The following is a 57,671-nucleotide window of genomic DNA, read 5'->3' as shown; positions in this document are numbered from 1 at the left end:
ACCAGTTTTGGGACCAGATATCCTGGTAATTGTGCCAATAATGACCAATAAAGGCGAATTGATGCCTGTAAGTCATGGTCAAAATGTGCCGCGCCAGCCACCTTATCCAGTACATGTAGATAGTAAGGCAACACACCACTAGCAAACAAACGCTCGCTCAATTGTACTTGGGTCTCGACATCATCATTGATGCCTTTTAAGAGTACTGCTTGGTTTAGCAGTGTGACCCCTGCTGCTCGAGCACGTTGCAGATACTCAGAGGTGGTAGCATCAATCTCATTGGCATGGTTACAGTGAATCACCATGACGATATGGCAGCGGCTCTGAGACAGCCTCTCTAGTAGATCAGTATCCAAACGCGCCGGCATCACCACCGGTAGACGAGTATGCAGACGTATGGTGGTCAATTGCGGGATAGATTCGAGCGTGTCCAACCAAGCAAACAGACGTCTATTAGTGACATTCAGTGGATCACCCCCGCTCAAAATCACCTCATTAATCTCAGGGTGCTCACTGATATAATGGATGATATTATCTTTTGCATCTGCCGTAGGCATGTTAGCACTATAATCAAAATGCTGGCGAAAGCAGTAACGGCAATGAATGGCACAGGCGCCCGTAATCGTTAATAACACTCTTGATTGGTACTTATGGAGCAAACCCTTGATTGGGTTTTGGGTGTTTTCGCTCAAAGGGTCGGTCACGTAACCTGTGACACTGACTTGTTCCTGCTGGTCTGGTAATACTTGTCTTAATAAAGGGTCATTGCTGTCACCAATGGTCATCTTTGCCACAAAATCACGCGGCACACGTAGCTCAAAATGCTCAGGGATATAGACAGTTGCACGTAATGATTCAAGCTTTAGGATGCTGAGTAACTCATCAACCGAGGTAATGGCCTCCGATAATTGCGTTTGCCAGTTTTTTTGTGTGATTAAATGGTTTATCATGACAACCTATTACCTGTGCTCAAAATCCGATATTATACGCCCTTAGCGTCTACCCTATCAAAGTATATCCGTTAATCCGTACATATGTCTATGCAGCGTAACGTTGGCGCGAGGCATCTGAGTGCCGATATCATCCTTGTACAACATACAAAGGATAAATCACGATGTACAGAGCGCGTGGGTAATGCCGTAATAACTTACCAATGCTTTGACTATACTTGGCATAACAGCAAATTTTGGTACAGTCAGCCCTATATCTCACTATGTATTATCATATTTATAACTTTTAGGAGTTTCTTGTGGCAAATTTTTCTACTAATGAATTTAAAGCTGGTTTAAAAGTCATGCTCGATGGCAACCCTTGTGCCATCCTAGAAAACGAGTTTGTGAAGCCAGGCAAAGGCCAAGCTTTTAACCGCGTCAAACTACGCAATCTTCGTAGTGGCAAAGTATTGGAGCAAACCTTTAAATCAGGCGATAGCTTAGAAGCAGCTGACGTAATGGATACAGAAATGAACTATCTCTATAACGATGGTGAGTTTTGGCACTTTATGCATCCAGAGAGTTTTGAGCAGATCCAAGCAGACAAAAACGCAATGGGTGACTCAATCAAGTGGTTAAAAGAAAACAGCAATGCACTATGTACTATTACCTTATTTAACGGTGCTCCTCTGTCAGTCACGCCGCCTAACTTCGTTGAGTTAGAAATCGTAGAAACAGATCCTGGTGTACGCGGTGATACTTCAGGCGGTGGTGGCAAACCTGCAAAACTAGAGACTGGTGCTGTCGTACGTGTACCCCTGTTTGTACAACAAAACGAAATCGTTCGTGTTGACACGCGCACAGGTGACTATCAAACCCGCGTTAGCGCATAGTAATGTTGATGCATAATAGTGTTGACTGATAGGCATGTTCACCAATCAGCACTATTAACCGATAATAGTGCTGATGGCTGATTACTGTCTTGGCAATATCAAACCTTGCCCATATCAGATCTTGCTAGTATCAAAGAAAAAGCTTAACCATTATTTCAATGGTTAAGCTTTTTTTGTGTCTACAACGCTATTGATATGTACAGTAACATGACATGTCTAGTGGCCACATTACGTCATCTCTTCATCTACTCTTCTTCTGGCGATTGCTTTTGTATCAGCCAATATTGTACCAACGCATTGAGCTGCTCTTGCTTAAAAGGCTTGGTACAATAGTCTTGCATACCCACTTTTAAATACTTTTCGCGTTCTCCGTCCATGGCATTGGCCGTTAGCGCAATGATAGGAGGCAGCCTTTGAGGCTCATAGAGTTCATGCAGCTTGATGGTCGCCTGTACACCGTCCAAAATCGGCATATGATGATCCATTAAAATAACATCATAGCGTTCAGGAGATAACGCAAAAACCTCGATTGCTTGCTGTCCATCAGAGACATGCGTGACCATATGGCCACTTTTGGTCAGTGCTTTTTTGGCGATAATCGCATTGACGGTATCATCTTCGACCAACAATATATGCCCAACCAGCTCATGACTAGGCTCAATCATAGATATATCATTAGATTGTTGCCAGGCCTCATACTGTTCTTCTTCGATAGTGGCGAGCGGTAATAAAACGCTAAACGTTGTACCAACACCCACTTCACTACTCACATGGATATGACCACCCATCAAACTCACCAAAGACTTGCACACAGAAAGCCCCAACCCTGTACCACCATACAGACGGTGCGTGAATTTGTTGGCCTGATCATAGGCGTCAAATATCGCCTCTAATGACTCTGCTCTGATACCGACACCAGTATCTCTCACCTCTATACACAACGTCATGTTTTGTTCAGAGTCACGAACTGCATGATGGCTTTGGTCAGTTTTTTGAGCGATTTCATGTTTACTACTATCAAAGCTATCAGGACAATAGCAGTTATTCATGTGCTTCACATCGATCATAACGCGGCCACCTTCTCTGGTGAACTTGATCGCATTATTGACAAGGTTGGCGATGATTTGCTTTAAGCGTACCGGATCGCCTTTCACATAAGGCGATAACGCTTCGGTGTAATGATAATCTAACGCCAATCCACGTTGACGGGCTTTGATAGCAAAAAGACTGACCACCTCATTACATAAGGTAGATAGATTCAATGGAATAGAGTCGATGGTCATTTTTCCAGACTCAACCTTTGACAAGTCCAAAATACCATTGATGATGACCATCAAATGCTCATTAGAGATTTTGATATTCTCCACATACTCTTTTTGCTCGTGACTGAGATCCGTGTCACCTAGCATCTCGACCATCCCAATGATGCCATTCATCGGTGTACGAATCTCATGACTCATATTGGCCAAAAAGCTCGATTTCATCTCGTTGGCATATTTTGCATCACGCTGCTTATCTTGTAGCTGTAAAGCATCTGCCGCCATCATCGCAAACTGAGCCAATACTTCTGCCTGTTGCTCATCAAAACCATAGTTAGGCTTGATATCCATCAAACATAATGAACCCAATCGATAGCTTTTATTGTCTTCATACAAAATAATGGGCGCGCCTGCATAAAACCGTATATAAGGAGGCTCTATGACAAGTGGGTTTTGACTAAAGCGGCTGTCTTCTGATGCATTTGGTACGACGAAGACATCATTTGTCAGTACCGTATAATTACAAAAGGCAATATGACGTGGCGTCTGACAAGTATCACCAAATACGCTATCGGGTTCACGGCCTGATTTTAGATACTGTGTCTCCTCATCCATAAAGCTGATTGTGACGACTGGCACATCAAAAAACAGCTTGGCAAGATCAATGAGGCGCTCAAATGCAGGCTCTTCATTATTGTTGAGCACATCATATTTTCTCAGTTTATGGACACGTTCTGGTTCATCTGCCGTTACTGGATAGCTGTGCTTGGGTGCATTAGATATAGACAAAGTAGACTCCATTAAATAATATCAGGCGATTGGTTTACGCATCGCCTGCTTTATCAATAATTGTAACGCTTCACTCACCATCACCATCGCGACGACCGATGTGACAACAACTGCTGAACCATAACCACCGCACTGTAATCCGCCTACTTGGCAGCTTTTGTCTACCTTGGGTGGCTCTGTAGAGTAGACACATTTGATACCGAACTTGTCTTTGAGGGCACTATTAATCCCTTTTTCGTGACGCAGCTTGTTACGTAGTTTAGCAAGCAATGGATCTTGATAGCTGTCGCGTAAGTCACTGACTCTGATTTGACTGGGGTCTGTTTTGCCACCTGCCCCGCCTGCACAGATTAGCTTTAATTTATTAAATCGGCAATGCAAGGCAATTGCTAATTTGGCATTCATATCATCGACACAATCCAAGATAACAATTGGTCTGCCCTGATCAGCAGCAGCTTTAGCCTCATCGCGACTGGGTAGTAGCGTTGCCACGTTATCTACGGTCAAAAAGTCATCAATTAGGTTTAAGGTGAGGTTGGGATTAATCTCAGCCATACGATCCGCCATCGCCTCGATTTTGCTTTGACCAAAAGTCCTGTCCAATGCAGGCAGTTGCCGATTGACATTGGAAGCGACCAATACATCCAAGTCAACCAAGGTGATGGTCCCTACTGCAGTACGAGCCAATGCCTCAGCTGCCCAAGAACCAACACCGCCCACTCCGATAATATAGACATGAGCAGCAGCAAAAACATCTACAGACTCTGACCCATAGAGCGTTCGGGTTCCTTGAAAACGGCGATCGAATTGCTCACTGTCTTGATTTAACTCATCTTTTACCGTATCAGTGTCGTCAATCACTAACGACTCAAATTGTGTGGTTTCATTCATAATGCATCAAGTGCTCTTTTCAGATTTTAAATAGGCTCGTGGCGACTGGTGTTGCTGTATATCTAGCTAGCTAGGTCTAATATATTGAGACAGTCGAATATCTAGGCAATCAACTGCTTAGACCATGGTTTTAGAGAGTCATTATAGAGAAATAAAAGATAACAATTGCTCTGGACTGTCATTTTAAACACTTACTCTGGGCTATTAATTGGATAGCTCCATTCGACCTTTAGAGCATCACAGCTGTTTTGCCATAATTGTCTGACAAGTCTAGCATGGGATATACCTAATAGCTCACTTAAGCTGGACAATACCCAGGGTAAATTGGCTGGTACATTCCGATCATGTATCGCACCGTTATCGGATTTGGCACCTGAGCTTCGTTCCGATAGGTCATGAGCGTGGTCTATGGTTTGACACATAATCGGCGTCATATCTGGACAGTCAGTCTCTATTACTAAGCACTCAATACCATAACTATCAACCGCTGCTACAATAGCACGACGTAACTTTTTGGCATTAGGATTAGTGATTTGACCCGTCACACCAAGCTTAAAACCTAGCTTCACAAAAGCCTTGGCTTCTTGTATACCACCACTAAAACTGTGCGCGATACCGCCCAACTTATGGGCATCATAGACATTTGCTTTCAATATAGCCAACGCTTCAGCATGCGCCTTACGGATATGTAGCATTACGGGTAGCTGATGGCGCACTGCTAGATCTAGCTGCGCCTCAAAAAATCGCTTTTGCTTAGCAAATATGTCAGGCGATTTCATCTCATGATTAAAAGTATCCAGTCCAATCTCACCAATGGCCAATGGTCGACGCTCAACAATCAGCTGTTCTAACTGGGTTAGATGCTCCTCTGTATGCTGGTCAATATAAAGAGGATGTAGACCTAATGCAATATGGGTGTGAAGATGAGCATTGTCATTGTCTTGCCCACCAAACTCAGTACTAAAAAGCTGACTGATTGCTTGTTTGGTGTCATACATCCGCTCAAAATATTGATATAGATAACCGACCAGCACTAGATGACGCACACCTTTCTTGTATGCCTGCTGCACTTGCTGTGCTCGGTCAATATCAAATACAGGTGCGTCAAAGTGGGTATGGGTATCGATAAAAGCATGACTATTGATCTGTTCTTTTTCGGCCTTTACGAGTTGCTTGATCTCAAGGGACGAATTAATATCAGCCATAAATCTACTCCAAAATCGGTGCTTACAACAATTTCTCGTTCATACGTTTGTTGCTCTTATGCTACTCAGCAATCTATAAATTAACCCTATAACGGTTAAAAAAGTAGGTATCTAAAAAACTTGTGATGTATCAAAAACCTCGGTTGCTGTCTTCAATCAATAATAGCTCTGTTTTCACTAGGTTTGCTGTGATCACTCATATCACTACTCTCAACCGAACCATCCGTATCGACATCGTCTATTTTTATGCCCTGTTTATCGGGTATATGATTATTAGATATCTGATTATTGGGCATAGAGGTACCAGATTTTCGGCTACTGCGTCTCGGTATGATTAATAAAGCGGTGGCAACTGCACTCAAAACAAGCCATTTACGCGAATACTTACGAGTTATCATTTGATTTGTCATTTTTTGACTCGGCTTAACGTATGTTAGGCATTACTACCCTATTATAGGTCAGTAATGCCCAATATACGTCAATATAACTGTCACTGTGTTTATCTGTGTTATGAATACGCAAGCTAATGTACGAAGTAATTTTCATTACCTCGTACATTAGCTTGCTTAGAATATGAACTATTAATGAACTAGACCATCAAACCATTGAGGTTTTAACGACTGAGAGGATAGGTGGTGATACTACTATCTGGACTCTGTACTTTCGTAAAACCCTGAGTAGCAGGTTTTGGGACTTGGTTACGTTTAGGCACCAGCGGGTTTAGCGGCATCAATTCATAATCTGCGCTGACATCACCGTTCCAACCTTCTGTACCACTCAGTGGCAATTGTTTGATTGTGCCGTTTTTATCAATAACCAATTGCAATACTCGCATTTGATTGAATTTACGTTCAGTGATACTTGCGACCGCGCCGCCATCACGCAAAATAGTCGGCTGCAAAAATATGATCAAGTTGCTCTTTTGGGTGCTGTCATTATCAGAGCGAAACAACCTACCGATCAAAGGAACATTGCCCAGCCCTGGGACTTTTTGTTGGATTGTCGTGCTGTTATCGCGCATCAATCCGCCCAACGCAATGGTCTGCTGATCATCAGCCAAGATAGTGGTGTTAATCAGGCTCTTATTGGTAATCAAACCACTTGCATTGCCAGTACTGCCCGGTACCACTGACGATACCTCTTGGGATACCTCTAGACGTACGGTGCCATTGTCACCAATATGGGGGATAACGTTTAGATTGATACCAATATCTTGGCGATCAATCGTCTGAAATGGATTGCTAGAATCATTGCCGCTGGTCGTAAATGAGCCTGTAACGAAAGGCACGTTTTGACCAACCAAAATGCTTGCTTTTTCGTTATCCAAGGTCAAAATAGACGGCATAGACAGCAGGTTAGCACTGGTAGACGAATCAAGCGCCTGTAAGATAGCCCCATAAAACGCAGTGTTGCCCTGACTGTCTTTTCGGCTGTCACCGATGCCAATCAACGCACCAGCAATCGAGCTTGCAGCAGCGCTAATCCCTGTACTACTACCAGCTAAGGCAGCAGCGGCAATCGTTGTCGCACTTGCACCCACATTATTAAAGTTCACCACGCCATACCCACTGTTGGCATTACCAAGTGCCCACTGCACACCAAGCTGCGTGGCATCATCACCTGAGACTTCGACGATAGCGGCTTGAATCAATACTTGAGCACGGCGATTGTCCAACTGATTGACCGCATCTTCAATCTCAAACATCAATTCAGGCGCAGCATTGACGATGACTGAGTTTTGCGTTTCATCCGCGATGATGCTAAACGGGCGTCCGCCAATACCTGTGCTTGAACCACTAGTACTACTGGCTGGTACTGTTGCCGTGCTGGTACTGCCGACACTGCTACTCGCCGTATTACTGATCGGAGCGGCTGTACTACTGGCATTATTTAACGAAGCAGTTTCTAACGTTGACGTTGCGCCCGCACTATTAATAGATTGATTGGCCAATAATCCTCGTAGCATATCGGCAATATGACTGGCGCTCGCATATTTCAATCGAAATACTCTCAAACCACTCAGTCGTCTCGTCGGCGTCGTGTCTAGCTGGTTAACCATCTCCTGAACTTTAGCAATCATCTCAGGACTGCCTTTGACCAACAGCCTATCGCTCGATGTATCAGCGATGACTTTGAGTTGATTATTGCCACCTTGTGCTTGCCCGCTACCAGCACTTGCAACCAATGCGCTGATCAACTCCATCATACGTTCAGCATCGACGTGACGTAGTGGGATCACTTGCAAGCTGTCATTGACATTGCTATCCAAATCACGGATGAGGGCAGTCAATTGATTGAGGCTATCAGCGCGATCAGACAATACCAGCGCGTTGACCCCAGGCACTGCAGCCGCATGAGCAGACTGCGGCATCAATGGTCTGATGACACCTAATACTTCTGCCGCTTGAGTGTTGGTCAGATAGATAACTCGAGTTGCTAAGGCCTCACCGACACTATCACCGCGCAAATCGACTGCCACACCAGACTGCTTGGCCACATTGTCTGGCACCAGTTTAGTCGTCGTCCCCGACTCAATCGCAGCGATACCATTGACCTGCATCACACTCAAAAACAGCTGATAAATCTCATCACGAGATAAAGCTTTGTTAGAGATGACCGTTACATTGCCGTTGATACGTGGATCAAGGACAAAGTTTTGGTCAGTGATGGTGGCCACTTCATTGATGAAGGCTTTAATATCAGCATCTTGTAAGTTGACCTTCCAGCTCTCAGCACTCGCAAGGCCTGTATTGGCCGCCCACAAGGGTATCGCTAGGCAAAGAGGACGGCACAAGCGCATGAGGCGCTGCATGACACGGTGTAGAGGTGTGGCTGAAAACTTATGAACACTTACCATATTGATGATTACCTACAGTGATATTGCTTAGTATGTGCTGAGTCTGATGTGTAAGAAGCTTAGTATTTACGGAGCTTGGTATATACGAAACTTCATATGTAATGAGCTTAGTATGAGCTGAATGATTGACGAGCACACGTTGCTAAAAATCCATTTTTTAAAACTGCTGGCGAATCGTAATGACCTGATCACCACGCTGAACCTCTATTTGTGCCTCGCCCGCTTGTTGCACTTGCTGTAAGACACCTGCATCTTGAGCAGGGTTATTACCCACGCTTTGCCCGTTAACGGTCAGCACTTTGTCACCTGGCTCAAGCCCTAGACGGTTACGTAGCTTTGAGGGCATTGCCGCCGTGACTTGATAGCTCTCACCGGATGCCATCACCCCCATTCTACTTAGATAGCTGGCAGGGTTTTCTTGCAACGCGGTGACCGCTTCTTCGATAGCAGACTGCGGGCTTGGCTCACCAGTCGGCTCTGTTGCTTCAGGCGGTGTATCCTGTACTGGCTGAGGCGCTGCGGGTAGCATGCTATTGTTGCTGTTCGGCAAACGCTGATTGCTAATAGCCCCCATCATCATATCGCTTTGGTCTAGTACCATAGCATCTGGCATTTTTATGACCATTTCTTTGTCATTGGCATCAGCGATAATAACTGAATTCCAATCGACCGCGACCAATATATAGCCTGTGTCTTTGAGACCGTCACCAATTCGATAGTTTTTTACCTCACCATTGATATCCAATAAGGCTGACGACATACTCTCAGGCATTGCTAGTAGCACACCTTTGAGCTCCACATTGGGCGGAGGCTGTACTGCCGCTGCAATCGGGTCAGGGTCGGCAAATATTGCAAACAAGCCGCTAGAATCGTTGGCTGATTTTGCATTGCTTTGCAAAGGTGCTAACGGCAGTGTCGGTGCCAGTGGCGCGGCTAGCAACAGCCACAGCAAACGCGCAGCAGTCCAGCACAGCCAAGCAATGGCTAATAATAACAGCCAACCTGAGAAACGATTGAGGGTATTAACGATGGGCTTTAAGCTTGCGGTGACATCAGCCATCTAGTTCACCCCCAACCCAGTGAGCAGTGGCTGACGTACACTCACCACTGGCGTATCTTGCGGCGCTTGGCCTTTATACTCAGGCATATTCTCTAGTAGGCGCTGGGTCAGGCTGACATCGAGCACATTGTCGCCATCGAGATACAAATCACCCAAACGCTTGTCTTGATTGTTTAGCAAATTAATATGTAGCAGGTTTTTATTGTTTTTTTGCTCAGCACTCAACTCAGCGTGCAGCGCAGGCATGGTGATGTAAAAAACCTTACCGCCACTCGGATAACCCACTTCACCACCTACCCATGTCAGCTGACCCTCGACATCACTGAAACCTGCTGTTGTTTTGGCAGAGTCACTATTAGCTGCTTCATTGTCGCCAGCCTGACGTTTTAGTGACACGGCATTGACCTGAATGGGGGTATTGGGCAATTGCCAATCAACCACACTCGCTAGGGTCTCAGGTGCGATTTTGCCGCTCATATTGTCCACTTGCCACGAGCTAAAACCTAGTTTTACTTGTCCCTCTAATCTGGTTTGCTCAGAGTTAATATTGACATCTGCGCCAAGCTTACCGGTGAGCAGTTGCCATGGCTGCCATGTCCATTCAGCCATCCCTGTGAGCGGCGTCGACGATACAGGAAGCTGCCAGATGGCTGAGCCTTGCCATACATTACCAGACACATGCTGTACATAGGGCGTGTTGGGTGCATATTTCTCAAGTAGCCATGCTGCTGGCATCTGCAATAGTGCAAATAGCGCAAACAATACAAACCCTATTAGCCACCAGAGCTTGCGAGGGCGTTTATGAGACAACTCAGATACTTGGGGCACGGTGGCACAACTCTTATATAAGTCAAAAACGTCATTATCATAACAAACAATGGCCTATAGATGACAGAAAAAAAGCCAGTATCTTTTTACCAAAATATTGGCAATATAGATACTGACTTTTATTGGCTGACCATCGTCATCGTTTATCGCTAAATGATTGTAAATCAACCATTATCACAAAGCTGATGAGCGGTGCCATGTACTTTAGCTGTGCTATGCCGTACTACAACAATCTATCTTATTAGATAGCAAAATCTTCAATATTGCGTCCTGCAGCAAGCGCTTCTACTAACCAAGTAGGTTTGCGGCCACGGCCAGTCCACGTTTCGTTGTTATCATCAGTGTTACGATATTTGATATTGCGTTTTTTCTCTAGCGTTTCACCCGCTTTCAAAATCTCTTCAATGCTTGCATTGCTCTCTTCTGCAATTTTTTCGAACTGCATGTAAGCATCATACAGGCGCTGATGTTGCTTTTTTGCAATCAGTTGCTGAGCATTTTCAGTGATGGCCCGTAACTCATCTACATTTAGGTTTTCTAAATCAATTGCGTTATTTTTACTCATAGTCGATCCAATTGTGTGATGAAAGTATCACCTCTATAGAGGCATTATTGTTCATTATGAACGTGGGTAAACTAATCATTTATTATTATAGTCGATTCAATTTAAAAGTAGTACGAGGCAACCGAGCGTAGATGTATATTAAATACTTCAAGCGAAGTTAACGCAGTAATAATTTTATAGTGGAATGACTATAGATAGGTTAATTTATTATATCTTATACTATTAAAGCCAATCAATAATAACAGGTACTGAATATATCGCTATTTATTACAATAATAATCAACTTAAACATTTAATAGAAAACTAAACAAAATTTCTATTAAACAGTTTTTCATGACGTTATCAAAAACTTGTCACGTCGTTATATCTCAAAAATAGCTCTTGGTGCAAAATATACAACTGATTCAATTTAAGAGCGCATTGAAGCTACTGGACATAGGCGTGTAAACAATACTGTTAATGACTGGGAAAGCATCATTATCAATCATGAGCATGTTTCTAATCATAATCACAGGACTTGGTGACAATATCTGATATTTCGATAACAGTTATATTAATAATATTATATCAACTTATTAATACAACTGTTATCGTTAACCGATTCAGATAGTATGAACGGTCAATACAGAGTATGAAAGGTTTTTTATTTAATAGCGTTAAACTGTTGAGCGTATAGAAGCTATAATAATAAGAATATATAGTCATAACCAATACAAACAAAAATTCACTTATATTAAATATACTCGGACTTAATAAGTGATTTAATGGCATTCTGAAAGTTTGTGAATATTGAAATTAGATTACCTTTAATACTCATCTCTCTTACACTCATTGATTTACAATTGGGCATTAAAAAGCCCCACAATTAGCAGGGCTCTATCTAACTTAATCAACATTACTTAATCATGTATTCCTCAAAATGGAATATCGTCATCCACTGGGCCATCTGGCATGGCTGTAGGCTTAGACTGTGCGGGTTTCTGTGCTGATGGATTGAACTGATTTTGCGGTGCAGGGGCATTTTGATTGTTAAAGCTGTTTTGACCGCCACTCGCTTGATTGTTGTAGCCACCTTGTTGGGCTGGCTGATTATTGCCTTGCTGACCAAAGTTGTTTTGGCCGTTCTGATTGTTATAACCCTGATTTGAGCCACCTTGATTGCCATAGCCACCACTATTACCTTGGTTCTGACCACCAAAGCTCTCTCCACCTTGACCACCGCCAGTTTGGCCATCTAACATCTGCATTTGCTCAGCACGAATCTCGGTGATATAACGATCTTGTCCATTGGGATCTTGATATTTACGCGTGCGCAGACTGCCTTCGATATAGACTTTACTGCCTTTACGCAGATACTGTGCCGCGATTTCACCCAAGCGGTTAAACAGCGAAATACGATGCCATTCCGTCGCTTCTCTTTTTTCACCACTTTGTTTGTCTGTCCACTGCTCTGATGTCGCAACCGAGATATTGGTCACGCTACCGCCATTATTGAATTGACGTGCCTCAGGGTCTGCTCCAAGGTTACCAATGATGATAACTTTATTAACTCCGCGCATGATACCGTCCTTTTACTTATGAATAATTTAACCAACTGTTTTAATCGTTATCTGATAGCGTCATTTGGCACTATCAATTGTATAATTTTACTTTAACCAATTTTTATTAAAATATCTACAGGCTATTGATGGCGCACGTCAGTCTATGTCGCTTAGATAGTCTATCTTGATATATCGGTCGATATTTTAGAGTTTAATAGATAAAGGTGCTGCTATTTTGCCATTTTAATAAGCGGATGAACACCGCAAGCTTACCTCTATTATCAGAATGACGTTTTTAGCTGTCATGCTACTGGGCGTCAGTGCCATTGCGATGCATGCTTAACGTGACGCTACCCAGCTCTACGCCGAACTTTTTCATCACTGAGCGATTAAGCATGACGTCTTTATCGACCAGATACATCCAGTCATCAAAATTAACTTTATAAGTTTTGCCCTCAACTGGCAACGCTAGTAGGTAGTTCCAATGTAAGGTATTGCCAACCACTTCTCCAGTAGCCTCACCGATGACATCGCCTGCCGTCCCCTTCCAGCTGCCGTCTGATTGCTTGGTCAATCGCCAGATACGCTGAGATTTTGTGCCATCTGCCCATGAGAACTTTTCATCCAAGACGATGACGTTATCACCTTCATGAGTCGCATCGATATCGACATAAAAGCGTTTTTTGACCTCGCCATTGCGACCTTGGAACATACCCCAGCCATCGATTTGACCTGAGAAAAACTCATGCATATCGAGCGTCGGCATGCTGTTTTGATAGGCTTGAATGTTTTGTGTGGCACAGCCTGATAGTAGTAACGTGGCTGATAGACCAGCGCCTATTGCCAGCTTGGCCATTACTCGAGGTGCAATGTTTTTCCTAACATCACCAGATAATATCTTAAATTTACTCATATCAATTCCTTTTAAATAGAGATAAATCGTTAATTTTCATTAATTAATAATGGCGGTCTATCTAGTCGTTGTCTATACCGTCTGTTAAATATCTAGTGGGCTCTGTGCCAAACTCGATAGCTGCAACCGCGAGTCATCCGTCAGTTGTGTCTTATCTAACTTGAGATAGGCGACTTGCTCTTTTGCCATCACGACCAGCTCATCCACGCCGTCCACTGCTAGCATTTGGCGTGACCAGTCTTGGATGTTAATGTCTTTGGGGATGGTCACCGTGGTACTCGATAAATAAGGCGGCTGCGCAATCGGTATAATAAGCAGCAAAGCGATGCCCATAATGACCGCCAATATACCCCACGCGAGCAAACTAGGCTGACTCAATAACAGCCCGCCCATCGCCCCGCCTACAAACGCCCCAAAAAACTGGCTAGATGAGCTTATCCCCATGGCTGTTGCTTTGTTGGCCACTGGCGCGCGCTTAGAAATCCACGAAGGAATCGTCGCTTCAATCAAATTAAAGCCCATAAAGTACAGCAACAGCCCTAAAATGATACCGACACCATAGCTACTGCCCACTGCCAATACCGCTAAGGAAGCTGTCATCAATGCGATTGCGCCTAAGAAGACTTGGCGCATTTTGCGTTTCTTTTCGGCAATGATAATAAAAGGAATGGCCACGGCAAAACCAATAAATAGTAATGGCAAATACACCATACCCTGCTGGCGTACCGACAAGCCCATAACGTCTGAGAACTGATGCGGCAGAATCACAAATATTGCCGTCATGGTCAAATGCAGCGCAAAGATACCGATATGCAAGCGGTTAAGGTCGCCAATCTTGAGGACAGTGGCCAGTTGCTGACCAATAGTTTTATTATCGAGATTATGCTTGAGTACGCGCAGAGGCGTTGGTACAAACACCAGTAACAGCATCGCTAAAATAGCGAACCCTGATGTCAACCAAAACAGCCCAGAGATACCAAGCGAGCCAACCAGTAGCGGGCCAAAAGCAAAGGCAAGCATGATGGATGTCGCAATGGTCAGACCCATCGTCGCCATGGCCTTAGTACGCATCTCCTCACGCGTCACATCTGCCAATAGCGCCATGAGCACTGCAGAGACCGCTCCACTACCCGCCAGCGCCCGACCAATGATGACTTCATAGATATCTGTCGCATTGGCCGCAATCATGCCGCCGATGGCAAACAGTATTAAGCCCAAAAATATAATAGGCTTACGCGGGAATTTGTCAGCAGCCAGACTCATGGGTATCTGAAATATCGCCTGCCCAAGCCCATAGACGCCCACTGCCAGACCAATCAAAAACGGCGTCGCGTGTGTATAATCATTACCGTAGACAGAGAACACAGGCACGATCATAAACAAGCCAATCATACGCAAGGCAAAGATGCCACCGACCCCGAGGATTGCCCGTTTTTCTACGCTATTCATACTTGCCTCACTGGTTGATCATTACTGGTTTTTCACTGCTAACACGCCGCGCTGTACCCTGATTTTCACTACTGCTTTATCAAGGCATTGACCTATAAATCAAGCCCTCTAGTATAAGACATTCGCCATTTGGTTGCCGAGACTTTTGTCTTACTGGCGCAGTGTCGAATGCCGCCTCAATCCAAGCCATTCATATTACGCGATTATTTTGTTACCAAGTACATCTGATGTGCTATTACACCTTGAATAATGCCGTCACCATGACAATAAAGTAAAACGTTATCAGCACTATTACTGATGAGATCGAGCGACCGCTCAAATGATAAACCCGCTTATCACTATCACCACAACATGACACTTTTGGTCAAAACCATAACAAACCATACCTGTTACTTAACATTGATTTGATTTAGATTTGCTTAGTCGTATAAAAAACAGTCGTAAGAAAGCCAAGCATCATAGCGCTAGATATAAGAAAGCGATTTATAACCACACTGTATAGCCGATACTCAATAAAACGGATACAGTATTTAATAACGCGAAACTGGTATAAATTTTTCTAGCTTGCTGTGCCTATGCCGACAGAGGCTGTAAAAAATTCATCCCAGTCTCGCTGTATCTTTTTAATATTGGACTGACTATATATATAAATATAACCACACTATAAATTTATAAATCACTCACGTTTAACCGACCATTTAATTGACTCATATTGACCTTTTACATTGAGATATTTTTCAATCCCCTTTTAGCAAATAGGAAACCTGTAACCGATGGCACATGACCATATCGCAATACGCGGCGCACGTACACACAATCTAAAAAACGTCGACATAGACATTCCACGAGATAAATTCGTGGTCATCACTGGGCTATCAGGCTCTGGTAAATCTTCATTGGCATTTGACACGCTGTATGCCGAAGGGCAACGCCGTTATGTCGAGAGCTTGTCCGCTTATGCGCGTCAGTTCCTCTCACAGATGGAGAAACCTGACGTTGATAGTATCGAGGGTCTATCCCCTGCGATTGCTATCGAGCAAAAGTCCACCAACCATAACCCTCGCTCGACCGTCGGTACGATTACCGAAATTTATGACTATTTGCGTCTGCTCTATGCACGCATTGGTACGCCGTTTTGCCCTGAGCATGGCGAGCCAATGGTCGCACAGTCAGTCACTGAGATGGTCGATCAAGTCATGGCATTGCCAGACGACACTAAGATTATGATTTTGGCACCAGTCATTCGTGAGCGTAAAGGTGAGCATACCGTTTTGCTTGAGCAGCTCATCGGTCAAGGGTTTGTCCGTGTGCGCGTCGATGGTGACGTCTATGACACTGACGAGCTACCAACGCTAGATAAGAAGAAAAAGCACACCATCGAAGTGGTGGTCGATCGCTTTAAAGTTCGTGATGATTTGGGCAACCGTGTCGCAGAGAGTTTAGAGACAGCGTTACGTTTGGGTCAAGGGCTGGTCACGCTACACTTTATGGATGGCAATCCAAAAGAAGGCGGTGATGCCAACCAAGTCATGTCAGCCAAGCACTCATGCCCTGTCTGTGATCGTGCGGTGCCTGAGCTTGAGCCACGTATGTTCAGTTTTAACAACCCATATGGCGCATGCCCAAGCTGTGATGGTCTCGGTAAACGCCAATACTTTGCCGCTGAAAAGCTGATTACCCATCATGAGAAATCGCTTAATCAAGGCGCTATCAATGGTTGGGACAAACGCCATGCGTATTATTTCGGTTTGCTCAGCACTGTTTGTAAGCATTTTAAAATCGATATGGATGCGCCGTGGCAGGATCTGTCTAAAGAGCAGCAAGACCTCATTATGCAAGGCTCTGGTAAAGAAAAGCTCACCTTTAACTTTACCGATGAGCGCGGTCGCAAGACCAATAAGACCATACCGTTTGAAGGCGTATTGCCTTATTTAGAGCGCCGTTATGCTAAGACGCAAAGTAACCTTGTGCGTGACGAGTTAGCTAAATATCTGGCTGATACCACTTGTAACGTCTGTGATGGCGCGCGTCTGAATGAAATCTCGCGCAACGTCCGTGTCGATGATCAAACCATCGCTCAAATCGTCAAGCTCTCTATCGGTGATGCTGCTGACTATTATAAAACCCTAAAGATTGGCGGTCACAAAGGTGAAGTCGCGGAAAAAATCTTTAAAGAGATTAATGAGCGCTTAAACTTCCTTGTGAGCGTCGGGCTTGATTATTTAACACTCGCTCGCTCCGCCGAGACACTATCGGGCGGTGAAGCGCAGCGTATTCGTCTGGCCAGCCAAATCGGTGCTGGTCTGATGGGCGTGATGTACGTACTTGATGAGCCATCTATTGGTCTGCATCAGCGTGATAACGATCGCCTACTGAAAACCCTAACGCGTTTGCGTGACTTAGGTAATACAGTACTGGTCGTTGAGCATGATGAAGATGCGATTCGCCAAGCGGATCACGTGATTGATATCGGTATCGGTGCCGGTGTACACGGCGGTCATGTCATCGCTCAGGGCACGGTCGATGACATCATGGCAAACAAAGAATCGCTGACTGGACAATATATGTCTGGTAAGAAAAGAATCGAGATTCCAAAAGTTCGTCATACTGCCAAGACTATGGACGTCGAAGTCACAGGTAAGGCCAAACCTAAGAAAGTCCCAATGACGATTGAGCTAAAAGGCGCATCAGGCAATAACTTGCACGATGTGGATTTGACCATTCCTGTTGGTATCATGACTTGTATCACGGGTGTCTCAGGTTCAGGCAAATCAACTTTGATTAACCGTACCCTTATGCCATTAGCCGCGACTCAGCTAAACAATGCCTCCACCCTGATTGCCGATAAGTTTGAGAGCATCAGCGGTCTTGAGCATCTAGACAAAATGGTCGATATCGATCAAAGCCCAATTGGTCGTACGCCGCGCTCAAACCCTGCGACTTATACAGGTGTGTTTACCCCTGTGCGTGAGATGTTTGCCCAGACGCAAGAAGCGCGTGCCCGTGGTTATAAGCCGGGTCGCTTTAGCTTCAACGTAAAAGGCGGACGCTGCGAGATGTGCCAAGGTGATGGTCTCATCAAGGTTGAAATGCATTTCTTGCCTGATATGTATGTACCGTGTGATACCTGTGAAGGCAAACGCTACAACCGCGAGACTTTAGAGATTCACTATAAAGGCAAGAGCATTGCTGATGTGCTCGATATGACCGTTGAAGATGCCACTGAGTTCTTCTCAGCGATTCCAGCGATTTATCGTCGTCTGCAAGCCTTGATGGATGTGGGTCTTGGTTATATTCGTTTGGGTCAGTCTGCGCCAACGCTATCAGGTGGTGAAGCGCAACGTGTCAAACTGGCGCGTGAGCTTGCCAAACGTGATACAGGGCAGACGCTCTATATCTTGGATGAGCCAACCACTGGTTTGCATTTCCATGATATCGATAAGCTGCTCAACATCTTGCATGCCCTACGTGATAAAGGTAATACTATCGTGGTCATCGAGCATAACTTGGATGTCATCAAAACGGCGGATTGGGTAATTGATCTGGGCCCTGAAGGCGGTAAAGGTGGCGGATTAATCATCGCTGAAGGCACGCCTGAACAAGTAGCCGAAGTCAAAGAATCCTACACGGGCATATTCTTAAAGCCAATGCTAGAGCAAGGCATGAAAGAAGTCAGCTAATACCGTTAGTCATGATTGATAAAAGGCCACTCTTCATAGGGTGGCCTTTTTTATTGGGTGGAATAAGGCATTGTCTAGCCTGCACACTGTAGGTCTTGATTGATATATATCAAGACTTATATCGCGTTGCGTTACTTTTCTTAATATTTATTAAATATATTTAAACATTAAATGTATTAATATTTAAGGGGCTAGATATCATGCGTAGGCGCATACGATATAGAAATAACTGGTTAACAACCTTGTAGCAAGTGATAGCACGTACAAATTGACACTGCCAACCCTTATACCAACCCTAAAACCTTTAAGGACTTTTTATGAAAAAACTACTGTTCATTATCTTGGCATCTACTGTTGGCGTTAGCGCCTGCGCATCAAGCGGCACATCAAATGGAACAAGCGATCGCAATCATCAAAGACCTGCGATGTCCGCTGATATGAAACAAGCCATGGATGATTGTGCTCAACGAGCTGGCGTGAAAATGTCTAAAGAGAGTCGTCCAAGCCAAAGTGATATGAAAAAACTAGAAGCCTGTATGACTGCAAAAGGGTATAAAAAACCTGAAGGACATGGTCAAGGCCGTCCGCAATAACTAGAAATTTTTAGATGATTGATGATAAAAGGCTACTCTTTAGGGAGTGGCCTTTTTTATAGACAACAATCAATACAAATACTTTTTTAATATGAGAAAATATTTGTGGATCCCTGATAAACTAATCTACTCAAAGCTGCTCAGCCTAGCAAAAAATCAGATATATTCATGACAAAAACACTTCCTTCATCATGTTCTATGATTTAGATTTGACTTTAGGTAAATATCTGACAATAGAATACTTATCTATTACTAAATGGGAGATTTCATTGGAAGAAATACTTACAAAGAATTCGTTTATTATTATAAGCGCAATAATTGCTGGATTCTTTTCGTATACAAGTCTAATAGTATCTAAAGAAAATAAAGTCTCTGAGTTCAGACAAGAGTGGATTAATTCGTTGCGTAATTCAATATCTAGTTATGTCTCATCTCTTTGTTATATATCTATGTTATATAAGCATCGGTCTGGACAAACTGAAGAGAAAAAAGACAAGTTTAATATGACTCGTGATATTGAGGATATTTATTCAAAAATGAACGAATCATATAACGATATAATTTTTAGAATTAACGATAAGGAAGTCAACACGAATGGTAATGAAATTAACTAAAAATTCTTGTCAGAACTAAAGCGTACTCGCCAACTTTATTTAACAGGGAAATGGGACAGTGTAATTGAATCATGTGATGACTTAAGAGAAGCGTCAAAACCTTTGCTAAAACACGAGTGGAATCGAGTGAAAGAAGGTGAACCAAATTATCAAAAAGCAAAAAAATACTCTTTAATAGTTTTATGCATTGCTTTTTTAGCAGTTGTCACTTCTACAGCATATTCGATATTAGACCCCGACAATGAAAAGCTTGACAGTCAATCAAAAACTTTTACATCCGAATAACTAACAAACTCATAGGTTAGATGAAGCTCGTAGGTTGGGTTGACAAAGGAAACCCAACTGTCTCATATTCATCAAAACCAACTCGTTGGGTCTCATCCTTCGACACCAACCTACAATTTAAACGCGGAATCACCTACAATCCGTAGGTTGGGTGGAGCTTGCGACACCCAACAAAATTAAGTAATATCAGCTATTAGTTATAATTTGCAGAATAGCATGCAGTATCGAAGGCACTATCAAAAAGGAGCAACCTACTTTTTCACTATCAACCTAGCTGATAGGTCTAGCGATTTGTTAATCAAAGAAATTGCAACACTTAGACGCGCCTTCAAACTCGTTAAACAAAAACACCCCTTCTGCATTGATGCCATTGTTATCTTGCCAGACCACTTGCATATGTTATGTACTATGCCAAATAATGATGCAGACTTCTCTAAACGAATAAAACTCATTAAATACTACTTTTCTTATAACATTGCCAAAACAGAATCTATTTCGAGTAGTAGACTTAAAAAAAGTGAGCGTGGTATTTGGCAACGTCGATTTTGGGAGCATTGGATTCGCGATGAATCAGACTATCGAGCACATATTGATTATATTCATATGAATCCTGTTAAACATGAGTATGTTGAACAGGTTAAGGACTGGCAATATTCATCATTCCACCGATTTGTAACGGATGGTTTGCTTCCTATCAATTGGGGCGGATGAGGGTATTCTTTTTTAAAGTAAAAGTTGGGTGTCACAAGCTCCACCCAACCTACAAATTTGACATTTTTTAGAGTTGAGATAATTATCAACTAACCTAAACAAACTCCCTCTCAACATTCATCACTCGTGCATCTACTGTACGTTCTAGCTTCTCCTCAATCCGACTACATTGCGATTCGACCTCACGTTTGGACAGTCCAACGATCACAAACGTCCACTCGCTGGCATCATGGCGCGCGCGGCCGCCGCTCTCACAGACAGCTATGCTTGGCGTACTACCAAAGCGGGCATGCAAGCCGCCCATGCGTTGGCGTTTCTCTTTTAGCGAACTACAGCCGGGCAATGAAAACGTCAAAGTCAAAATAGCGATATGCATTTTGTGCTCCTTGCCAAAAAAATTTATACTTTATAGTAGCATCAAATATAATATCCGATAATGTCTGCGCGTCAGCATCCAGACCCTTTATAATAGCGTATAAATATCAACCAACACGCGTATCTCACCCATGACCTCTATCAGCTACGTAAAGCAGCAGCACATTACTCGACTATGCGTGCGCTGCGGATTACTCCTTATGCAGTATGGCGCTGAGTCTGCCGTGGTGGTGGACTTATCCAAACGCTTGGGGCTTGCCTTGGGGATGAACAGCGTAGAATGTTCGCTGAACTTTAATGCTATTACCCTGACGACTATCTGTGACGAGCGCTGTATTACCACCACCAGAGACACGATTAATCAAAGCATCAATGTCAATCTGCTGGTGCAAATCCAGCAAATCATCAATAAAACTGAAGCCACTGTCGATAGTACCGATTTAATTGACCGCACGACCCTTGCCTTTGATGAGCTGGATAAGACCGTATATCCAATATGGTTAGTCAGTCTATTTGTGGGTGCGTCTTGTGCGGCGTTTGCATATCTGAATGGCGGTAGTTGGTCGATTACAGCGGTGACCTTCATCGCTGGTATGGTTGCGATGCTCACTCGTATTTATCTATCCAAGCATCATTTCAATCCCTTTATCACTGTCATTGTGACGGCTTTTATTGCCTCATTGATTGGGGCAACGACCTATTATTTTGATATTGGCAACAATGCTGATATTGCCGTGGCCTCTAGTGTGTTGCTACTGGTGCCGAGCTTTCCGTTGATTAACTCGTTCTCAGACATCCTAAAGGGCTATGTCAATATTGGGGTTGGGCGTGCGGTCTTTACCTACATGCTGACCTTATCTGCGTGCGTTGGTATCGTGATGGCGCTGGTTTTACTTCGCATACAGCACTGGGGGTTTTAAAATGTGGTTTATTGAGACCGTTGTGCTGGCTTGTATCATTACTCTTGGTTGGACGCTGATGTTTAGCGTCCCCAAACGCTATATCTTACCGTGTTTGCTGATGACCGCTTTTGGCTTCGGATTAAAGACTGCCCTTGTCCATCAGAACATACATATTGTGGTTGCCAGCTTTTTTGGGGCGATGCTTGCCAGCTTCTTAGGTGTGTACTTTTCTAAAAAATATACCCTGCCGCCCAAAGCCCTCATCTCGCCTAGCGTCATTTGTATGATGCCCGGTATCGCCGCCTATAAGGCGATGGTCAGTATGGTACAGATTGGTTATTTCGGTTATTCAGATGAGTTATTTAGCCAAATGATGGTGTACTTGTTCGAAGCCTTATTTGTCACCTCAGGCTTGGTATTGGGCTTGTCCATTCCGGGGCTGTTGTTTTATAGACGTCGTCCTATTGTATAAACAAGTCTAGGTAGATTTAATATCTAGATGCTAGGCTTTAATATACCAAACACCATTTATACTCAAGCTATTCAACACATCTTAACCATAAAAAACTTGTAAGATGGACGATAAGACCCATTACAGTAGAGTCGGAAGTAGCACCCATAACAATTCAATAAAGAGACTTAATATGACCAAACATTATGACTATATCGCCATTGGTGGCGGCAGCGGCGGCATTGCCTCACTCAACCGTGCAGCAAACTATGGCAAAAAATGCGCCATTATCGAAGCCAACCAGTTGGGTGGTACTTGTGTGAATTTGGGCTGTGTACCTAAAAAGGTCATGTGGTATGGCGCGCAAGTGGCTGAAGCCATCCATAAATACGCGCCAGATTATGGCTTTGATGTTGAGTTAAAAGGTTTTGATTTTCAAAAGCTGGTACAGAGCCGCCAACAATACATCGAAAACATTCACCGCGCCTACGACAATAACTTGGCCAAAAATGGCGTCGAAGTGATCAAAGGCTTTGCCAAATTCGTCGATACTAATACGGTCGAAGTGAATGGCGAACATATTACCGCGGACCATATTTTGATTGCCACAGGTGGTCACCCGATTCAGCCTGATATCAAAGGCGCAGAACACGGTATTGATTCTGATGGTTTCTTTGCCTTAAACCATCTGCCAAAACGTGTGGCAATTGTGGGCGCAGGCTATATCGCTGTCGAAATCGCAGGCGTACTGAACAGTCTGGGTGCAGAGGTGCATTTGTATGTGCGCAAACACTCGCCACTACGTACGTTTGATCATACTATCGTAGAGACTCTGCTGATAGAGATGGAGCAAGCTGGCATCAAATTACATACCAATACGGTAATCAATGAAGTCAATAAAAATGACGACGACAGCCTCGATTTGACCACCAATGATGGCGGTGAAGACTGTATCGATACTGTTGACTGCTTGATCTGGGCGATTGGTCGTGCACCATCGACAGACGGTATCAATCTGCAAGTGACAGGAGTTGCTACGACTGAGACGGGTAAAATCAAAGTCGATAAGTTCCAAAATACCAACGTCGATGGTATTTATGCGGTTGGCGATATTATCGAAAACAGTGTAGACCTAACGCCTGTAGCGATTGCCGCTGGTCGCCGCTTATCTGAGCGTTTGTTTAACAATAAGCCCAATGAGCATTTAGACTATACGCTGATACCGACCGTGATTTTTACCCATCCGGCTATCGGTACAATTGGCTTGTCTGAGATTGATGCCATCAATCTGCATGGTAAAGAAAACATCAAGTGCTATAGCTCAACGTTTACCGATATGTATAGCGCGGTCACTCAACATCGTCAAAAATGCACCATGAAGCTAGTATGCTTAGGCGATGACGAAAAAGTCATTGGCCTACATGGTATTGGTTTTGGCGTCGATGAGATGATTCAAGGCTTTGCCGTCGCGATTAAAATGGGTGCGACTAAAGCTGACTTTGATAATACCGTTGCCATTCATCCAACTGGTTCAGAAGAGTTCGTGACGATGCGTTAGTCATTCTTGTATGACTTAAAATAAAAAGGCCACTCTGAATTGAGTGGCCTTTTCGTTTAGAATGTCTCGTCCTAGAATAAATTTTTTTATCTAACGCTCACATTGTCAAACTGCATCAGGTTTTCCAGACTTCCCTGCTCGCTTTGTGGCACTGACTTGATTAAAACGTTCTTGTTCGATTGCTTCACTGTAATGCCTTGCTGATTGATCTGATAAACCACAGGCTTATTTATAAAGCTAAGCGTCTTTTTAGCAGTGTCATAGACAAATGGCCCATCATAATACAGCTCAATTCTGTCATTTCTATCGGCAAAGGCATAATACAGTTGCTCACCTTCCTCGTTATAAGTCTTATTTAAGACCATTTTTTTACCGTTGTCTAAATCCAACTTATAAACGAACGGCAATCTACCATCGTAGTTTTCGTCATCGTACTCCGGTAGCCTCTCATAGCTATCTTCTACCATTTTGCCATTCACTCTTGTGCGCTCGGTAATAGAAATAAATCCTTTTAAATTATATTCTTCTACCAGCACATGTACCGCCACTGGTTTATTATCGATCACTTTATACTCTGAATACTGATGCCATCCTGCGCCGCTCTTACTCATGGTATCTAAGGTTTTGGTAGTTTTATCAAAACCAAAAAATCCGCAGTAGTTTTGTGCCAACTCAGTAAACGCATCGCTATGCACAAAGGCATTACTTTCCTTTAAATAGACTTGATAAGACGGCCCACCATAGCAGCTATAGTTGCCATCGCGCAGTGCCACATCTTTTTGGTTATCAAAATTAAAGTCATCATAGATCAGCACACTATGTTCACCATAAGGAAGATTGACAATGTTGGCACTGATTTTTCCGCCCAATTGATGCTCTTCACTGTTATCCAGCTCATAGTCAATATCGATATCAGATGGCTGACTGATAAGGGCTTTCTTAGTCTTCGACTCTATAATCTTTATGACACTATTTGTCTCATTACTTGCTTCAGTGCTTAACGTGCCATCTTCATCATTTGCGGTCTCGATAGTTGCATAGTAATCGTCCGAAAAATCTTGGATTTGATAGGTTTGCGCTAAGGCTGAATAGGATAATAGTGATGAAGCTAGCAGTACCGTCGGTAAAGCAATTGGTTTACGTCTCTTGCTAGGTATAAGAGCAATATTCATATAGATATCCTTATCGCCAAAGATGATAGAGAAAAAAAACCGCCATTAAAGCGTACCACGACCACCACGTTAAAAGCATTTATCATAATAGTTAAAGCCACTTAGCCATCCCTGATATAAACAGTCATACAGACAGCGCAATCACGATGCTGCTATTATGCCATTAATAATTACCGTTGAGAGATGACTGTGTGGCAGGTGTACCTTTTTATATTACCGATTGGCTTAGGAATAATGACCTTGGCAGCGAGCTTGCTTTGTTTATTTGCTTATCTTATGTCTGATGATAATGCCACACGCTTGCCAGCCTTTAACTGGTTTAAGCGCTTAATCATAGTGGCATTTTTATTGTTGAGCGTGGGGCTATTTATGACCTTTAGGTATTTTTGGGGTTAAATAAAACATCCTAGTTCTAAGTGTCTTTTTACTAGACCTACATTATCAGCCAACCATTTTTTCTAGCTCTAATAGCTCCAAATCTTGACGCTTTGGCTCGCCATTATTCCCATCGTTTGGAAATGGCATTTTATTACCATTCAGCTTATAGCCACGGCGCTCATAGTAGGCTAATAACTCAGGACGATGGCTTAAAATAGACATGGTTAAACGGCTCGGCTGATTCTGTGACTGTAAATGGCGATCTGCGAAGGTCTCTGCTGCTTGTAAAATAACATTACCAACGCCTTGCCCTTGTAGCACAGGATGTACCGCAAACATACCGATATAGGCTTTTTTATTTGAGTCAGCATCAGTTTTAATATCGACAGCGATACAGCCAAGTATCTCACCCGTCTCTTCTCCATCACGGTTGCCCGTTGTGGTTTTCGGATAGACAAAGTAATAGTGATTCGGGTCATTAATCACGGCAGCAAGCTCCGCTGATGTGGTTCGAATACCACCTATCAAATCGGCCTCATTGGTCCAACCTGCTGTCTCGCGATAGCAGCAATTCAATAACTGCTCAAGTGCGCTAATATCATCTAATGTGGCTTCACGTAGAAACACAGATTCTCTGCTCAAGTGGTTTTTATTTATAGTGCTCTTATTTATAGTATTTTCGCTCATATTATAATTTTCCTTTTTTGTTCATGTATAAAAAAACTGGCTTAGATCCCTAAGCCAGCCTAGGGCACGTCATCAATTAGATTGTGAGGCTTAAAATGAGAAAAATTGTAGATAAATGAGGAAGAAATTGCCGTTGATATGAACATATTGACAAAACTTCTGACGATATTTATCAAAATTTAGCCATTTTAAGACCACTAAATGTATTAATGTGCTAATTGATGACATGCCCAAGATACTAATACTTATTGCTTGATAGTACTAGCGCGATAACGCTTGTGCTTGCTTAATAATATCAAAACCTGCATGGAGCTGCGCGCGCGTCGGTGCATGACCACAGCGAAGTAGCTCAGAGAAAGCGACCAACTCCTTGTCACGTCCAAGTGTGCTAGCAGCAGTGGCACGACTGTCCTCACCTGTGTCATCGAAATAGTACTCGATATAATTCAGCGTGTCTGGCGTCCCAAATAAGATACTGTGCTCGGGGGTCGCTGCATGACCACTATAGCGTAGGCTCTTGCCATACTGCATCGTCCAGAAAAAAGGAATTCGTGCTTCTAGTGAGTCGACACTGTCGTCATTCAATATCGCGGCTGCCGTGACCATGCCGTGTTGCATAGCCACTCGCCAATGTTCGATACGCATGCGTCCCATCTGCACAGATGCCTTTGCAATATCACCCAATGCATAGACCCCATCGCGCAGCTGTAGATGATCATCGACTTGCACGCCATCTGGGTCATTGACCTCATTCAATAACGCGGTGCGCGGTGAGACGCCAGTCCCTAAAATTACAATATCAGCATCGATGTGCTCGCCATTATCAAGCGTCACACCGCCCACTTGTGAAAAGGTTTGGTTCTCTTCTTTATTCTCAGACTTGTTTTCAACCTTGGTAATTTCATTCACGTTGGCACCTAACACAAAGTTAATGCCATTTTCTTCGTGCAACTTGATAAGTGCATCACTAACAGTTTCTGAAACGATATTACCCATTACTCTGTCAGACTGCCCAACCACTGTGATTGAAGCTGTCGTGCCTGCCTGCGCTAAAGCCGAAGCGACCTCCATACCAATAAATCCAGTACCGATAATCACCACGCGCTGATCGTGACTGGCCGCTTTAATCAACTTAGCATCATCCATACTGCGTAAGGTATACACGCCATCTAACTCTGCTCCAGTAATAGGCGGTATAGATGGCGACGACCCTGTGGCCACCACCAAATAGTCGGCCGATATGGTTTGATCACTACCATTCTCATCGTTGCTGTTGCTGTTGCTGTCACTACTATCACTAACAACCATTAAAGTACGCTCATTAGGCAATACCTTGCTCACCATTTGATTCAAGCGTAAATCAATATTGTTGTCTTTGGCCCAGTCGCTACCGCCCAGCAGCAGCTTTTCTTCTGGCATATTTCCTGCCAAAAAAGCTTTGGACAATAACGGACGATTATAAGGGGCTTTATTGTCAGCACTAATCAACGTAATCTTGCCACCATAGCCGGTTTGACGCAGTTGGTTGGCCGTCATAAATCCAGCCGCGCCGCCGCCCACAATCACAGTATGGGTGTCAGTCAATTTATCTCTTTCGATTGCAGTGTTTATCTTAGCTGAGATATCGACCGTTACATTGTCGCCATTATCAGTGAGCTCATACTGCGTCAAGCTCTCTATCGCTATCGGCTCTAACAATGTGCCATCACGGCTATCAAAAGTCGCATGATGCCAAGGGCAAACCACTCGATGACCACAGCGTAACCCATTGCCTAAATCTGCGCCTGCATGGGGACACCTACCATCAAACGCATGAAACTCGTCATCATCACGAGTGATTAAAATGATACTATCGTCTTCTTGCTTATATGATTTCATGCCGCCATTTGGGATGTCAGCTTTACTAATAGTCACTGTATTGATCATTGCCTTAGTCATAATGCGTCCTTAACCGTTATAATAATATCCTGATAGCAGCAGGTTGAAAATGACCACCATAAACCTGACACTTTCAACTTACGCTGTTTTTTGAATGTCTAAATAGACTCTATATTGATAGTAGCAAGACGGCTTCACATGCAATGTTGTTTTGTATGTTTGCTGCGTTGCAAAACGTAATTGCAGCGTGGTTGTGGCGATTTTATCTTTATCATTAATAACAAAATAAAAGACCCTTTTATGACTTCTCACGAAAACATTTCTCAAAAAAACACGGCTATTGATGCTACGACCACGCCATTGACGTCACCTGTATCAAATGGCGAGACGCACGATTTAGATACTGCCCACTTTGATATAAATAGTGTGGATATCACTGCCATCACCGACACTGCAAAACTACCGCAGCCTAGCCTGCCACCAATACAGCAAGCGACTTATAAAGCCCATGCAACTGATTTTATCGTTAATGAGTTATTGCCGCTGGATTTTACGGGTGAAGGTGAGCATTTGTGGTTGCACATTGAAAAGCTAGGCATGAATACGGCTTACTTGGCAAATCTACTGTCAGAGTGGGCAGAGATTCCATTGCGTGACGTCGGCTACTCAGGACTGAAAGATCGTCATGCACTGACGACGCAGTGGTTTAGCTTGCGCATACCCAAAAAACAGCTACCGCCTACTGATTTTGCACCAGTAGATATTGGCGACAATGAGTCCGTCACTATTCTGGTGCAGCACTGGCATAATAAAAAACTCAATCGCGGTACGCACCGAGCCAATCAATTTGTGATCACCTTACGTGATGTGCAGTTTGACAATAGTGGTACTGAGACACTACAACCTGAGCAATTATTGTCTGCAAAAGAAACAGTCGAACAGCACTTAGCGAGTATCAGTAAAACTGGCGTACCCAATTATTTTGGTCCACAGCGTTTTGGCCGTCAAGGCAATAACGTTAGAGAGGCACTGTCACTGTTTGCCCGTCCAACGCGAGCGCCGCGCCCATCGTCTAAAAAAAGCAAAAGCAAACGTGCACCGCGAGAGCAAAACACGATGGAGCTGTCTGCCGCCCGTAGCTTGATATTCAATGAGATTCTGGCAGCACGTGTACGCGATGACAGTTGGAATACAGGTCTGTCAGGAGAAGTATTTAACTTGGATGGTTCGGGCTCTATATTTACCAGTGAGGCGATAGATGACACATTACGTGCTCGTCTGGCCACCGGTGATATTCACCCAACTGCTGTGATGTGGGGTACAGGCAACGATAAAGTTAGCAGCACCGCGGCAGACGTTGAGAATGATATCGTAAAGCGCAGCCCACTATTGACGCAGTTAGCCACTGGTTTAGAACAGCGCGATATCAAGGCACAACGGCGAGCGCTACGTCTGCCTATTGAAGAGATGCATTGGGATTGGTCAGACGATCACACACTGGTTTTGAGCTTCACCTTGACCACGGGCAGCTTTGCCACCAGTGTATTGGCAAGCGTAGTAAAGCAATTGAATCATGCATAACGTACTGAGAGAATGACATCTGCAAAAATGACATTTTCGAAAATAACATCGACGAATCTTAGTTATGTATGGTTAGGTTGAAATCAGCCAGTAGTCAGTATTAAATAATAAGTGCTAACTGTTATAAAGTGACTGAGCGCCCGTTGTTTCGGCTGCCATCATCTCATTCGCACTCACGACCTGATTGCGACCACGGTGCTTGGCTTCATATAAGGCTTTGTCTGCTGTGGTGATCAAACGTTGACAGATATCACTGGGCAGCTCTTGTGCCGAAGCCATCTGGCTCTCAGCCCGCTGGGAGGCAATTGGTTTGATAAAGGGCTGTGACTTGGATTGTATCGGCGATCTTTTCTGCAAAATAGCTTTATACTTTTGCGCAATACAGTCTCGTTCATTCTGTGTCAATGTATACAGGCCAAAGCTCGCTGTCACATTGAAATCTAACATACCCTCAACCGTGATCACTTGTTCAGCAATACTTGAGCGCAGGTGCTCAGCAATCACCATAGCGCTATCGTGTTTCGTATGTGGTAGCACGATCAAAAACTCCTCACCACCATAGCGGCTGATGACGGTCTCATCTGATAATGATTGCGATAGCGTCTGTGACACCTTTATCAGCACCTGATCACCCACATCATGACCATAATTGTCATTGATGTCTTTGAACCAATCCAAATCCAACAGTATCACACTCAGGTCTTGATCTTCTTGTACCTGTGATAGCGCATACTTCATCTTTTTCAGACCATAACGACGGTTTTTCAGCTGGGTCAATTCATCTTGATTGGCATGTTGTAGGGTTTCTCTCCTACTGTCATCTAATGACACTAACAAAATACGAAACATATAAATGATAAAAATAGCTTTTGGTAGCGACATATAAATATGGGTAGAGCGCCACAAAATATTGGAAGATTGGCGCAGGTGATTAAGACCCTCCCAAGTCAACGCCTCATTTTTCATGACAATCATATCACTATGAGTCATATAACTATGAATAGTAGAAGGCAGCGTGGTGGCTGTAAGTTGGCGTAGATTGGGTATCGTAATACCGAAGTAAGGGAGCAACGATACTGCTAAGATCGCAATAATTTGCCCTATAAATGCTCGCCAAACATACTTCCGGTTAATGAGCATCATGCATAGCATCGCACCGCCCACGAGTGATACACCCGTTACCAGACTACTATGCCCTAATATGGCGACAACAAAGGTAATATAGACACTATAAACAGTGATGAGTAGAGCTTGCCATATATTCAGATTGCTACGGGCGCTTCTAACTGGTGAAAAACGACTGGACACCCATAGTAAAAAAACACCGACCATGGTCACGCTAATCCATAATGAATAGAGCAGATTTATATCAACGTAAGCACCATAAGTATCGCGGCGATACCAAACAAATAAGCACCATAACCAATGTGAAAAAACCTCCATCACCATAAATGCTGCTAGTAGGGCCGTCCTATCAGCAGCCTCCCACTCAAAAACCGCTTTAGAAAGCTCTCTGTGGCCTAGATAGAACTTATATACAGCCATAATGTGCTACCGCAGATAGTCAAATTTATAGAGTTAAAATAGTAAACCGTGAGCCACGATTATGGTCTATTCAGTGTGGCAATTTATACCTGAACTATCAATCTGTTTTCCACATTTATTTATCAATAATTGTTTTGATACAACAAGGCTTTTTGCATACCAAGACTATATATTCTGCTCAGTATGCTGCCATTGTATAAATACGCTATTTTAAACTAAGCAAGTGCTGTAAAAGACTCCCAAATTCCTTTTTGCTCAGCCGTTAATATAGGCACATCGCCTAACCGTCGCCATGGCATATTACTCCCATGAAAATCACTACCAATTGAGGTCACTAAGTTGTGCTCAGCGATACTGCGATCAACCATTTTACGAGTGCTGATAGGCTCGCTAGTGGCTGGCAACTCACAAGCATCACCGCCCAACAGAGCAAACTCTTCGATCAGTTTGCGCACGCGGGTCGCTGATAATTGATAACGTGTTGGATGTGCGAGCACCGCCTTACCACCGCAAGCATGAATCAATTCAATGCCATGCTGCATCGTCAATGCCTCAATAGCCACATAGGCAGGTTTATTATCCGCTAAGTATTTATCAAAGGCCTTTTGCACGGTTTTGACGTCGCCGCGCTCAAACAATACTTGCCCAATATGAGCACGGCCAACGGCTTGTGGATTGCCGCCTGCTTTCACAAGAACTGCTTGCCACAGCTCATCATAGCTGATATCGAGTAGTTCACTGAGCTTTTCAGTGATGCGCTGGCCACGGGTAGCACGGCTATCCTGCAATTGCTTTAGAGTGGCGTGCATTTTTTCACGATCCGTAAAGTCCAGTCCGAGCACATGGATGATTTTATTGGCAGACTTGTTTTTGCCATAACCGCCACTCAATGTATGCTCACAGCTGATTTCCACGCCGTTAATGATTTGCATGTCATGGATATTAGCAGCAGCCCTTGCCTCATCGATGCCAGCCATCGTGTCATGATCGGTCAACGCAAGTACGTTGATACCTGCTGCGTGAGCGCGCGCTACCACCTCAGTGGGTGCGTAGGTGCCATCTGAAAAAGTGCTGTGACAATGTAGGTCTATTTTCATAAAATGTGCCTTACTGTGTTTAGATAAGCTGTGTTTAGATAAAATGAGCATAAAGGTAATAGCGTTTTGGTCGCGGTTTGCTGTCTTTTTTTAATGACTGAATGCAGCGACCATACTAAGCAGCTATGTTAAGTGGTTATATTTGGTTCAATGGCTATATTTGAATGATATCAATTGGTATGGCTGTATTTGGCTAATATAAACTGGTTTTACTGACTATTTGAGAGTATGGCAGAAGTATCGCGATATCCATTTCCGCAAGCTTATACGCTTTTTGAGATGGATTGGCTATATCATAGGATTATCGTGTTGATTGCTTTTTTTTGGGTCAGTAGACGTGTAAACTACCCCATACGTTTTTTGTTGGACATCACACTTGCTATGAAAGCATTATTAGACTTTATCCCTTTAATCGCCTTTTTTCTGACCGCTCGTTACAGTGGTATTTTGGCAGCGGCAGGTGCTTTACTCATCGCCACCATCATCGTTTATGCCATTCACTTTATTCGTCAAAAAGGCAAGTTCGATAAGCAGCAATGGGTTGTCTTATTATTAACCATTTTGTTCTGCGGTGGCACGCTACTGCTGCGTGATGATATCTATCTGCGCTGGAAATCACCGATTATCAACGGTATTTTTGCCTTGACCCTACTGGTCAGCGCGGTTATCAATAAGCCTTTGATGCAACTTGCCATGAAAGATGTCTTTACCCTAACGCTAAGTGGCTGGAAAAAGCTCACCGTTGTGTGGGCGTTGTTTTTTGCTTTGATGGCCGTCCTACATTATATCACAGCATTTACGATGTCAGATGAGGCATGGATCAACTTCAAAACTTATGGCTGGATTCCGATTATGCTGGTCTTTGTGGTGGCGCAGTTTGCTGTACTAAAAAAACACCTAAACCCTGCGCTGACAGATAAAGCCGCTAAATAAGGTTTATTATCCTATCGCTACTTTATTATAGCGATAAAGCATCAGCATTATGAAATACCCTTACATCAATCATCACGCTTTATTATCAATTAAGGAAGTCTCATGTCTTTATTTGTCATAATCGGTCATGACGTGGCCAATAGTAGCGCCCAACGTCTGGTGACTCGTACTGAACATATCGAGCGCTTGCAAGCGCTGCATCAACAGGGTCGACTCGTCATCGCAGGTCCAACGCCCATCGAACACGGTAAGACCGATATGTCAGGCAGCTTAATCATTGCGGAGTTTGACTCTATTGCAGCCGCACAGGCATGGGCGAACGATGAGCCTTACCTACGTGATGGCGTCTATAGCCATGTAGATATCAAGCCATTTATTCAAGCATTACCAGCGCCAACGGACAACACTGATAAAGTAGCTGCATCGTGAGTCAGCGTTTCTACTTTTTAAATACCGGGCGGTATAAAAACAGCCTAGCAGCTAGCCTCATGCTAATGATGGCGGTCTCAGTGAACGCAGCACCTCTAGTCACGGCTGTCGATGGTGCTGCTCCAGTAGCGGCGCCACTGGCGACTGGCGCTCCTGCACCTGTATCTGCTACAACAAAAAACTCAGCACTAGATATCAATAGTACCTTGGCGGCGCAATTGCAGCCCTCTAGTAAGGCGCTGTCAGATGCCAATCAACAACTGCTCAGCCGTAATGCGCAGTTGCAGCGTCAAGTGAATGATTTGCAGACTCAAGCCAATGTCCTAGTCTATGAGAGCAAAGGTCAGATTTTCTTGTATGGGGCATTTACGGTATTGATCAGTCTATTGGTCGGTATCTTTATCTCTTGGCTGGTGTTTGTGCGCCGCGAGCGCTGGTAGATTGTCACCAAAGCGCTTTTGCTCAACCATACATCAGACTGACAGTGGCTATTGATTCGCTTAAAAGCCTTACACTTAAGAGCTGTGCACTTAAGATCTAGGCACCGAAGAGCCTTACCTTACGCTGAAAAATCATTCGCTGAATAAACCTGCACCTAAGAAACAACCACATGTCTAATACCCCAAATAAAAGCGCCAAACCCTCAAACATCATTACGCCAGCTAAAATTGATTGGCAAATGGATGATACTGGCAATAGCGTGCCAGTATCAGGGCATTTTGGGGATGTTTACTTCTCTCATGCGGATGGTTTGGCTGAGTCACGCCATGTGTTTTTGACGCACAATCAACTACCAGAGCGCTTGGCAGACCTTGCCCCAACACAGTGTTTTACCATCGCTGAATTGGGTTTTGGTACAGGGCTTAATTTATTGGCGACTTGGCAGTTATGGCAACAGCTACGCGATACGAATCCGCATTTGAGAGATGCTCGTCTGCATTTTATTACGACTGAAAAATTTCCCATACCACTGACAGATTTGACTCATATATTGACATTGTGGTCACAGCGCGCGCCTGAGCTGACAGCACCTATCAAGTCATTGTTAGCCGAATATCCCCCCCTCATCGCAGGCTGTCATCGCCTGAATTTTTCTGACGATAATTTGACCGTGGATATGTGGTTTGGCGATGCTTCTGAGAGCTTGTCTAAGCTTGCATTAGAGCATGTTAACCAACCTGCGCCCCACGTTGATGCTTGGTTTTTAGACGGCTTTGCGCCATCTTGTAACGAGACATTATGGTCCAGAGACATCTTTGCACAAGTGCAGCGTTTATCTCATCCAAAAACGACCGCCGCCACCTATAGCAGTGCTGGTACGGTTAAACGCATATTACCAGAGTATGGTTTTGAGATTAAAAAAGTCAGAGGGTTTGGCATGAAACGCCAAATGCTAACGGCTGTCATGACAGGTGCAGAGAATCGTGATATTAGTAACGGTCATGAAAAACATGATGAGAAAACTAATGAAAATCCTGAGGCACGCTCTAGCACTGTCGATCATACTATCGTCATAGGTGCAGGTGTGTCAGGTTTATTAACGGCTTGGTCGCTTGCCAGTCGCGGTATCACCGTCACGCTGTTAGATAAATCGGCACCTTTGGCGGGTGCATCAGGCAACCCGCGTGCACTGCTAGCGCCCAAAATGACCCCGATTCACCACGTCGATGAGCATCTACATACCATCGGCTACTTATATAGCAGCAGGCTTTATCGAGCGTTTAATCAGGAGGCTGCGCAACTCAATATGCCGCCCGTACTAGAGATTACTGGTGCGCTTGATTTGCTCATAAAAGCCAATATTGGTACCGAGCAAATCGCAGAGTACCCTGATGAGATGGCAACCACATTATCGGACACACAGGCAAAAAGCAGCAGTGGACTACTAGAGCAGGATTTATCAGAAAATCTCTATCTACCGCAGTCAGGACTGGTCAATCCGCAAGCATTAAAAGCCATCATACTGTCACATCCGCTGATCCACTTTCAGCCATTAGACGTTGATAGTATTGACGAGACAGATCAGCATGTGTGTGTAAAAGGCCGTCATCAGAATCAGGACGTTGTCTCTATGACTGCTGATAACGTGGTGATTTGTGTCGCTTTTGAAAGTCATCAGCTAGACACCCGTATTTTTGATTGTCGTAAAATTCGTGGTCAACTCTCGTGGTTTACGCCCACTATAGAGCAACGCGCAAACTTACCTAAAATACCACTCAAATATAGCGGTTACTGTGCGCCGTTCATCGCTCAAGCAAATGATGAGACGATTAACACAGTCACAGCAGATAAGCCTTATTTGCTACTGGGTGCCAGTTTTATACGTAATGACACCAGTATGGATGTTAGAGCAGAAGAGCATCAGATCAGCCGTGAAAAGTTGATGGTGGCTATCCCTGAGATGGCATCAGTGATTCCAACAGATACAAGCTCGTGGCAAGGACGCGCAGGCATTCGTACACAGACGCCTGATTACCATCCAATCGTAGGGCAGCTAGTAGATAGTAAACGACTGTGGGTGATGAGTGCGATGGGCGCAAAAGGCTATGCGTTGGCGCCTATTTGCGCTGAAGCATTGGCCGATATGATGCTAGGATCATTCTCGCCATTGTCAGAAGCTATGCTCGCGCGTCTGTCACCCAACCGCACACGTTTGCAAACACCGCTTACCTAGACATACCCTTACTTACCATATGATCAATGCTCAAAAATAAATGGATGAGTAAATGTCTTAATCGTCGCGCTCCATTTTAGATTTCACCGTACCAAAGAGCGATTTTCCCGTATCAGCCTCCCCTGTTGCGTGATGATCCAGTTTTGCGTGATCAGTATTGTCCGTCACCATCGGTGCGGTCAGTGCCCGAATTTGTGCTTCATCACGGGTGTTTTTTTGGATAGTCACAGCAGCGAACAAGCTCATGGTAAATGCCATCATATAAAAACCTTTTTCACTTAAGCTCAACCCTTCTGCGTTCATAAGCCCGAGTGCAATCAGCACAATAGACAACCCTAACGCAGCCCAGCTAATCATATAATACATATTGGTCGTTGGAATGCCTTCGCTACGATCACGGAGTGTCTTTTGTAGACTAATCGCTGAATAAAGCCCAAGCGCCAATACTGCTATATAGTAGCCTTTCTCGTTTAGCAACATGCTCTGCGCATTCCATAGTCCCAGTAAATAGGCCAGCACACCTACCAGCATGACTGCCCAAGAAGTGCCCACATAAGCGGTGGTCGGTTTGTAAGCTGCCAGCTGACTTTTGGTAATCATGTCATTATTCATCATCATCCTTAATTAAATATAAGCAAATACTCTGTAGCGAGAGACAAGTTTTATCGAACGCTATTTTGCTTTAACATAACACAAGCATGTTATATTGTAATACAAAATTATTTTTGCCATACCTGCCCTAATGACAGAGTCCGACATGTCTTTTTATACCTTGCTTATTTTACTCAGCCTCATCATTATCGTGCCCATCTTTTTTGTGATGAAGGAGAAGTCTAAGCACACGCAGCGCGCATCGATACAGCAGCATCAAGCGTATCTAGCGGCGGCAGACCGCGCGGCAAGACAGTCTCAAATAAAGCAGGTAGCGACAGATAAGACAAGCAATGAACCCGCGACAGGACTCAGCGTGATACATTTTTCTGCTCAGCATCCATTCGTTCAATGGCTGTATGACGAGCAAGTACCCAAAGCATTCCGAGTGACGATGGATAGTATCGGGCAGCAGTATGAGTCTACGCATCACGCTCAAATTACTGAGTCGCAGCTCTTCACACTGAACAAACTCATTACCACTCGTATACCCGAATTGATTGCCGACTATTTGAGCCTCGATCAACACTATGCAAAAACCGTCGTGATTGATATCGATAAACAAAACAGCAGTTATGACATCGTGTTGGAGCAATTGAACTCGATTTTAGATTTTTCACAAAAGCTCAATACACAAAGCCAAAGTGGTGTTGTGAACAAACTACTGGCCAGCCGCCGATATTTAGATGATGTCTATAGAGAGAGCGGTAAAGAGAACGGTGTGACAGCCGATAGTTTAAAGATAAAATGAGCGTTTTATGGATTATCATTAAATCTAGCCCTTTCTAGCTATCTATGAGTACAGAATTTACTGCACGCGGTAATCAATCACCAAAGCTAACACCTGTAATTCTTTCGCTAATACAAAATATTTTTATTGGATGACCTGATGATGCCCATCTCTGCCTCAAAACCACCAAGCTTTGCAAAATCTAAGCCCTACCACCTTAAAGCTTCTGCCATTTTTCTTAGCATGTTGCTGCTGACTGCTTGTCAGAAAGACCCAGAGCCTGAAATTGCCAGTGAGACATCTGCTGAGACTGCGAATCAGACAACCCCAGTCACTTCCAATATAAATACCAATGCTGCTGATGACGCTGCAAACAATGAGGCGAACAGCACTGTACAAACTGATTCAGAGCACGATGTCAGCTTAAGTCAGTTAGACGATAATCTTGGCAACACCAAAGAAATAGCAAACACTAAATCAGTAACACCTGACCCGAACCAAGCAATCAAGGGCGCGCAAATCACGGATGTCCGCTATAAAAGCGCCACAGGCGAGTCGTTATCCGTCGTCTTTGAGACGTCAGCAGCAGGCATGCTCAACGCCATTATCACGTTGCCAAACAAACCAAAAATGACTCTAAGTGCACCAGAAGGTCAAGGTAACAACCCTACTTATCAATCGAATAATGGTGCTATCCAACTGGTCAGTCATGCAGGTGGTGGCACCATCGATCTGATTCAAAACAACAAAATCACCAGCTTTGATGCGGTCAGCGCAGAAGCGGAAGTCGTCACTGAATAAATCTCGAATATGAGCTTTTATTATTAGTCACAAAAAAGGCAGCAACGATACTATCGTTGCTGCCTTTTTCATTACTTTTTCTCGTGTTGTTTAATCCAATCACTTATTAGCCAAAGCCTGTTGTATTACCAAATAAGCCCACTAGCCAGCCAATCAATGACCATAAACCCCATCCAATAACCACTAGAACAATCAGCCCTAGCATGTCAGGAATATGCAAGTACAGCCACGCTACAATAGGGTTTCGCCAAAAAAAACTAAAACGACTGCTTCGCTGCTTGTCCTCTAGTGACTGATGCAAAAAAGGTCGATCGATATGCATGGTATCGGTAATACCGTACTCGTCTTGTAGATGCTCATGCACGATACCCAGTGTTTTGCGACTGGGACGAATAAAGATATCTAATAGCGTACCGATGCCCGGTACGATACCCACGACCATATCAATCAGTGCCAATCTGACAGCAGGCGTCATTTTATGAGCTGGCACACCCAGTTGACGACCCAATATAAACGCATAACTGGTCAATGCCAATCCTGCCAAATCACCCGCTAGCGGAATGGTCGACAGCGCCGCATCGGCACCCATACCCTGTTTGGTAAACGGTATCCGTACGAGCGAATCCATGGTATTGGCAAACTTGGCCAGCTTACGCTCAGTCGCGATAACTTGCTCGCGCGTCAGGCCGTGTTCAGCCATTCTTGCTTGATAGTCGATGATAGACGGATCGCTATCAGAGGGCCCTTTTGCCTTTTTATTCCAAAGGTTATTGAACTTATCCATTGATCGTCGTCCATATACAGGCGATAGCGATGAGCACAAAGATATAACGTCCGACCCAAATATTGGCCAAAAACGCCTGAAAGCAAGCCAACGCATTGTAGCTGGCACAAGCACTGTTTTGCTTGGCAAACATCATCGCTACCAATGCCAAGCCAAATACTGGCATCACGCCGACGGCAGTCGGGGCAAAATAATGCCACATAACCGCGCCCATAATAAGCAAGAATAGCATTTGTAATATTGAGATGATAATCACATCATAACGACCAAACAGTATCGCAGTCGACTTGACGCCAATCTTGATATCATCATCGCGGTCAGCCATAGCGTACTGGGTGTCATAGGCTACTGTCCAACACATATAAGCGATAAATAATAGCCAACACCATATATCTGGTGCGCCCTGTATGGCCACATAAGCCATCGGTATCGCCCAGCCAAAAGCCGCTGCCAAAAACACTTGTGGCAGGTGGGTATAACGCTTCATAAAGGGATAGATAAATGCCAGTATCACGGCACCAAGCGACCAGTAAAACACGGCAATGGGTAAGAAAAACAGCAGACTGGCACTTAATAACACCAGCACTAAAAATGCTGCAACCGCCTCCTTACCTGATAAGCGCCCATCGGCTAGTGGACGTCCTTTGGTGCGGGTGACATGACCATCAACCTTACGATCCGCGAAGTCGTTAATGGCACAACCTGCGGCACGCATGAAGATGGCCCCGAGTGCAAATAGCACAAATATCTTGAGACTGGGCAGCGCGGCCGTCAGTCCTTGCTGCTGTGCCTGACCCATTGCGGCCAGTAACATGCCCCACAGGGTTGGCCATAGGAGTAGCTCAATGCCCACAGGTTTGTCAAAGCGTGTCAGTTGGAGGTAGGCTTGTAGTTTGTCTTTAAATGTCATAACGCTGCCATTATCACTGATAGAAGTTTTTATATTGAATGGATTTGGCAATAAGCTGCATGGATCTCATATACCCAATAGCATTGGCATGGTTCATTGGTATTGTTCATTAGCATAGTTACCCTAACCAGCTGGTAACCATGGTTATTAGGCAAAATACCCATCGAAGCGCACGGCTTCATTATGCCAGCTCTCAGTAGGTTGTTGGTTTGCCAATGTCGGCGCATGCTGCGGACGCTTCACGACCACGCGGCCAGAATGCAGTGCATTTTTGCTGACGACAGCCTGTGCGGATGTTAGTAACTGGCCTTCTTCGTCCAATGTTGGCGGGCTTGCTAGTTGATGCAGCGCTTGCATGTGCTTGCCCACTTTTGCGCCCTTGCCAGTCTTACTGTCTTGATAGCTGTCCTCTGGAAACATAGGATCCAGATACACGACATCAGTGGTGCGACTGCCACCGGTTGCTGAATCCGATTTGAGGCTTTCAAAATAACTCAACGCATCGATATTAATAATATGCAAACGTGCCATCAGCTTTTGCCAATTTGGCGATGCGCTCATACGCTGCTGCTCTGCGAGTAACAGCAACGCCATGATTGGTTGCTGCTCTAGCATCATAACTTGTGCACCAGTACTGGCCAGTATCAAACTATCATGTCCGAAACCCGCGGTCGCATCGATGACGCTACTATCAGCTGTAATCTTGGCAGCTTGCAATAGCAGCTCTGACTTACGGCCAGCACTCACCACTCGGCGTTGCAGTTTATCCCATTCTGGCGCCACGCTCAGACCATCACTGAGCCACGATAGCTTATCTTTATCATCCAGCAATAACACTGGTTGAGTCGCTGTCTGAGTCAGATTTTGACGATACTTTTGCGTCAATTTATTTACAGATAACTCAACATTTAACACAATGGGCAATTCATGATGTTCTATCAGTGCTTGCAGCGACTCTACTTGATGCTGCTGCGACTCATTGACGTAGATCAGCTGACAGTGTGTAAGGTCATGCATAGTGTTAATACTCTCTTTAGATGCTGGAGGCAAATTACTCGTCACTGACATGCCCTTTAGTATCTATGGTCAAATTTAGATAGGCTTAATAACCTTTATACTTCAGAATATTTTTAACATGATTGCAGCTTAACCCGCCATTTGATAACCAAAGCCCCAAGCGGCTATCAATACAACAACGCCTGTAATAATACGCAACCAAGCAAAGATCGTAAAGTCACGGCGACTCACCCATGCCACCAGCAAGCGAATACAAAGTAAGGCGACAATAAATGAGACGACAGTACCAACGCCAAGTACCAACCAATCCTCGCTATTGGTCAGGACATCACCATGTTTGATTAGATCTAATAGTGCCGCGCCCACAATGACAGGAATACCTAAAAAGAATGAAAACTCCGCAGACGCTTTACGCGAGACCCCAAGCCATAATGCACCGATGATAGTCGCGCCTGAGCGTGAGGTACCAGGTATCAAGGCTAAACATTGAAACAAACCAATCATCAATGCTGTCTTTAAGCTAACATCCTCTGCCTCTTCAGCGACGACCGTTTTAGGTCGGCTCTCGACATAAAATATCAGCAGACCACCGATGATGAGCATAATCGCTACAACGATAGGATTAAACAAGTAATTTTTAATCTCATCGGCAAAAGTAAAGCCTACGATCATCACAGGGATAGTAGACACAATCAAGCTCAGCCCAAGCTGTCTTGGATTACTCATGCCTTCTGCTTTGCCTGTTAGCAGACCCATTAGAGCTTGCCACAATCTACCCCAATAGTCATAGATAACGGCCAAAATCGCGCCAAGCTGCACCACCACCACAAACAAATCAACTTTTTCTTTGGTCCAAAAACCCATCATATCTGCTGATAGAATTAAGTAACCCGTACTAGAAATCGGCAAAAACTCAGTGATACCTTCGACGATACCCATGATGACAGCTTGAATTAATAAGATAATATCCACGATGATTTTCCTAAACACAGACCTGTTGATTGATACAGGTCTTCGTATATTGTTATGTGTTATATGATGCTACGAATGACTCGAACGGCTAGTATATTTAAAAGAATATCGATTGAGTGACCACATACCCTAGGCTTTACCTTGCTCTTTAAGCGTTTTCCATGCTTGATTACGCAAGTATTTTGGTAAAGCTTGCGCCGCCTCTGTCCCGCCTATCGCCATAAACTGAGCAATGCCTAGCTGCCCTATAACAACGGCATCTGGCCAAACATCATCGTGGCAGACTTGTCCTTCGTTTAAAGTTAACAAGCTTGCACCATTACCGACAATTGGGAAATTCGCCTCAGTTTGGCTGTCATAATCGAGCAGTTGCTCAGTGCTTTCACTGCCTGCCAGCAACACTGGCTGCATGATGCTGTGAGCTGATTGCTCGTCTACCGCTATCTCATATTGACCGAAATACACCTGCTGCATACGGGCATCTAGTGCACTATATACTTGCGGCAGGCCGTATTTTTGATACGCGCACTGTGCAATCGCTTGCAAGCTTGAGACACCCACACAAGGAATGTCATGCGCCACAGACAATGCTTGTACCACCGCTGTGTTGATTCTGATACCACTAAAAGCACCAGGCCCTCGATTAAATATGAGTGCGCGTATATCAGTCAGGCGTATTCCGGCTTCTGACAACGCGGCATCAATCATTGGCAATATCTGCTGCGTTTGCTGACGTTTACCTGTCTCAGTATGACTCGATAATACCTGACCATTTGAATCCAAAATGGCAATCGAGCACTGGTCAAACACAGTATCCATAGCTAAAAACATCATAACCTCGTCTTATCGTCTGGGTATGCTAAAAATGGTTGGTATGACAAAAAATACCAGCAGCATAAAACAGCGCCTATCATAGCATTTAGGATAAACAGATTTTATCACTTTCTACTTTTTTCATACTTTATCCATGAGCGCTTAGGGTAACAGGCCATATAAAAAAACCTCAAAACCATATTGGTTTTGAGGTTTTTGTTAAGAATTTACAGATCGCCTAATCCGCGACTGTCGATCTACTATTGTTTAAAAACGTGTTTTAAACTTTTTTGGTGCTTGGTTTTGCATCTCTTGCATTTGCTTTTGCATCTCTTCGGTGCTCGGCATGTTGTTTGGGTCAAGTCCCATTTGCTTGGCCATTTGCTGTGGGTTCACATCTTTTGGGTTGCCTTTTTGACCACCGCCACCGAATAAAGGACCGCCGCCACCTGCACCGCCGCCACCGCCCATCAACCCTTGCATAGACTTCATCATCTTACTGATGCCTTCAGGTTTTGAGATCATTTTCATCATTTTTGCCATTTGCTTGTGCTGCTTGAGCAAACGGTTGACGTCTTGAATATCACGACCAGAACCTGCAGCGATACGGCGCTTACGACTTGGGTTGATCTTGTCAGGGTTTTTACGCTCAAACGGTGTCATTGAATTAATCAAGGCTTCCATTTCACGTACTTTTTCTTCTGGCTTGGCATCTTCGACAGCTTTTTGCATGTCAGAGCCGCCCATACCTGGCATCTTATCCAAGAAACCTGCCATGCCGCCCATGCTTTTCATTTGTTGGAACTGGGTCAATAGATCCTCAAGGTCGAACTCACCGCCCTTTTGCATCTTCTTCGCCATTTTTTCGGCTTTATCACGGTCGATCTTTTGCTCGACTTCTTCCACCAAACTCAGTACGTCACCCATACCAAGGATGCGCTGCGCGATACGCTCAGGATGGAACAGCTCGAGCTCGTCTAGTTTTTCACCGCGACCCAAGAACTTAATTGGCTTGCCGGTGATGGCACGTACAGACAGTGCCGCACCGCCGCGAGCATCGCCGTCTGTTTTGGTCAGGATGACACCTGTTAATGGCAATGCATCATTGAAGGCTTTTGCGGTATTGGCCGCATCTTGACCTGTCATCGCATCGACAACAAACAGCGTCTCAGACGGATTGACCGCAGCCGTTAGCGCTTTGATCTCATCCATCATGGCATCGTCAATATGCAAACGACCTGCCGTATCAATAATCAAGATGTCTTGATACTGAATTTTGGCCTCTTCGATGGCACGGCGCGCGATATCAATTGGGTTTTCATCAGTGCTTGAATTCACAAACTTGGCATTTACTTGACCGGCTACTTGCTCAAGCTGCTTGATGGCCGCTGGACGATAGACATCAGCAGATACCAACATGACTTTTTTCTTATGACGCTCTTGTAAGAATTTCGCCAACTTACCGGCTGTGGTGGTTTTACCCGCCCCTTGCAGACCTGCTAATAGATAAACCACTGGCGGCTTACCTGTCATTTCCAACTGCTGGTTGGCACTGCCCATCATTTCGGTCAGCTCGTCATGGACGATTTTGACAAACGCTTGGCCTGGTGCCAACTCTTTGAGCACTTCAGCGCCAAGCGCTTGCTCTTTGACGCGCTTTACAAAGTCGCGTGTGACTGGTAGTGCCACATCGGCTTCTAATAGCGCCATACGCACTTCACGCAGGGTATCTTTGATATTGTCTTCAGTCAGTTGCCCGCTCCCCACGATATTACGCAGGCTTGACGATAAGCGTTCTGTTAAGGTGTCAAACATAGATAGCTCTCAGTTAAAATAATTCTTGGTTAAAATAGATCTTAGCTAAACCAGTTAAATGGCTTATATATAGTATTGGGTATTTGATGAAGTAGTAGATTGCGCATCTATAGATGATGATAAACAGCGTGTTATCAACACTATAGCATTATCGCGATTCAAAATTTATAGTCGTTTGATAAAAGGCGTTGGATTTACTTGCGCTTTTTTATCGATAACACGCGCATGCTATGGGGTTTTTCTAGATTATACGCGTCAAGCATTTATCAGGAATACGTAAGATGGCACTCAATTGGTACCCATTTTATGATAAATTGGACAATTATTCTAATCATTCCGATAATACCACTTTAGCGTTACATTGAGCGGCTATTTTGCGCTCAGTAAAGATGAGGTTTTATACCTGTGCACCTTACATTCTTACTTGCTAGCCTGATTTACATATTAGTCAGCGTTTATATTGGTTGGGCGCTCGTTCGGGATAAACCTATCTACAAAAGCGGCAGTTTGGGCTTGTTACTGGTAGGGATGCTCGCACATGCCGCCTTATTGTATCCCTATGTCGTTACGCTATATGGTCTGAACTTCAATCTGTTCAATGTGATTAGCCTGATCAGCTTATTCTTCTTATTGTTTTACGTGTTGTTTAGTTTATACCGCCCTATCATTAGCCTCGGCATTTTAGCAGCACCGACAGCACTCATAGGTATGACCATCGGTTATATCGGCCGCGCCCCTTATCAGCCAATTACCAATATCAGTATCGGGCTTGAAACCCATATTTTATTGTCACTGGCGGCCTATTGCGTCTTGCTAATGGCTGCCGTACAAGCGCTATTTTTGCGTCTACAGATCCGTGAGCTTAAACATCATACCATTCATCGATTTTGGGTCAATAAGCTGCCCTCATTGCAGAGCATGGAAGGTCTGTTGTTCGATATGATCTTGGTAGGTTTTGTCTTGCTGAGTGTGGCACTGGGCATTGGCTTCATTTATGTAGATGACTTGATGACACAGCATATCGTTCATAAGACGGTATTTAGCCTACTGTCTTGGCTATTATTCGGCGCGCTATTACTTGGCAACTGGCGTGCTGGATGGCGCGGCAAACGTGCCGCCAATATCACCATTTATGCTTTTATTCTATTAGCGATTGGATTTGTGGGTAGCAAGTTTGTGCTAGAGATGCTGCTATAGTCAATCCCATATAGGTCAGATACAGCGTCATAAAAACGCGGTCGGTAGCAATAGTTACCGACCGCATTTTTTATTTAACTTTCTACTGACTTTTTTAGTTAAAAACCACCGTCTTATTACCTGCCACAATCACACGGTTTTGTACATGCCAGTTCACAGCGCGTGCCAGTACATTACGCTCGATGTCACGACCGATAGCACGTAACTCTACCACACCCTGACGATGCGTCACACGGTGCACATCCTGTTCAATGATAGGCCCTTGATCCAGATCAGCGGTGACATAATGCGCGGTTGCGCCGATTAGCTTCACGCCTTTGTCATAGGCTTGACGATAAGGATCTGCACCAACAAACGCAGGCAAAAACGAGTGGTGAATATTAATTACTTGCATCGGCCAACGTTTGACAAAATCAGACGACAGAATCTGCATATAGCGCGCCAATACCAGTAAGTCATTGCCCGCCATGATTTTATGAATCTGCTCTTCTGCCTCTACTTTGTTGTCCTTGGTCACTGGTACGTGATGAAAGGTGATACCAAAGTTTTCTACCGCTTGACGCAGATCATTATGATTGCTGACCACACAGGTAATCTCGCAATCGAGCAAGCCACGCTGATGGCGCCATAACAAGTCGAGCAACGCATGATCAAACTTTGAGACCAGAATACCAACTTTGGTCTTGGTTGCATTGTTGTGTAGATGCCAAGCCATATTGTGACGCTTGGCCACCGTATGGGCGAAACTCGCCTCAAAGTTATCAATAATATCGCTCAGACCTGCTAAGGCAAACTCTAAACGCATGAAGTATTGACCACCTTCGTGAGCCGTTGAATATTGGTCAAGGGTGATGATATTCGCGCCATAGCGGTGAATAAATTCTGACACGGCTTGTACAATACCTGCCTGATCCTTGCATTTGATCGAAAGCGTGGCAGTATCAATAGTGCTAGGGAGCTGTTTGCTCTGAGAAGCGGTATTAGATGATGGAGAGGTTTTGATATTGTCTGACATAATTCGCCCGATATTAAATGATGACTGGTTGCTGAAAACATGCTGACAGCATAGTAAACCGGTTATTTTAATCTTTTTTGCGATATTTTGCTGAGCGAGTTGGTTGTTTTTGGTTATTTCGGTTGATTTGGTTGTTTAGAAGGTTGACGCAAAAACCCCCAACGCAGGGTTGGGGGTTTTTCACTCTTTAAACAAAAGAAAATTTTTAGAAAATTTGAACAGTTGTTGTTTTTGAAGTTGGTGATGGAGTTGCAACTGATAACTTAATACTATCGCCAGCAGCACAACCAGTTGTTGATACTGTATAACGAACTTCGCTACTACCGTCAAAGTAGTTTTGATTAGCAGCACTATCTACACGATTTAAATTCACAAGGTTTGGTACTGTAATATTACCACTGGCAATCTCGGACTCACAAGTAGCACCGTTATCGGTATTATCTTTAACTGTCAGACTCAAAGCCGTTCCGGATGGCATAGAAACTGTTCTCACGCTATTACCATACATCTCGAAAGAGACGAACCCAGACACCTGACTATAATTATAGAAAGTTGGTGTATCGTTAGCAAAGCCCATAATGACCTGTTTACGTAGCACTGTTGGTAATAAGTTATCACACTGGGTGGCATCAGTATCATCACCTACTATAAAGTTCGGTAAATTAGGCTGTGACAACGTTGCTGCTGCACAGGTCGCTTGATCGCCACCTTGTTGCTCACCTCTTTTATAAACAAATTCACCTGGCGTATATTTTAAATCTTCATTATCGTCGCGGAAAAAGTTGCCAATATTGTCTAATAGATCATCAATACCGACGGTATAGACATTATCGCCATTGAGGTCTGAATAAGCTTTGTCACCTTCTACATAAGCAATGACACTAACACGACCATTTGCAGGTCTAGGGTTTTGCGATGTAAAAGTTACTGTGCAATTACCACTTACTGTTGCACAATTTGGCGTCACTGTACCGCCTTCGGCCACAAAGCTTACAACAGTACCATCTGGAACAAAATTACCTTGGCGATCCGTTAAATATGCCGATATATTGGTAGAATCGATGGCATTGTCAGCCAAAACGTTTTTGCCTATGGCTAATGTCACGCCGTTCTGAGTAGGACGTCCTGTTGCAACAGATATATTTTTTGCTAGTGCAAAAGTATTGGCATTTGACTGCAACGACGCTTGAATTTCTACTGGCCCTGGAATATTCCCAGGATATAGATTGACTGTTACTTTTCCTAGAGAGTTACTTTTTAAAGGTTTTGAGTCTCTATTACCTTGTGAGACGAAATTAAAATCACTTGGTGACTTGATTAAATCTAAAGTAACGTCTTGATTGGCTGCAGGCACGCCGTTAGCATAAACGGTAAACTCTATTTGGCTAGACGAAGAAGATCCGCTATTTTTTGCACCTAGTACGACAGAGTTAGTAGTCGTATATACGATAGAGCTTGCCTCAATAGATTTAATATTGACGTTAACGCTTTGTGAGGACGAAGTATTACTCGCAGAGACTGCGGTAATAGTTTGAAGACCTTCACACAAATTACCATTACTATCTATTGAGCTATAAGTGGCGCTCACATTTCCTTGATTGGAAGAAGTTATACTAGCATTCTCAAATGACCCACAAGTTGATGTCAGATTGACTGTTACATCATTTTGAAACTGATCAGTTACTGTATCTTTAGTTTGCAAAGTAACGATTGTAGAGCCACCAGACTCCAGAGTGTTTTCGCCTGTAGCAAAATTCACTAACGTAATATTAACTGCTTGTAATGAGTAGTTATAGCTAGCAGTAGTTACACTCACATCATCATATGTTGCTGTCGCAGACAAGCTATAACTACCAGTGTCAGTAGAGGACAATGGAACGACAGACGTTGTTGCTACACCATCAGCATTAGTTAGTACTGCCCCATTAGATGTACCAAACTGTACACCGTCGCCACTAAATGTTACGAGCGCACCACTCACGCCATTTCCTTCAGAATCAGTAACAACTACTTGAGCGGTAACGCCCGACATAGAAACGACTCTAGTTATATTAGCATTTGTATCTAGTAGAGATATCGTACTAACATTGAGGACATCTCCAATGTCACCACTACCTACGCCTCCATCATCAGTACCTATCGTTACCCCTAAATCAGGCTCTGGAGCAATCGTATCAGTACCACCGCTGCCACCACAACCTGCCAAGGCCAGTGATAAGGTTAGGGCTGTCAGCTGAAATAACTTGGACGTAGGTAGTGAAGAATATGACATTTTTTAACTCCGCATGAGCAGTAATTTATTCGAGCAAATAGGCAAAAACCATTACACAGAATCAAGGGAGACTGATAATGATACATAGATTTACATTAATGCTAGATGTATTAACAGATTGTATTAAATATATAACAGCAACTTTACTGACTTTTGTTATAAGTTACAACTAAAAATTAATCTTTACTATTAAACAATCAACAACATAGAGCGTTCATTTCAGGGTATAATAGCCATCCTTTAAATCGACAATAATTATAAAAATATTTGAGTATTCATCTATTTTATGGTATAAATGTCGGCTTTAAAATTTTCTGAATTGGTCAGCCTGTTATTTGCCTTTAGATAACAGTAATACCAGCTCAACCTTCATATAGTTTTGTTTGGTGCAAAGCTGCCGCTTGCTGTGTCCATGCCGCAAAAACGTGCAATTTGCCCAGACTGGTATGAGAAAAACTCATACCTCATAGATTAGGAGTTCGCCATGTCTCGAGTTTGCCAAGTGACTGGAAAGCGCCCTATGGTGGGTAATAATGTTTCGCATGCAAACAACAAAACCCGTCGTCGCTTTCTACCAAACCTTCACCACCATCGTTTTTGGGTAGAGTCTGAAAACCGCTTTGTACGTCTACGTGTGTCTACCAAAGGTATGCGCACCATTGACAAACTTGGTATCGATAAAGTGCTAGCAGATATGCGCGCACAAGGTCAAAAAGTTTAAGTTAAGAATAGCAGCTGAGTGATGACTCTCATCATTTTGGCTGCTGTTTTGCTACATTCGTTGTGGCAACTTGCTCTTTTAGACACATACCTATCGTTTGAAGACCCCTCATTTACAGGAAAGCTATCATGAGAGATAAAATTAAATTAGTATCAACAGCTGGTACTGGCTATTATTACACCACTACCAAAAACAAGCGCACTATGCCTGGCAAAATGGAAATCAAAAAGTTTGATCCAAAAGTACGCCAGCATGTGATCTTTAAAGAAGCTAAAATCAAGTAATTACTATTTTAACCAATGGTATTATTTGAACAAAAAAAGGGTTTATCAATTGATAAACCCTTTTTTTGTGGCTGTCATTATCTGAATATTTATAGCTTGTACTGACGAGCCCCAAAGTATCAAAAAGTAGCAGTATTTGAGACTAGCTATAATGTGTTGGTTCTTTATCATAGACATGCGCATGCCACTGGCTCATCTGCTTTTGCATAATGACCTGAATTGCGGCATGAATCATATGCTGACCAATCGCCTGCGTATCGCTACCAAGTAGCTCTTTCAGCTTTTCAGAAAAATCAATGGTCATCAGTGGTGCTTCGTCTTGCTCAGCGTCACGCAGTAGCAATCTACCGTCATCCGCTTCCACCAACTCTAATGTGGTCTCTTTGGCAAATCCTGCAAATTGATCGCTACTCTCGTTATCTAATTCTATCTCATTATCGATATCATATGGCATTAATGTATTCCTTATTGTCCCGTTCGTCACGTGCAAACGAGATAGTCATTGCGAAGAAGCTATTCATTATAGAAATTGCATTTGGCAAACCTATCATCTTACAGTAACGCGGGGAAATCTGTCTTACTCATACAATGGACGCTTTGACACGGTAATTCAAGGGCTGTGATATAAGTCTTTGACATAATCGCAGCTTGAATCCGATGTGACTTGCATGAAATTAGTGCCAATAACGTAACTTTCCTAACGTAAATAAGAAAGCCACAAACATCCCAAGGTAATAAACCAGCTTTAGCTCAAGGGTCGGATCCCGATACTTAAAGGGTAATGCCACAGTGGCCGTCGCGGTAGGTAGTATCAACAGCATCAGTAGCCAGTTTTCAATGACATTTAGCCAACCTTGCAGGTCAGTACCATGGCGAAGTGAGGCCAGTCCTATGAGTAAGCAAGCGATGATTAAGCTGGTAAACAAACCATTTGGTAAGTCTTTTGGGTAAATAATATTGGCAATACTGGCAGGGACAATTCGCATATGAAATTCCAGCCATACTTGTAAAGCATGGCTTAATGATTAAAAATTTATATAAAAAAAACTACAACGCTATATGTATGAAGGAACACTCTATTTGCAGCGAAAGCCTTTAACTATAAGTGCCCATCAACCATAGCATCGATATACAAGACGTCAAATAGCCCAAGCTGATGGCATTCCAACTCTCTATCTGCAAGCCTTTAACTTTATTAAGTATGCGAGAACCCACCCAAAAAAACAGGGGAATACCTAACATAAAGGCAGGCACGATAACCGCAGCATGCCGCAGTACCATACCTACATCATCACCCACCATTAGGCGAAAGCCATAACCTGCCAAACTAAGTACAAGCGCAAACATAGCTAGCCCAATAGTTATACCTTTCGGGACTAAGCTGCGATGTTTTTCTTCACCGTTGGCTGATGACTGCTGCTCGTTGCCTATCACAGGGTCAGACGGCATTGATGATTTGACTGGTTTTTGCGTGTCCATATTCTACCTACCTTTACGTAACTTGCTGTTAGGCATCGTTATAAGTTATACAGCACATTTTTAAGACTTTTTGATCTAATAGCATTGGACCTGTTTGGTTATTACACCATATGGCAGTGATTGACGGCTATTAGCAATTATTAACAGTTATTAGCCAATGCTAGCTCTGCACGCATGGCATCAATGGCCGCTTTATAATCTGGTTGGTTAAATATCGCAGAACCAGCAACGAACATATCAGCACCCGCTTCAGCAATGGCGCGGATGTTGCTCGCTTTGATACCACCATCCACTTCTAATCTAATGTCGCGGCCACTGGTAATGATGCGCTGACGGACTTGGCGAACTTTATCTAAAGTACCCTCTATGAATGACTGGCCACCGTAGCCTGGGTTGACACTCATGAGTAGAATTTGATCCACTTTATCCATGACGTAGTCTAGATAATGTAACGGCGTCGCTGGGTTCAGTACTAGACCGCATTCTGCACCACCATCTTTGATCAGTTGCAGTGAGCGATCGATATGAGCGCTGGCCTCTGGATGAAAGGTAATGATACTCGCACCCGCTTCCAAAAACTGCTCAATCATACTATCAACAGGTGAGACCATCAAATGTACATCGATTGGCGCGTCAACCCCATAATCACGCAGCGCCTTACAAATCATGCTACCAAACGTCAAATTGGGTACGTAATGGTTGTCCATCACATCAAAATGAATCACATCGGCACCCGACTCTAATACCTTCTCCACTTCTTCGCCCAACCGTGCGAAATCAGCTGAAAGGATTGATGGTGCAATAAGATAAGGCTTAGCAGGACTGATCATAATTGAGCTACCTAATTCATGTTTATATAAAATATTGATAAATTAAAAAGAAAATTTTAACTGGATTACTTACTGAGTACTCGAAAGCTTTCAAGTACTTAATACTCAACCAATCAACGCTGCTTGTACTGAGTCTTACAATAGGCGCGGCCTACCTCAAATGAGCGTTTTGCTTCGTGCTTGGTCGCACGATTGCTGACTCGCTGACGCCATAAGCGAAAAGACGATGGCTTGAGCTCCTGACGCATGAGTTTAATGACACCCGTCTCATCGAGACCGTAGCTATGCTCTATCGCACCAAACGGCGTTCTGTCTTCCCACGCCATCTCTATCACACGCGATATTTGTGTCTCATCAAGCACTCTATCACCCGCTTCGTCAAATGTTTTTGCAATAAACTCATCTGACTTGAGTCGAGGTAATGCGTCGCTGCTGCTAGCGGCATTATTACGCTGCTTGTCTTTTAGCGCTGCATCCATATCAGCTTGCATAGTCGCTTTTGTAGAACTAGTATCTGCTGACTTATTCTTTGAATTAGAAGCGGTCAAATCTTGATAACTTGCCATAAAAATCACCTTTTGAGCATGAAATGGGATATCGAAAACACGTATTACGGTTGTCTACTTAGCAGCCTAGCTCAGTTGAGCCATGTGCCAATGATGTTCGATATGATCGTTAATCACTGTTTGAATAAAGTAATAGCTGTGATCATGACCCGCCTGATAACGTAATGTTAGGGGCTGATTGGCTTTTGTACAAGCCTCTTGTAGTTTGGATGTCTGCAGCTGACCCTCTGCTAAGAAGTTATCAGCGCCGCCTTGATCCACCAAAATATTTGAGTACTGCTGACCAACCTTTTCAATCATCTTTGAGGCGTCTGCTTGCGCCCATAGCGACTCATCATCACCGAAATACTCTGTATAAGCCGCCACGCCCCATGCCGACTCACTGGCCGCACACACAGGCGATAACGCGGATACACTGACGAATTTACTTGGGAACTTAAATCCTAGTAATAATGCACCATGACCACCCATCGAGTGCCCTGTGACACCAATGCTATGGATAGGAAACTCAGAGCGCAATAAGTCATATAGCTCATCAACGATGTAGCTTTGCATATTAAAATTATCCGACCAAGGCGATTGGGTTGCGTCAACATAATAGCTGGCACCTTGACCGACAAAATAGCGATCGTCGTTGGGTACATCGCTTTCCTCACTGCTGCGAGGCGAGGTATCAGGTGCGATTAATATCATGCCAAGCTCGCTACATTTTTGCTGGAAATGCGCCTTGTGAGTGACGTTGTCAGCGTTACAGGTCAAACCCGAAAGATACAATATCGCAGGACAGCGTCGCCCAGCCAATGCTTCATCAGGTAGATAAATACTAAACGTCATTGACGTCTTAGTCGATGTCGACTCATGACTATAATAATGCTGCTCGCCGTTAAAGCAGCGATTCACACTTTTTTGTGTAAGCTGTTTATTGGTGAGCAAACTATGACTATAAGATGTATGCATGAATGATGTCCTCTTTATCCAAAATAAGATCAGCGGTTATAGATAGCGACTGATAGTGTTTATTGATAGCTCTATTGCCTAAAGCACTGCTCGTAAGACCCATATACATTCTATGGAGCAACTACCTCTATACTGTTTAGTGATACATCAGCCCTATTGCCAGATGATGCATTGATCGTAGAGACGCTATTACTTGTGATACTGGCAACCGATGGACGGGCTTTGTCAAACAACACTTGCTCAAATGCAGGCAACGCTGTCTCCATCAGACTACCTACTGCCATTTGCGGCTCTGATGGCTCAAAGCCCATGTACAGCTCACGCTCTTGTACTCGATATGACGCATCCTTGAATGCGGCCTCAAAGCTGGTGTTTTCACGTAGGCTTTCGGCAAAAAATGCTTGACCAAAATACGTCATCTCAGCGCTGTTGGTACAGCCAAATGAGGCTTTATCAGCAGCAGATGCGGTAATCACCACGGTGGTCGGCGATGCCAGATCGTCAATGAATGAGCCTGAATAACAGGCAGACACAACGATGACACGCCAGCGAATTCCCGAAGCATCAAGTGCTTCACGCAACCATGACGCCTCTATATTGTCCATCGCAAGCGGTGGATTTTCTAGCTGTACGATATCTTCATTGCCGTGAGAGGACAGTGTCAAAAACAACACGTCTTCATCAGGATTCATCTGCTGACCAATCTTCTTTAGGCCACGTAAGATACTGGTCTTGGTTGCAATCGGCTCATCTAGCCAGCTATAGGTATTATTAATCAATGACAGTGAATGCCCACTGGTGCCAAAGCGCACATCGAACAGCTCACGTACTTTATTAATCTCAGAACGAAAGACGTTTTGATCAGAAAACCCGGCCACTCCCATGAAGTACCAGTCGGTCTTGCCATCGATACTTGGGTCTATACTGTTCAGTGCTTGCTGCAATAGACGCGGCTGCTCGTATAGTGCAGCTTCCTCTAAGACAGGCTCTACTGGAATTTGCTTAAATATAGGTTGATCAGCGACATTGCGTTGCCAGATAGTCAACAGCGCCACAGCACCAACCAATATAATAACGCGCTCCCACCATGGTATCCGTAGGCGGCGCGAAAAAATCCATAATAGCGCCAGCGTCTGCCATAAGAACAATACCAAAAACAGTACTGGCAAAAACGAGTAACTCCACTCTGATAACCACCCATAGCTACCAAAGAACTGCACCAAGCTCTGTAGTAGCGCTGATAATGTATCAGCCACTAGCCACAGCACAACAGGTACAAACACCAATGTTTGATTGCTGGCTCGCCGAGCCAAAATGATACCGCTTAATAAAATAATCATCGGCCAAATCAGATAACTGACCAGACCCTGCTCATTAAACATACTGCCCGTTTCAGCAGCCAACCAAGAAAACAAGACATTGCTACCGAGTGCCAATAGCGCAAATACGGCAAACTGTATAAAGGTGGGTTTGACCCAAGAAAAGGCACGTGTGGAGCCAACCAGCATCCATAAGGTTGCAATAATATTGGCAGCGAAATTTAGCGAAAAGCGCTGAAGTGACACGGTTTTTAACGACGTAAGTGACAAAGACTTAGACCTCTAGCCAGTCGAGAAAAATAAAATGACCCAATGATAACTGTCCTAATATAACCACCGTTTGCAGCAATCGACTTGTAATATTGTGCACGGCTTTATAGACATCTATTTATATTGAATTCACGATGGAATGTTTATAGAAGACGACTAGCTACCCTTAATATTTTAGCGTGCTAATCTATCGCGATTGTAACGGATTGTCGGTTAAGAGGATAAGGCTGATTTGTAAAATTCGCTCAAAAATTCGAATAAAAAAAGGAGGTCTTGCGTACAAGACCTCCTCTTACATCAATTACCAAACATTATCTCATCAATAGCTCATTGACGCGTTTTAGGTAAGCGGCTGGATCTTCTAATTGACCGCCGTCTGCCAACAATGCTTGATCAAAAATCACTTGTGCCAAATCATCAAATTGCTCGCTAGTCTCAAGCTTTTTGATGAGCGGATGATCAGGGTTCACCTCTAACGTTGGCTTACTCGCTGGTACATCTTGACCCATTTGCTGTAGCATCTGAATCATCTGTGGTGACAGCTCGCCTTCACCAACCACCAAGCAAGCTGGACTATCAACCAAACGCGTCGATACTTTGACATCTTTGGCACGCTCGCCAAGAGCAGCTTTTAGCTTGTCGACTATCGGCTTTAGCGTTTCTTGTGCTTTCTCTGCTTCCGCTTTTTCTGCTTCATCCTGCAAGTCGCCTAAATCTACAGCGCCTTTTGCGATGTTTTGAAGCGGGGTCTCATCGAATGAGGTTAGGAAGTTCATCGCCCACTCATCGACACGACCAGTCATCAAAATAACTTCGATGCCTTTTTTCTTGAATAGCTCAAGTTGTGGGCTGTTTTTCGCCGCTGCTAGATTATCAGCCGTGAGATAATAGATGGCTTTTTGGCCTTCCTTCATACGGGCTTTATAGTCTTCAAAGCTGGTAGTCAGTCCATCTTGTGTGCTGGTTGCATAGCGTAGTAGCTTGGCAATACGTTCTTTATTGCCCGCATCTTCTCCCACACCTTCTTTGATAACATCACCAAACTCTGCATAGAACTGAGCAAATTTTTCTTGCTTGTCAGCATCTTCACTGTTGGCAAGGCTAGCAAGCAACGTCAAGATACGGCGTGCGTTACCGTCACGGATAGACTTTACGTCACGAGACTCCTGTAATAGCTCACGGCTGACGTTTAGCGGCAAATCAGCTGAGTCAATCACCCCTTTCACAAAGCGCAGATACATCGGTAGCAATTGCTCCGCTTCATCCATAATAAAGACGCGCTTCACATACAGTTTTAGACCGTGCTGCTGGTCACGAGTATATAAGTCTACTGGTGCTTTTTTAGGGATATATAGCAGCTGCGTGTACTGTACACGGCCCTCAACACGGTTATGCGTCCAAGTCAGCGGCGCATCCATGTCATAAGAGATGTTTTTATAAAAGTCGACATACTCATCGTCTTCAATCTCAGAGCCTGAGCGTGTCCACAAAGCACTGGCTTTATTAATGGTTTCCCACTCATCAGTCAGCACCATTTCGCCGC

52 protein-coding genes (2 of these 52 running past the window's edge) are annotated in these 57,671 nt (G+C 44.0%); 17 read left to right on the top strand and 35 right to left on the bottom strand.

Annotation, left to right across the window (positions count from 1 at the left end):
• Positions 1-950: the 5' portion of an EF-P beta-lysylation protein EpmB gene (gene epmB, locus IP510_RS10620; RefSeq protein WP_194364814.1), read on the bottom strand. The gene continues 58 nt to the left of window position 1, outside the view; 950 of the gene's 1,008 nt are visible here — the first part of the coding sequence; its start codon is at positions 948-950; the stop codon falls past the left edge of the window.
• A 299-nt stretch (positions 951-1,249) separates the two neighbouring features.
• Between epmB and efp the strand changes: the two genes are divergently transcribed.
• Positions 1,250-1,825, top strand: a complete 576-nt coding sequence (gene efp / locus IP510_RS10615; protein ID WP_194364811.1) for an elongation factor P — start codon at positions 1,250-1,252, stop codon at positions 1,823-1,825.
• 245 nt (positions 1,826-2,070) lie between these two features.
• Here efp and IP510_RS10610 read toward each other — a convergent pair whose 3' ends face one another.
• The 11 genes from IP510_RS10610 to IP510_RS10560 form a co-directional block, all read right to left on the bottom strand.
• Positions 2,071-3,873: an ATP-binding protein gene (locus IP510_RS10610; RefSeq protein ID WP_227669666.1), complete on the bottom strand. Its 1,803-nt coding sequence runs from the start codon at positions 3,871-3,873 to the stop codon at positions 2,071-2,073.
• Between the two features lie 21 nt (positions 3,874-3,894).
• Complete coding sequence (locus IP510_RS10605; RefSeq protein ID WP_194364808.1) at positions 3,895-4,764, bottom strand: ThiF family adenylyltransferase; 870 nt, start codon at positions 4,762-4,764, stop codon at positions 3,895-3,897.
• Between the two features lie 191 nt (positions 4,765-4,955).
• A complete protein-coding gene (locus IP510_RS10600; protein WP_194364807.1) occupies positions 4,956-5,969 on the bottom strand; it encodes a TatD family hydrolase in 1,014 nt (337 codons plus the stop codon).
• 152 nt (positions 5,970-6,121) lie between these two features.
• Complete coding sequence (locus IP510_RS10595) at positions 6,122-6,367, bottom strand: hypothetical protein (protein ID WP_194364806.1); 246 nt, start codon at positions 6,365-6,367, stop codon at positions 6,122-6,124.
• A gap of 215 nt (positions 6,368-6,582) precedes the next feature.
• Entirely contained in the window at positions 6,583-8,826 is a 2,244-nt protein-coding gene (gene gspD / locus IP510_RS10590; RefSeq protein ID WP_194364805.1) for a type II secretion system secretin GspD, read from the bottom strand.
• Positions 8,827-8,983: 157 nt separating this feature from the next.
• Positions 8,984-9,886, bottom strand: coding sequence for a type II secretion system protein N (locus tag IP510_RS10585; protein ID WP_194364804.1), 903 nt, complete (start codon positions 9,884-9,886; stop codon positions 8,984-8,986).
• Complete coding sequence (gene gspN / locus IP510_RS10580) at positions 9,887-10,714, bottom strand: type II secretion system protein N (protein ID WP_194364802.1); 828 nt, start codon at positions 10,712-10,714, stop codon at positions 9,887-9,889.
• Between the two features lie 241 nt (positions 10,715-10,955).
• The gene (locus IP510_RS10575) at positions 10,956-11,279 is read right to left on the bottom strand and encodes an H-NS family nucleoid-associated regulatory protein (RefSeq protein WP_194364800.1); all 324 of its coding nucleotides are present in this window, start codon (positions 11,277-11,279) and stop codon (positions 10,956-10,958) included.
• Between the two features lie 914 nt (positions 11,280-12,193).
• A complete protein-coding gene (gene ssb, locus IP510_RS10570) occupies positions 12,194-12,838 on the bottom strand; it encodes a single-stranded DNA-binding protein (protein ID WP_194364798.1) in 645 nt (214 codons plus the stop codon).
• A gap of 289 nt (positions 12,839-13,127) precedes the next feature.
• Positions 13,128-13,733, bottom strand: coding sequence for a DUF3833 domain-containing protein (locus IP510_RS10565; RefSeq protein ID WP_194364796.1), 606 nt, complete (start codon positions 13,731-13,733; stop codon positions 13,128-13,130).
• An 84-nt stretch (positions 13,734-13,817) separates the two neighbouring features.
• On the bottom strand, positions 13,818-15,182 hold the full coding sequence (locus tag IP510_RS10560; protein ID WP_194364794.1) for an MFS transporter: 1,365 nt from the start codon (positions 15,180-15,182) through the stop codon (positions 13,818-13,820).
• A gap of 773 nt (positions 15,183-15,955) precedes the next feature.
• On the opposite strand from IP510_RS10560, the gene uvrA reads away from it, so the two are divergent.
• The 3 genes from uvrA to IP510_RS10545 all read left to right on the top strand — a co-directional run bounded on the left by uvrA (position 15,956) and on the right by IP510_RS10545 (position 21,065).
• Positions 15,956-18,862 (top strand): excinuclease ABC subunit UvrA, encoded by a 2,907-nt coding sequence (gene uvrA, locus IP510_RS10555; protein ID WP_194364792.1) that lies wholly within the window; start codon positions 15,956-15,958, stop codon positions 18,860-18,862.
• Positions 18,863-19,179: 317 nt separating this feature from the next.
• Positions 19,180-19,455: a hypothetical protein gene (locus tag IP510_RS10550; RefSeq protein WP_194364791.1), complete on the top strand. Its 276-nt coding sequence runs from the start codon at positions 19,180-19,182 to the stop codon at positions 19,453-19,455.
• A 1,115-nt stretch (positions 19,456-20,570) separates the two neighbouring features.
• A complete protein-coding gene (locus tag IP510_RS10545; RefSeq protein ID WP_194364789.1) occupies positions 20,571-21,065 on the top strand; it encodes an REP-associated tyrosine transposase in 495 nt (164 codons plus the stop codon).
• 94 nt (positions 21,066-21,159) lie between these two features.
• Here the strand turns inward: IP510_RS10545 and IP510_RS10540 are convergent, their stop codons facing one another.
• Complete coding sequence (locus IP510_RS10540; RefSeq protein ID WP_194364787.1) at positions 21,160-21,441, bottom strand: DUF503 domain-containing protein; 282 nt, start codon at positions 21,439-21,441, stop codon at positions 21,160-21,162.
• A 130-nt stretch (positions 21,442-21,571) separates the two neighbouring features.
• Between IP510_RS10540 and IP510_RS10535 the strand changes: the two genes are divergently transcribed.
• The 3 genes from IP510_RS10535 (at position 21,572) to gorA (ending at position 24,351) form a co-directional block, all read left to right on the top strand.
• Complete coding sequence (locus tag IP510_RS10535) at positions 21,572-22,360, top strand: threonine/serine ThrE exporter family protein (protein ID WP_194364785.1); 789 nt, start codon at positions 21,572-21,574, stop codon at positions 22,358-22,360.
• A 1-nt stretch (position 22,361) separates the two neighbouring features.
• Complete coding sequence (locus IP510_RS10530; protein WP_194364783.1) at positions 22,362-22,814, top strand: threonine/serine exporter family protein; 453 nt, start codon at positions 22,362-22,364, stop codon at positions 22,812-22,814.
• Positions 22,815-22,986: 172 nt separating this feature from the next.
• Positions 22,987-24,351 (top strand): glutathione-disulfide reductase, encoded by a 1,365-nt coding sequence (gene gorA, locus IP510_RS10525; RefSeq protein ID WP_194364781.1) that lies wholly within the window; start codon positions 22,987-22,989, stop codon positions 24,349-24,351.
• Between the two features lie 86 nt (positions 24,352-24,437).
• Here the strand turns inward: gorA and IP510_RS10520 are convergent, their stop codons facing one another.
• The 3 genes from IP510_RS10520 to IP510_RS10510 form a co-directional block, all read right to left on the bottom strand.
• Entirely contained in the window at positions 24,438-25,523 is a 1,086-nt protein-coding gene (locus tag IP510_RS10520; protein WP_194364779.1) for an XAC2610-related protein, read from the bottom strand.
• A 441-nt stretch (positions 25,524-25,964) separates the two neighbouring features.
• Positions 25,965-26,588 carry a GNAT family N-acetyltransferase gene (locus tag IP510_RS10515; RefSeq protein WP_194364777.1) on the bottom strand — a complete coding sequence of 208 codons (624 nt, stop codon included), beginning with the start codon at positions 26,586-26,588 and terminating at the stop codon, positions 25,965-25,967.
• A gap of 261 nt (positions 26,589-26,849) precedes the next feature.
• Positions 26,850-28,526, bottom strand: a complete 1,677-nt coding sequence (locus tag IP510_RS10510; RefSeq protein WP_194364775.1) for an FAD-dependent oxidoreductase — start codon at positions 28,524-28,526, stop codon at positions 26,850-26,852.
• 240 nt (positions 28,527-28,766) lie between these two features.
• On the opposite strand from IP510_RS10510, the gene truD reads away from it, so the two are divergent.
• Positions 28,767-30,047, top strand: a complete 1,281-nt coding sequence (truD, locus tag IP510_RS10505) for a tRNA pseudouridine(13) synthase TruD (RefSeq protein WP_194364773.1) — start codon at positions 28,767-28,769, stop codon at positions 30,045-30,047.
• A 114-nt stretch (positions 30,048-30,161) separates the two neighbouring features.
• Here the strand turns inward: truD and IP510_RS10500 are convergent, their stop codons facing one another.
• Positions 30,162-31,592: a sensor domain-containing diguanylate cyclase gene (locus IP510_RS10500; protein ID WP_227669665.1), complete on the bottom strand. Its 1,431-nt coding sequence runs from the start codon at positions 31,590-31,592 to the stop codon at positions 30,162-30,164.
• 215 nt (positions 31,593-31,807) lie between these two features.
• Complete coding sequence (locus IP510_RS10495) at positions 31,808-32,689, bottom strand: PHP domain-containing protein (RefSeq protein WP_194364771.1); 882 nt, start codon at positions 32,687-32,689, stop codon at positions 31,808-31,810.
• 381 nt (positions 32,690-33,070) lie between these two features.
• Here IP510_RS10495 and ispZ point away from each other — a divergent pair, with 381 nt between their 5' ends.
• The 4 genes from ispZ (at position 33,071) to mnmC (ending at position 36,725) form a co-directional block, all read left to right on the top strand.
• A complete protein-coding gene (gene ispZ, locus IP510_RS10490) occupies positions 33,071-33,622 on the top strand; it encodes a septation protein IspZ (protein WP_194364769.1) in 552 nt (183 codons plus the stop codon).
• A 102-nt stretch (positions 33,623-33,724) separates the two neighbouring features.
• Positions 33,725-34,051: a YciI family protein gene (locus IP510_RS10485; RefSeq protein WP_194364768.1), complete on the top strand. Its 327-nt coding sequence runs from the start codon at positions 33,725-33,727 to the stop codon at positions 34,049-34,051.
• Between the two features lie 80 nt (positions 34,052-34,131).
• Positions 34,132-34,491: a hypothetical protein gene (locus IP510_RS10480; protein WP_320154197.1), complete on the top strand. Its 360-nt coding sequence runs from the start codon at positions 34,132-34,134 to the stop codon at positions 34,489-34,491.
• Positions 34,492-34,661: 170 nt separating this feature from the next.
• Entirely contained in the window at positions 34,662-36,725 is a 2,064-nt protein-coding gene (mnmC, locus tag IP510_RS10475) for an FAD-dependent 5-carboxymethylaminomethyl-2-thiouridine(34) oxidoreductase MnmC (RefSeq protein ID WP_194364766.1), read from the top strand.
• 57 nt (positions 36,726-36,782) lie between these two features.
• On the opposite strand, the gene yiaA is transcribed toward mnmC, so the two are convergent.
• Positions 36,783-37,325, bottom strand: a complete 543-nt coding sequence (gene yiaA, locus IP510_RS10470) for an inner membrane protein YiaA (RefSeq protein WP_265087588.1) — start codon at positions 37,323-37,325, stop codon at positions 36,783-36,785.
• A gap of 157 nt (positions 37,326-37,482) precedes the next feature.
• Here yiaA and IP510_RS10465 point away from each other — a divergent pair, with 157 nt between their 5' ends.
• Together IP510_RS10465 and IP510_RS10460 are read left to right on the top strand one after the other, a co-directional pair.
• Entirely contained in the window at positions 37,483-38,127 is a 645-nt protein-coding gene (locus tag IP510_RS10465; RefSeq protein WP_194364764.1) for a hypothetical protein, read from the top strand.
• A 138-nt stretch (positions 38,128-38,265) separates the two neighbouring features.
• Positions 38,266-38,907, top strand: coding sequence for a hypothetical protein (locus IP510_RS10460; RefSeq protein WP_227669661.1), 642 nt, complete (start codon positions 38,266-38,268; stop codon positions 38,905-38,907).
• Between the two features lie 106 nt (positions 38,908-39,013).
• Here IP510_RS10460 and IP510_RS10455 read toward each other — a convergent pair whose 3' ends face one another.
• From IP510_RS10455 to ffh, 6 genes are all read right to left on the bottom strand, one after another.
• Positions 39,014-39,691, bottom strand: a complete 678-nt coding sequence (locus tag IP510_RS10455; RefSeq protein ID WP_194364763.1) for a DUF4112 domain-containing protein — start codon at positions 39,689-39,691, stop codon at positions 39,014-39,016.
• Complete coding sequence (gene ubiA / locus IP510_RS10450) at positions 39,684-40,601, bottom strand: 4-hydroxybenzoate octaprenyltransferase (protein ID WP_194364761.1); 918 nt, start codon at positions 40,599-40,601, stop codon at positions 39,684-39,686. The genes IP510_RS10455 and ubiA overlap by 8 nt, the downstream gene beginning before the upstream one ends.
• Positions 40,602-40,748: 147 nt before the next feature.
• On the bottom strand, positions 40,749-41,618 hold the full coding sequence (locus tag IP510_RS10445; protein ID WP_194364760.1) for a class I SAM-dependent methyltransferase: 870 nt from the start codon (positions 41,616-41,618) through the stop codon (positions 40,749-40,751).
• 129 nt (positions 41,619-41,747) lie between these two features.
• A complete protein-coding gene (locus tag IP510_RS10440; protein WP_194364758.1) occupies positions 41,748-42,590 on the bottom strand; it encodes an undecaprenyl-diphosphate phosphatase in 843 nt (280 codons plus the stop codon).
• 129 nt (positions 42,591-42,719) lie between these two features.
• The gene (gene tsaB, locus IP510_RS10435) at positions 42,720-43,421 is read right to left on the bottom strand and encodes a tRNA (adenosine(37)-N6)-threonylcarbamoyltransferase complex dimerization subunit type 1 TsaB (RefSeq protein WP_194364941.1); all 702 of its coding nucleotides are present in this window, start codon (positions 43,419-43,421) and stop codon (positions 42,720-42,722) included.
• Between the two features lie 249 nt (positions 43,422-43,670).
• Entirely contained in the window at positions 43,671-45,218 is a 1,548-nt protein-coding gene (gene ffh / locus IP510_RS10430) for a signal recognition particle protein (RefSeq protein ID WP_194364756.1), read from the bottom strand.
• A 405-nt stretch (positions 45,219-45,623) separates the two neighbouring features.
• Here ffh and IP510_RS10425 point away from each other — a divergent pair, with 405 nt between their 5' ends.
• The gene (locus IP510_RS10425; protein ID WP_194364754.1) at positions 45,624-46,415 is read left to right on the top strand and encodes an inner membrane protein YpjD; all 792 of its coding nucleotides are present in this window, start codon (positions 45,624-45,626) and stop codon (positions 46,413-46,415) included.
• A 94-nt stretch (positions 46,416-46,509) separates the two neighbouring features.
• On the opposite strand, the gene purU is transcribed toward IP510_RS10425, so the two are convergent.
• Positions 46,510-47,430, bottom strand: coding sequence for a formyltetrahydrofolate deformylase (purU, locus tag IP510_RS10420; RefSeq protein WP_227669659.1), 921 nt, complete (start codon positions 47,428-47,430; stop codon positions 46,510-46,512).
• A gap of 205 nt (positions 47,431-47,635) precedes the next feature.
• The gene (locus tag IP510_RS10415; protein WP_194364747.1) at positions 47,636-49,702 is read right to left on the bottom strand and encodes an Ig-like domain-containing protein; all 2,067 of its coding nucleotides are present in this window, start codon (positions 49,700-49,702) and stop codon (positions 47,636-47,638) included.
• Between the two features lie 484 nt (positions 49,703-50,186).
• Between IP510_RS10415 and rpmB the strand changes: the two genes are divergently transcribed.
• Together rpmB and rpmG are read left to right on the top strand one after the other, a co-directional pair.
• A complete protein-coding gene (rpmB, locus tag IP510_RS10410) occupies positions 50,187-50,423 on the top strand; it encodes a 50S ribosomal protein L28 (RefSeq protein WP_194364745.1) in 237 nt (78 codons plus the stop codon).
• A gap of 128 nt (positions 50,424-50,551) precedes the next feature.
• Positions 50,552-50,707: a 50S ribosomal protein L33 gene (rpmG, locus tag IP510_RS10405; RefSeq protein WP_010201403.1), complete on the top strand. Its 156-nt coding sequence runs from the start codon at positions 50,552-50,554 to the stop codon at positions 50,705-50,707.
• A 142-nt stretch (positions 50,708-50,849) separates the two neighbouring features.
• Here the strand turns inward: rpmG and IP510_RS10400 are convergent, their stop codons facing one another.
• From IP510_RS10400 to htpG, 8 genes are all read right to left on the bottom strand, one after another.
• Positions 50,850-51,161, bottom strand: coding sequence for a hypothetical protein (locus tag IP510_RS10400; RefSeq protein WP_194364743.1), 312 nt, complete (start codon positions 51,159-51,161; stop codon positions 50,850-50,852).
• Positions 51,162-51,381: 220 nt separating this feature from the next.
• On the bottom strand, positions 51,382-51,693 hold the full coding sequence (locus tag IP510_RS10395; protein ID WP_194364741.1) for a hypothetical protein: 312 nt from the start codon (positions 51,691-51,693) through the stop codon (positions 51,382-51,384).
• 109 nt (positions 51,694-51,802) lie between these two features.
• Positions 51,803-52,156 carry a hypothetical protein gene (locus tag IP510_RS10390; protein ID WP_413786484.1) on the bottom strand — a complete coding sequence of 118 codons (354 nt, stop codon included), beginning with the start codon at positions 52,154-52,156 and terminating at the stop codon, positions 51,803-51,805.
• Positions 52,157-52,326: 170 nt separating this feature from the next.
• Positions 52,327-53,016: a ribulose-phosphate 3-epimerase gene (gene rpe, locus IP510_RS10385; protein WP_194364739.1), complete on the bottom strand. Its 690-nt coding sequence runs from the start codon at positions 53,014-53,016 to the stop codon at positions 52,327-52,329.
• Positions 53,017-53,129: 113 nt separating this feature from the next.
• On the bottom strand, positions 53,130-53,378 hold the full coding sequence (locus IP510_RS13920; RefSeq protein ID WP_320154199.1) for a TIGR03643 family protein: 249 nt from the start codon (positions 53,376-53,378) through the stop codon (positions 53,130-53,132).
• A 270-nt stretch (positions 53,379-53,648) separates the two neighbouring features.
• Positions 53,649-54,539: an S-formylglutathione hydrolase gene (gene fghA, locus IP510_RS10375; protein ID WP_194364738.1), complete on the bottom strand. Its 891-nt coding sequence runs from the start codon at positions 54,537-54,539 to the stop codon at positions 53,649-53,651.
• Between the two features lie 110 nt (positions 54,540-54,649).
• On the bottom strand, positions 54,650-56,128 hold the full coding sequence (locus IP510_RS10370; protein ID WP_194364736.1) for a C13 family peptidase: 1,479 nt from the start codon (positions 56,126-56,128) through the stop codon (positions 54,650-54,652).
• A 311-nt stretch (positions 56,129-56,439) separates the two neighbouring features.
• Positions 56,440-57,671: the 3' portion of a molecular chaperone HtpG gene (gene htpG, locus IP510_RS10365; RefSeq protein WP_194364735.1), read on the bottom strand. 736 nt of this gene lie beyond the right edge of the window; only the last 1,232 of its 1,968 coding nucleotides appear in the window; its start codon lies off the right edge, out of view — the gene reads right to left on this strand; it ends in the stop codon at positions 56,440-56,442.

The sequence above is a fragment of the Psychrobacter sp. NG254 genome (genome assembly GCF_015277735.1).
Lineage (GTDB): Bacteria > Pseudomonadota > Gammaproteobacteria > Pseudomonadales > Moraxellaceae > Psychrobacter.
Note: the sequence above shows the minus strand (reverse complement) of the source record. Positions and strands in the feature narration are given on the sequence as shown.

What these genes read in the sequence shown, in the direction of transcription:
- IP510_RS10605 (WP_194364808.1), bottom strand. Translation starts at nt 4,764, where the DNA reads ATGAATGAAACCACACAATTTGAGTCGTTAGTGATTGACGACACTGAT.
- IP510_RS10600 (WP_194364807.1), bottom strand. Translation starts at nt 5,969, where the DNA reads ATGGCTGATATTAATTCGTCCCTTGAGATCAAGCAACTCGTAAAGGCC.
- IP510_RS10595 (WP_194364806.1), bottom strand. Translation starts at nt 6,367, where the DNA reads ATGATAACTCGTAAGTATTCGCGTAAATGGCTTGTTTTGAGTGCAGTT.
- gspD (WP_194364805.1), bottom strand. Translation starts at nt 8,826, where the DNA reads ATGGTAAGTGTTCATAAGTTTTCAGCCACACCTCTACACCGTGTCATG.
- IP510_RS10585 (WP_194364804.1), bottom strand. Translation starts at nt 9,886, where the DNA reads ATGGCTGATGTCACCGCAAGCTTAAAGCCCATCGTTAATACCCTCAAT.
- IP510_RS10575 (WP_194364800.1), bottom strand. Translation starts at nt 11,279, where the DNA reads ATGAGTAAAAATAACGCAATTGATTTAGAAAACCTAAATGTAGATGAG.
- ssb (WP_194364798.1), bottom strand. Translation starts at nt 12,838, where the DNA reads ATGCGCGGAGTTAATAAAGTTATCATCATTGGTAACCTTGGAGCAGAC.
- IP510_RS10565 (WP_194364796.1), bottom strand. Translation starts at nt 13,733, where the DNA reads ATGAGTAAATTTAAGATATTATCTGGTGATGTTAGGAAAAACATTGCA.
- IP510_RS10560 (WP_194364794.1), bottom strand. Translation starts at nt 15,182, where the DNA reads ATGAATAGCGTAGAAAAACGGGCAATCCTCGGGGTCGGTGGCATCTTT.
- uvrA (WP_194364792.1), top strand. Translation starts at nt 15,956, where the DNA reads ATGGCACATGACCATATCGCAATACGCGGCGCACGTACACACAATCTA.
- IP510_RS10550 (WP_194364791.1), top strand. Translation starts at nt 19,180, where the DNA reads ATGAAAAAACTACTGTTCATTATCTTGGCATCTACTGTTGGCGTTAGC.
- IP510_RS10545 (WP_194364789.1), top strand. Translation starts at nt 20,571, where the DNA reads ATGCAGTATCGAAGGCACTATCAAAAAGGAGCAACCTACTTTTTCACT.
- IP510_RS10540 (WP_194364787.1), bottom strand. Translation starts at nt 21,441, where the DNA reads ATGCATATCGCTATTTTGACTTTGACGTTTTCATTGCCCGGCTGTAGT.
- IP510_RS10535 (WP_194364785.1), top strand. Translation starts at nt 21,572, where the DNA reads ATGACCTCTATCAGCTACGTAAAGCAGCAGCACATTACTCGACTATGC.
- IP510_RS10530 (WP_194364783.1), top strand. Translation starts at nt 22,362, where the DNA reads ATGTGGTTTATTGAGACCGTTGTGCTGGCTTGTATCATTACTCTTGGT.
- gorA (WP_194364781.1), top strand. Translation starts at nt 22,987, where the DNA reads ATGACCAAACATTATGACTATATCGCCATTGGTGGCGGCAGCGGCGGC.
- IP510_RS10520 (WP_194364779.1), bottom strand. Translation starts at nt 25,523, where the DNA reads ATGAATATTGCTCTTATACCTAGCAAGAGACGTAAACCAATTGCTTTA.
- IP510_RS10515 (WP_194364777.1), bottom strand. Translation starts at nt 26,588, where the DNA reads ATGAGCGAAAATACTATAAATAAGAGCACTATAAATAAAAACCACTTG.
- IP510_RS10510 (WP_194364775.1), bottom strand. Translation starts at nt 28,526, where the DNA reads ATGACTAAGGCAATGATCAATACAGTGACTATTAGTAAAGCTGACATC.
- truD (WP_194364773.1), top strand. Translation starts at nt 28,767, where the DNA reads ATGACTTCTCACGAAAACATTTCTCAAAAAAACACGGCTATTGATGCT.
- IP510_RS10500 (WP_227669665.1), bottom strand. Translation starts at nt 31,592, where the DNA reads ATGGCTGTATATAAGTTCTATCTAGGCCACAGAGAGCTTTCTAAAGCG.
- IP510_RS10495 (WP_194364771.1), bottom strand. Translation starts at nt 32,689, where the DNA reads ATGAAAATAGACCTACATTGTCACAGCACTTTTTCAGATGGCACCTAC.
- ispZ (WP_194364769.1), top strand. Translation starts at nt 33,071, where the DNA reads ATGAAAGCATTATTAGACTTTATCCCTTTAATCGCCTTTTTTCTGACC.
- IP510_RS10485 (WP_194364768.1), top strand. Translation starts at nt 33,725, where the DNA reads ATGTCTTTATTTGTCATAATCGGTCATGACGTGGCCAATAGTAGCGCC.
- mnmC (WP_194364766.1), top strand. Translation starts at nt 34,662, where the DNA reads ATGTCTAATACCCCAAATAAAAGCGCCAAACCCTCAAACATCATTACG.
- yiaA (WP_265087588.1), bottom strand. Translation starts at nt 37,325, where the DNA reads ATGATTACCAAAAGTCAGCTGGCAGCTTACAAACCGACCACCGCTTAT.
- IP510_RS10465 (WP_194364764.1), top strand. Translation starts at nt 37,483, where the DNA reads ATGTCTTTTTATACCTTGCTTATTTTACTCAGCCTCATCATTATCGTG.
- IP510_RS10460 (WP_227669661.1), top strand. Translation starts at nt 38,266, where the DNA reads ATGATGCCCATCTCTGCCTCAAAACCACCAAGCTTTGCAAAATCTAAG.
- IP510_RS10455 (WP_194364763.1), bottom strand. Translation starts at nt 39,691, where the DNA reads ATGGATAAGTTCAATAACCTTTGGAATAAAAAGGCAAAAGGGCCCTCT.
- ubiA (WP_194364761.1), bottom strand. Translation starts at nt 40,601, where the DNA reads ATGACATTTAAAGACAAACTACAAGCCTACCTCCAACTGACACGCTTT.
- IP510_RS10445 (WP_194364760.1), bottom strand. Translation starts at nt 41,618, where the DNA reads ATGCATGACCTTACACACTGTCAGCTGATCTACGTCAATGAGTCGCAG.
- tsaB (WP_194364941.1), bottom strand. Translation starts at nt 43,421, where the DNA reads ATGTTTTTAGCTATGGATACTGTGTTTGACCAGTGCTCGATTGCCATT.
- ffh (WP_194364756.1), bottom strand. Translation starts at nt 45,218, where the DNA reads ATGTTTGACACCTTAACAGAACGCTTATCGTCAAGCCTGCGTAATATC.
- purU (WP_227669659.1), bottom strand. Translation starts at nt 47,430, where the DNA reads ATGTCAGACAATATCAAAACCTCTCCATCATCTAATACCGCTTCTCAG.
- IP510_RS10415 (WP_194364747.1), bottom strand. Translation starts at nt 49,702, where the DNA reads ATGTCATATTCTTCACTACCTACGTCCAAGTTATTTCAGCTGACAGCC.
- rpmB (WP_194364745.1), top strand. Translation starts at nt 50,187, where the DNA reads ATGTCTCGAGTTTGCCAAGTGACTGGAAAGCGCCCTATGGTGGGTAAT.
- rpmG (WP_010201403.1), top strand. Translation starts at nt 50,552, where the DNA reads ATGAGAGATAAAATTAAATTAGTATCAACAGCTGGTACTGGCTATTAT.
- IP510_RS10400 (WP_194364743.1), bottom strand. Translation starts at nt 51,161, where the DNA reads ATGCCATATGATATCGATAATGAGATAGAATTAGATAACGAGAGTAGC.
- IP510_RS10395 (WP_194364741.1), bottom strand. Translation starts at nt 51,693, where the DNA reads ATGCGAATTGTCCCTGCCAGTATTGCCAATATTATTTACCCAAAAGAC.
- IP510_RS10390 (WP_413786484.1), bottom strand. Translation starts at nt 52,156, where the DNA reads ATGCCGTCTGACCCTGTGATAGGCAACGAGCAGCAGTCATCAGCCAAC.
- rpe (WP_194364739.1), bottom strand. Translation starts at nt 53,016, where the DNA reads ATGATCAGTCCTGCTAAGCCTTATCTTATTGCACCATCAATCCTTTCA.
- fghA (WP_194364738.1), bottom strand. Translation starts at nt 54,539, where the DNA reads ATGCATACATCTTATAGTCATAGTTTGCTCACCAATAAACAGCTTACA.